The following is a 56,869-nucleotide window of genomic DNA, read 5'->3' on the forward strand; positions in this document are numbered from 1 at the left end:
CCAACGCGCTGAAAAGCCATTGCGATAGCGGCCCGGCTTCCAGTCCGATCCGCCTGAAGCGGTAGATGGGGTTCCGCAGAACCTGCAGCAGAGCTTCAGGCTCGCTCGCCACCTTCACTTCCCGCACGATCCTGCCCGTGTCATCCACAATGCAGACGCTGGTCTGCTTGACCGATACGTCTAATCCAGCAAAATGGTCCATGCTGCGCTTCTCCTTCTGATGCTTGAGGCCGTAACCACGGACCTCGTTTCACCATCAGCCTGAAGCGCAGCACCCAAAATCTTCAGCTATCCACAAGCTGGGCCGGCCGATTACCCCATCTTTGGTGGGGGTAAACCGGACAAATAATAAGCGACGGCCGACGTCGCCCTTTGACCCGAAGCAGACTCGCGGCGAAGAAATCGTACTAACGCATGCGGCGTCGGACCGATCGCTTTGACCCCGAAGCGGTCGTAAATTCCGTGGGACGCGTGACCGGGAAGATTTCGCGCACATATGTGGGGGCTGCTCGACCGCCTTGTGGCGACCGGATGCCCGCCGATCCACACCTACTCCTTTGACTTTGGCCCCTTCACGATTGCCGGCGCCCCGGGCACTGACAAGAGCCCTTTCGCCTGCTGCCCGCGGCGAACCATCCTCGACAAGCTGCTCGTCGACGCCGCGGCCGAATCCGGTGCGGAGATCCGTCAGGGCTTCGTGGTCGAGGAGATTCTTTTCGAAGACGACCGTGCGGTCGGCATCAAGGGTCGATCAAGGCACGGCGGTTCGGTCACGGAGCATGCCGACGTGATCGCCGGGGCCGACGGCCGGCACTCGATGGTGAGTGAAGCGGTTTGTCCTGAGCAGTACCGCGAGAAGGCGCCGCTGCTGGCGGGTTACTACAGCTATTGGAGCGGTCTGCCCATGAATGGCCGGTTTGAAAGCTATATCCGCGACAAGCGCGGATTTGCGGCGGTCCCGACCCACGACGGTCTGACGCTTGTGATCGCCGGGTGGCCTTACGCGGAGTTTGAGAAGAACAAGCAGGACATCGAGGGCAGCTATCTGAAGACCATCGAACTGGCGCCGGCCTTTGCCGATCGCCTGCGCAGCGCGACGCGCCAAGCGCCGTTTGCGGGTACGGCGGTGCCGAACTATTTTCGCAAGCCCTACGGCCCCGGCTGGGCTCTCGTGGAGGACGCCGGCTACAATAAGGACTTCATTACCGCGCAGGGAATTCTCGATGCCTTCCGCGATGCCGAACTCTGCGCGACGGCACTCGACGAGTCTTTCTCAGGCGCGCGGCCATTCGATGATGCCATGGGTGAATATCAGCACACCCGCGACGCGCAGGTTGGGGCGATGTACGATTTCACTTGCGAGCTCGCAACGCTGGAGCCCCCGCCGCCCGAGCTGCAGCAGCTCCTTCAGGCGGCTCACGGCAACCAGGCGGCCATGGACGGATTTGTGCGTCTGAACGCCGGCACGATATCGCCGACGGAATTCTTTGCGCCACAGAACATCGAAGCGATCTTTGCCGCTGCAGCCTCAAGAGCTCACAGCGTGGGTGCTATTGGTGAGAGAGCCCCTTGATCCGATCGGTGAGCATAGTTGAGACATTGCGGCTTAGTCCGCTCTGGGTCGATTTTGGCCGCGGCATATCCGGTTAGGGGTTAATCCCGGAAATGCCGGTTCGCTGTTGAGGGCGGTGCCGCAAAGCCGCTACTTGGTCTTCCCGTCCTTGTCGTATTGCGCAAGAAACGCCCAGAGATCGTTGACCTCTTTCTCGTTCTTGACGCCGGCGAATGCCATCTTGGTGCCGGGAATCTTTGCCTTCGGGTCCTTGATGTATTCCTTGAATTCGGCCTCGTTCCAGGTGATGCCGGAATTCTTGTTGGCTTCCGAGTAGGAATAGCCTTCCACCGTGCCGGCCTTGCGGCCGTCTAACCCGTTGAGCACCGGGCCGATCTTGTTCTTGGCGCCTTCCCCGACTGCGTGGCAGGCTAGGCATTTGTTGAACGATGTCTTGCCGGCCGCGACGTCCTGGGCCAGTGCCACGGATGCGGTTGCCGACGATGCGATGACGACCAGCGCGCTCAGGGTCAGGTTTCTCATTGGATGCTCTTCGTGGGTTTGGGGCGACGATCCAGCCGCCCGTTGTTGCACGGGGCGCTCGCGGTGGACAAGCCGTGAAACGCGTCCGGGTTTCATCTATCTTACTTACGCCTTTCTGATGGCTGGCATTCGGGCAGCGCGAGCTATTCAAAACGTGCTTGATTTATCATGACAAATCGGCGAGCACGAAAGCGCTCGCAGCCCGGGCGGCTCGGCGGGAGAAGTAGCTATGACCATCATGATGCCCACATCGGATCAGGCGGTTTTGGGCCGCCGCGACGCCATCGTGGCGGCGCTGCGCGCGATCGTGCCGGGCGAGGGCGTGATCGACAGTGCTGCCGAAATGCTGCCCTACGAGTCCGATGGCTTGATGGCCTATCGTCAGCCGCCGATGGTCGTGGTGCTCCCGGACACGTCAGAGCAGGTGTCGCAGGTTCTGAAATATTGCTTCGAGCAGGGCATCAAGGTGGTGCCGCGCGGCGCGGGCACCTCGTTGTCCGGCGGCGCGCTGCCGCTGGCCGATGGCGTGCTGCTTGGGCTTGGCAAATTCAAGCGGATCCGCGAGATCGATTTCGATAACCGTGTCGTGGTGACCGAACCGGGCGTGACGAATCTCGCCATCAGCCAGGCGGTCGCCCACGCCGGATTCTATTATGCGCCCGACCCGTCGTCGCAGATTGCCTGCTCGATCGGCGGCAATGTCGCGGAGAATTCCGGCGGCGTGCATTGCCTGAAATACGGCATGACGACCAACAACGTGTTGGGCTGCGAGATCGTGCTGATGTCGGGCGAAATCATCAAGGTCGGCGGCAAGTCCGCGGAGCATAGCGGCTACGACCTGATGGGAATCATCACGGGATCCGAAGGCCTGCTCGGCGTCATCACCGAGGTCACGGTGCGGATTCTTCAGAAGCCGGAGACCGCCCGCGCTGTGATGGTCGGCTTTGCGCAAGTCGAGGCAGCCGGCGAATGCGTGGCGCGGATTATCGGCGCCGGGATCATCCCGGGCGGCATGGAAATGATGGACAGACCGGCGATCCACGCCGCCGAAGCCTTCGTCCATGCCGGCTATCCGCTCGACGTCGAGGCGCTTTTGATTATCGAACTCGATGGCCCCGGGGTCGAGGTCGACGAACTGATCGAGCGGGTCGAGGCGATCGCGCAAGGCTGCGGCTCGACGACGTGCCAGATTTCCACTTCCGAGACGGAGCGGAATCTGTTCTGGGCCGGCCGCAAGGCGGCATTCCCTGCGGTGGGGCGGATTTCGCCGGACTATCTCTGCATGGATGGCACCATCCCGCGCGGCAAATTGCCGGAGGCCCTGACGCGAATCCGGAACCTGTCGGAAAAATACGATCTCCGCGTCGCCAATGTGTTTCATGCCGGCGACGGCAATCTGCATCCCTTGATTCTGTACGACGCCAACAAGCCCGGCGAGATGGAACGCGCCGAAGCCTTTGGCGCGGATATCTTAAGGGTCTGTGTGGAACTCGGCGGCGTGCTCACCGGCGAACATGGCGTCGGCATCGAGAAGCGCGACCTGATGCCGGAGATGTTCAGCGAGATCGATCTCAATCAGCAGCAACGGCTGAAATGCGCTTTCGACGCGCAGGGGCTGCTCAACCCCGGCAAGGTGTTTCCGACCCTGCACCGCTGCGCCGAACTCGGCCGCATGCATGTCCACGGCGGCAAGCTCGCCTTCCCTGATCTTCCGCGGTTTTGACGATGAGGGCCGTCCATTTTCCGATCGTCACGCCCCGCCACGGGATCTCGCGTTTGGCGTGCCCGATGAGAGGCTCAAGCGGGGAATTCGGAATTCCGCGCCGTCGAGGCCTATCTGCGGCTTCTGCGATGGCTGGATCGTTCGCTGGAGCCTGTCATCGGGCGGCGCATCGCGCCGACCCGGTGGCGGACGATGGCCACAAAGAGCAGATCTAGTCTCGTGGATACCCTGAGAGTACGTGACGCCAAGGACGTCGAGCAGGTAGTGCGCGCGGCGATTGCCAGCGAGCAGCCGCTGGAAATCATCGGCCATGGCAGTAAGCGGCTGATCGGCCAGCCGATGGCGACCAACGCGCTGCTCGACCTTTCGGCGCTCAATGCGGTGACATCATATGAACCAAACGAGTTGATTATCACCGTGCAGGCGGGCGCGCCGCTCGCCGACGTTCTGTCGCTGATCGACAGCAAAAATCAGCAGTTCGCCTTCGAGCCCATCAATACCGCGCGGCTCATGGGGACGCCAAACCTGGGAACCATCGGTGGTATGATCGGTGCCGGGCTGGCAGGTCCCCGCCGCATCAGGGCCGGCGGCGCGCGCGACCATCTGCTGGGCGCACATGCGGTGTCGGGCTTCGGCGACAGTTTCAAGGCCGGCGGCCGGGTGGTGAAGAACGTCACCGGCTACGACCTTTGCAAGCTATTGGCCGGATCCTGGGGCACGCTGGCGGTCATGACGGAAGTGACGTTGAAGGTGATGCCGCGTCCGGAAAGCGAGCGCACGCTGGTGCTGCGCGGGCTGGACGATGTCGCCGCAAACCGGGCGATGACCGCGGCGCTGGGCTCACCTTTCGATGTGTCCGGCGCGGCGCATGTGCCGAAATCTGCCTTCCAAGCGGCGGTGAACGGGCTCGGCGATCACGGATCGCCGCGAGAGGCAGTTACCCTGCTGCGGCTGGAGGGCATCACGGCGTCGGCTACCCATCGCGCCGCAGCACTCGCCAGGCTGCTTGCGCCGTTTGGAACGGCGGAAATTGTAGAAGATGCGGCCTCTGCGGTGATCTGGAGTTCGGTTCGCGACGTTCAAGCATTTGCCGCCGAGGGCGCGCTCGGCGCGTGGCCGGTATGGCGGATCGTTTGCCCGCCAGCCTCCGGCGGCGCGCTCGGTGAGCGGCTGGCACGAGACACCGGCGGTGACGTGACCTATGATTGGGGCGGCGGCCTCGTCTGGGCGGCCCTGCCGCCCAAGCCCGACGCCCAGGCCGCGCTGGTGCGCCAGCGAGTCAATGCCGTTGGCGGCCATGCCATGCTGGTACGCGCGCCTGAAGAGGTTCGCCGCAGCGTCGACGTGTTTCATCCGCAGCCAAGCGGCCTTGCCGCGCTGGGCGAACGCGTCCGCCACGGCTTCGATCCGAAAAATATCCTCAATCGCGGCCGGATGACGCGAGAAACTCCGCTATGAAAACCGAATTCAGCCTTGTCCAACTCGCAAATCCCGATATCGCGGAAGCCGACAAGATCTTGCGCGCCTGCGTGCATTGCGGGTTCTGCACCGCGACCTGTCCGACCTACGTGCTGCTCGGCGATGAACTCGATAGCCCCCGCGGCCGGATCTATCTCATCAAGGAGATGCTGGAAAAGGACCGGCCACCGACGCAAGAGGTGGTCAAGCACATCGACCGCTGCCTCTCCTGCCTCGCCTGCATGACCACCTGTCCGTCAGGTGTGAACTACATGCATCTGGTCGATCAGGCGCGGGTCAGGATCGAAAGAGATTATACCCGGCCGCTGGCCGAGCGGTTGCTGCGCGCCGTGCTTGCCTGGGTGCTGCCGCGGCCCGACCTGTTTCGCTTAAGCATGATCCTGGCGCGGTTCAGCCGGCCGCTGGCCGCCTTGCTGCCGACACCGAAGGCGACGTCGCCGTCGCCGACTTTGTTGCGCCGAATCAAGGCGATGCTGGCACTCGCGCCGAGTCATCTGCCGGCACCGGGACCGGCTGGCGGAAGCGTTTTTCCGGCCCTCGGCACGCGGCGCGGACGGGTGGCTTTGCTGCAGGGCTGTGCCCAGCAGGTTCTGGCACCGCGCATCAATCAGGCGGCCATCAATCTCCTGACGCGTCATGGCATCGAGGTGGTGCTGGTCAAGGACGAGCAATGTTGCGGCGCGCTGACCCATCATCTCGGCCGCGACGACGACGCATTGGCGCTGGCGCGCGCCAACATCGCACTCTGGACCGCGGAGGCTGAGCAAAATGGCCTCGACGCCATCCTGGTGACGACATCCGGTTGCGGCACGGTGATCAAGGACTATGGCTTCATGCTGCGCGAGGACCGCGACTTCGCGGCTGCTGCCGCGAAGATCTCGGCGCTGGCCAAGGACATCACGGAGTATGTCGGCAGCATCGATCTGCAGCCAGCGCAGCAACACAGCGACATCGTCATCGCCTATCACTCAGCTTGTTCGCTGCAGCACGGCCAGAAAATCACCCAGCTTCCGAAAGAATTGCTTTCCAAGAACGGATTCGTGGTGAAAGATGTACCCGAGAGCCATTTGTGCTGCGGTTCGGCGGGGACGTACAACATTCTCCAGCCTGACATTGCGAACCGATTGCGTGATCGAAAGGTCGCCAATATTGCGATGATCAAGCCGGACATGATTGCTGCGGGCAATATTGGGTGCATGGTGCAGATTGCCGGTGGTACGTCAGTTCCTGTGGTGCACACCATTGAGCTTCTCGATTGGGCGACAGGCGGTCCTCGGCCAGGATTGACCTGATCGATTGGCCCCGAGTGGAAACGGACGACTTGAAACGCTCGATAGACATTGATCGGCGGCAACAGGAGGGATCACGATGGCTAAAGGCAAGAAGAGCAAAAAGAGCAAGAAGGCCAAAAAGGCCAAAAGAAGTCTTGTGACGGCGAAGAAGAAATCCGCGAAGAAATCTTCGAAGAAGTCGGCGAAGAAGTCGGCAAAGAAATCGGCAAAGAAGTCGGCGAAAACAGCCAAGAAGTCAGCGAAGAAATCTGCGAAGAAATCCGCCAAAAAGGCAAAGGCGGCAGCGCCGAAGAAATCCGCCAAGAAGGCCAGCGCCAAAAAGAGCGCGGCAAAAAGGAAGCCTGCTGCGCCTAAACCGGCGGCCCCGGAGGCCGCGCCGACCCCGGCTCCCGCGCCGGCATCTACGGGCCCGAGCTGGGCCTCTCCCGCTCCGGCCGAACCGTCATGGAGTTCTGGCGGTTCGTCCTCGAGCAGCGACGGCGATCACTAGTTTAGCCAAACACGCTCGATCGCATCGGGTGACGTTTTAAGGCCGCAGCTCTGCTTGCTGCGGCCTTTTCGCGTGAGGGGACTTCCTTGTGCGAGGGAGACGCAGAGCTGACTTCCGTACTGTTCGAACTCAGTCCCGGAAGGCGACTGATTCGTCCGTCCGGCGACCGGCCGCGTAGTCCGGTCCCTCCAGAAGCCGCTGACCGCTAAGCTAAATTGACCTACAGAGACCATTCAAAGTTGTTGTCGGAATGCAACACCCGACGACAACATCTTGCGGAAGGGCCATAATGCCCAAAAAACGCCTAATAAGTCAGCAGGTGCCCGTCTTTTTTGCTTCCCGACTTGGGTGGCGCGTTCCAGATTACCGTCAGTGAAGAATTTCGCTGCAGTCGGTTATCGCTTGTCCGTTGGGGGCGCCGGAATCAGACTGATGTTTGAAATGTGATGGGGATCGTCATGAAGAAAATGGTCTTGCTGGCAACCGCGCTGGCAATAGGTTCAGGTTCCGCTCTTGCGGCGGATTTGCGCGTGAAGGCCGTCAAGGCGCCGCCGCCGCCAGCGTTCGAGCCTTGGGATTTCGCCTTCGGCAGCGCGATCATGAGCGACTACATCTTCCGCGGCATCACCCAGTCCAACCACAAGCCCTCCGTCGCGGCCTATTTCGAGCCGCGCTACAACATCAACAAGGATGTGCAGCTGTATCTCGGCGTCGCGGCCGAGAGCATCTCTTTCCCCAACCGCGCCGCCGCTGAGATCGACATCTACGGTGGTATCCGCCCGACGTTCGGCATGTTCGCCTTCGACTTCGGTGTCTGGGGCTATCTGTATCCAGGTGGCTCCTGCTTCAACTCCGCCGCCATCCCTGGTTCCGGCATTCCCGGCTCAGATGCCAGCTGCGCTGCCAGCCCGTTCGGCAATTCCGATCCGATCACCGGTGGACTTCCGATCAACGGCAACTTCGCCAAGAAGGATGCCAGCTTTTTCGAAGGTTATGCCAAGGTCAACGTGACCCTCAATGACCAGTTCCAGATCGGCGCGACCGAATACTACTCGCCGAACTTCCTGAACCTCGGCGCCTGGGGCAATTATGCGTCGATCACCGGCAAGTGGACTGCACCGAGCGCGACGTTCGGCGCCAGCGGCGTCGGGATGTATGTCTCCGGCGAGTTCGGTCGGCAGTGGCTGGGAACCTCCGACGCCTTCTACGGCACGACCATTGCCAGCCCGCTTGGTGGCGGACCGTTCCCGAACGGCATTCCTGAGCCGAGCTACAACACCTGGAATATCGGCGTTGGCTTCACCTACAAGGTGTTCACGCTGGACCTGCGTTACTCCGACACCAACCTGTCGAAGGGCGATTGCAATGCGTTCACCAGCGACTTTACCGCTAAATTTGGCAACAACTTCACCCCGATCAATCCGGGTGGCTTCGGCTCCAACTGGTGCGGCGCGGCCGGCATTGCCAAGCTCTCGGCTGACCTGACCGCGATGACCAGCCTGAAGTAAGTTTCTCTCTCGAGACCAACGGGGGCGGCAGAGCAATCTGCCGCCCCTTTTGTTTTGCGGTGGTTCTGAATGAGACCGGATTGCCTGCAGCGGGCGAGCGATGCGATCCGCCGTAACTTGCGGGCGCCGTGCTCCTGACGGAGTTTGCCTAGAGCCTTTTCGTTTCGATGGAATCGAAACGGGGCTCTAGATTCCTGATTTGACGCGTTTTCTTGACGCGAACCGGGCCCCACTTCGCTTGAAAACGCTCTAGTCTATGTCTGACACCGATGGGCCCGTCGCCGGCCTTGGCCGCAGCGCTGGTGGTAGTGCGCGCCGCGTGCAAAGCCAGCGCCGTCATGACAGCTTGCCGTTATGACAGCTTGGCGTCCTCGCTCCGGTTCTGCAGGAGAAATTGATCGCCGTCGCGGGTCAGCACGACATTACGCTGGTGGAAGGCTTCAAGCGTAGAGCGATGACCGATCGAGACGATGGTGGTTGCCGGCAATTTCTGTTCGAGGAGACGATACAGCGCCGCTTCCGAGCCTTCATCGAGGGAAGCGGTCGCTTCGTCGAGAAACAGATATTGCGGCGCGTGCAACAGCGCGCGTGCAAGCCCAAGGCGCTGTTGCTCACCCAGCGAGAGTATCCGATTCCAGTGCGCCTCCTCCTCTAGTTGCGGCGCGAGCTGAGGCAGACCCACCGAGATCAGAACATCGCTGACCCGATCCGAACTGAATGTGCTCACCTCGGCGGGGTAGACGATCGCGGCCTTTAACGAGCCGACTGGAAAATACGGCCGCTGTGGCAGCGTCATCAGCTTGGCTTTCGCGGGGATGGCAATGCTGCCGCTGCCGAAGGGCCAGACACCAGCGATGGCGCGGAACAAAGTCGACTTGCCGGCGCCGGATGGGCCGGTGATCAGGGTGCGCTCATTGCTGCGAATGCTGAAGCCATCAGCCGAGATGAGCGGCCTTCCGTTGGGCAACCGGACGAGAAGCTGCTTCAAATCGATTTTGTCGCCGTCGGTTGAAGACACGACATCGATCGAGCCTTCCCTGGTCGCCAGGTTCGCGGCGCTGGCAATCGCCATCTCAAAACCATCGAGGCGGGCGACCACGGCTCGCCATTCCGCCAGCGACCGATAAATCGTAACAAAAAACGACAGCGCCCTCTGCACGCTGGAAAAGGCGGATGCGGTCTGCATCATGCCACCGAGCTGGATCTTGTTCGCAAAAAAGGCCGGCGCCACCAGGATGTAGGGGAAGATCACGGCGGCTTGCGAGTAGCTCGCGGTAAACGCCGTCAGCCGCTTGGTCCGCGACATGATGCCGTACCAATTGTCCACCACGCGGCCGAAGCGCTCGGAAAGCCGCTGCCGTTCGGCGCTCTCGCCCTGCAATAGCGCGATCTGTTCGGAGTTTTCGCGCACCCGAACCAGGTTGAAGCGGAAGTCGGCCTCGAAACGCTGCTGTCGATAATCAAGATTGACCAGCGGGGAGCCGATCCACTGCGTCAGCGCCGTTCCGAAGATCGCATAGATCAGCGCGCCCCACACGAGATAACCGGGGATCTCGAATTCGGCGCCGAAAACATGGAGCGGAGCCGCCGCAGATAGGCCCCACAGAATGACGACAAAAGACCCCAGCGTCACCACCGAACTCAAAAGGCCGATGCCGATGTCCAGCGTTCGCTCGACGAACAGTTTGACGTCGTCGGTGATGCGCTGGTCCGGATTGTCGGCGGCGTCGCCCTGCAACTGCATGCGATAGTGATTGGCGTCGTGAAGCCACTCGCCGAGATAGCGGCTGGTCAACCAGCGCCGCCAGCGGATCTGAAGCCATTGATTGAGATAAAGCTGATAGACCGCAAGCCCGATATAGCACGCGGCCAGAATCGAGAAGATGCCGATTTCCCGGACGAAGCCGTCCCAATTCTTCTCCTGAAGGGCATTGTAAAACCGGTTATTCCACTGGTTCAGCAGAACGTCGATTGCGACCAGCGACAATTCGATCGAAATCACTGCCGCAAGCAGCAGGCGGCCCGCCACCTTGTCCTCGGAACGGAAATAGGGAGCAGCGATCCGCCATACGATCGCGAGCGTCGAGCGGATGTTGTTCACAGATGGTCATCTCCGGGAAAGGGCTTCAAGCCCCTGAAATGATGGACGAATTGAAGATATAAGACTAAAGTTGTAGATGCTCCGGCCTGCGGCGGCTTGTCGCGGCCTCCAAGTCGACCCTAGCATGGGTGTAACGGCGAGGGGGCGCGGACCTTCACACTTCGCGAGGTTGTGAGCGGATTTGGTGTGGCCATGTTCGCCCCGACCCGCATTGCAAGGATGCTCCGCGACCACGCCAGGCACGGCTGACCGCCCCCGGTGGCCGGCGCGCGGCATAGTGGCTTGGGAGAATCGCGATGTGGAATCAAATCTATAATCCGCTGGGCAATGTGGCGCTGTCGACGGGGGCCGCCGCCATTCCGGTGGTCACGCTGCTGGTGCTGATCGCCAGCGGAAAAGTGAAGGCGCACATCGCGGCCATCACCGCCCTGATCGTCGCCAACATCATCACGATTGCCGTGTACCACATGCCTGTCAGCATGTCGGTCCGGGCATCGCTGCTCGGCGTGGTGGTCGGCTTCTTCCCGATCGGCTGGATCGTGCTGAACGTCATTTTCCTTTATCGCATCACGGTCGAGACCGGGAAGTTCGAGCTGTTGAAGCGCGCCATCGGCGGCGTCACCACCGACCGCCGGCTGCAGCTCTTGCTGATCGCATTCTCCTTCGGCGCCTTTTTCGAAGGGGCATCCGGCTTCGGCACGCCGGTCGCGATCACCGGCGCGGTCCTGATCGGGCTTGGTTTCTCACCGCTCGCCGCATCCGGCCTGTCCCTGATCGCCAATACCGCCCCGGTCGCCTACGGCGCGCTCGGTACGCCGATCCAGGGCCTCGCGTCCGTCACGGGCCTCGATCCCTATATCCTCGGTGCGATGGTCGGACGGCAACTGCCGTTCTTCTCGCTGATCGTGCCGTTCTGGGTGGTGTGGGCGTTCGCCGGCTGGAAGGGCATGAAAGACGTTTGGCCGGCCATCCTGGTCACCGGCGTGTCGTTCGCGATTCCGCAGTTCGTGATCTCGAACTTCATCAACCCCTGGATCGTCGATATCGGCGCGTCGCTTATCTCGATGGGCTGTCTCATCCTGTTTCTCAAGGTCTGGCAGCCCAGGGAACTCTGGCTGTCGCCGGTGTTGCGCGGTAGGGATGAGTCGGCGGCGACGATGAAGGCCGTCACGCCGATGGACAAGACGCCGCTGACCCAGGCGGAGCTCTGGGGCGCGCTGCTGCCGTGGATCATCGTCTGCATCGTGATGCTGATCTGGGGCAACGGGGCGTTCAAGAACTGGGCGAACTCGATCTTCACCTGGAATTATCCCGTTCCCGAACTGCACAATATGATCAACAAGGTGCCGCCGGTGGCGGCGAAGCCGACTCCGGAAGCAGCCGTCTTCGGATTCACCTATCTGTCCTTCACCGGTTCGGGCATGCTGATCGCGGCGATCATTTCCGGCTTCCTGATGGGCTTCTCGCCCGCCAAAATGATCGCGGAATACGGCCGCACCATCAAGCTGTGCGCGATCTCGCTGATCACGATCTCGGCGATGCTGGCGATCGGGACACTGACCCGCCTGTCCGGCGTCGACGCGACGCTCGGTCTGGCGTTTGCCGCTACCGGCGTGCTGTATCCCTTCTTCGGCACGCTGCTCGGCTGGCTCGGCGTGGCGCTGACGGGTTCGGATACCGCCTCCAACGTGCTGTTCGGCAATCTGCAGAAGATCACCTCGGAGCAACTCGGCCTGTCGCCGATCCTGATGGCCGCCGCCAACTCCTCCGGCGGCGTGATGGGCAAGATGATCGACGCGCAGTCGATCGTCGTCGCCTCCACCGCGACCAACTGGTACGGTCACGAGGGCACCATCCTTCGTTACGTGTTTGTGCATTCCATCGTGCTGGCCTGTCTTGTCGGCTTCCTCGTGATGCTGCAAGCCTATGTCTATCCGTTCACGGCGATGGTCTTGAAGTAGGCCCCGCCCGGTCTGACGACACGGACAAGATCCCCGCGGCCCGATAGCCCGCGGGGATCATTCGTGCAGCAAAAATTTTTGTGGCTGCCAATCTAGTCAACGTCACGCTTGCCCATTAGAACAACGCGCGGCTGTGAGTGCCGGGATATTTCGAGAGGGTGCATGTTGTCAGCGATAAATTTTGTGAGGCAGGCTGCAGTGGCGCTGATCCTGACCTCGGCCGCTTTCAACGCCGCCCCGGCTCACGCCGATGACGCGTTTCCGTTTGGACTTGAGATGACATTGGACGTGGCGCGTCAGCCCGGATCGAAGCGGCTGCCGAACCTGGAGATCAGCGACCGCGGCGAGGTCATCCTCGAGCTGTGGTGTAAGGGCGGCAAGGGGCAGTTTTCGGTGGCAGGCAATACCGTGATCTTTGTTGCAGGACCGCTGGAGGATCGCGCCTGTCCGCCGGCGAGGGCGCAGGCTGACGATGAGCTGGTGGCGGCTCTGAGCGAGGCGGCGACCTGGAAGCGGCAGGGCGATTTCGTTTCGTTCATCGGGGCGAAGCCGCTGCGATTCCGCCTCAATACCAACTGAGATCTTCAGACTCTAAGGTTATCGGTTTGTTCGAGCATGATCTCCGCGCAAACGCCTAGCGTTTGTCGCGAGAGAGAACCGGTTTCCACTTTTCCGGATCATGCTCTAGTTCTCGCGCAAGATCATATCGGCACACGCTCCGGCGGATTGCACCACGCCGGTGTAGCCGCCGAAGCCGGCATAGGCTGACGCCAGATATACGCCCGGTAGCGCCGTGCGCGGCGAACGCCGAGGGAAGCGCCACAGCGAGCGTGGCGGCGACGGCGCGAATCCATAAACTGCACCATCGGGCGCATTGAGATACTGCCGGACCGACAGCGCGGTATTGAATGACGACGCCACCACGCCGCCGGCGAGGCCCGGATAGGAAGCGTCGAGATAGCGGACGATCGCCTCCTGCCATCGCCCGCGCTTCTCGCGGTAGGCGTCCATGTCCGAATTGTCCCAATTCGACAGCCTATCGGGTCCGAGGATCGAAAGCACATAGGGCGGGGCGGGAACGCCGGAATCGATCGCGGCGTAATCGACAATCGACATCGGTGGCATTCGCTCGCCCGGTTCATCGGCCATCAGCGCTGCGCCTTTGGCATAGTCGGACAGCCGTTGCATGTCGGGCGGCAGCAACTGCGTGGAATAGGCTGACAGCCCAAATTCGCGCGGCGGCCTCGACAAGCCGAGCGTGAGCGCGAACAGCGAGATCGAGGGCGCCTGTGACGCGTAGTTTTCCGTCAACTTTTTCGCAAGCCGCGGAGGCATCAACGATGCGAGCGCCGCCGGCGCCGCATTGCTGATGATCCGCACGCCTTCCACGACTTGCGGATCGCTGCCGTCGCGCGCGGTGTGGGTGACGACGTTGGCGCGGCCCCGCGCGTCCAATGCAATGCCGCTGACGACACGGCGCAGCACGACCTCGCCGCCGGCGACCTTGATGGCGCGGGCGAGCGCGCTTGAGAGCCGCTGCGAGCCGCCCTGCACGAACCGCCCGCCGCTCAGGAGATAGCTTCCCTGCGCCATCGCAAAGTAGATCCACCACAGCGTCGCGGGGTCGTCGTGATAGTAAGAGAGATTGGCCGCCAGCGCGCATTTGACGGCTTCGTTGTCGCCGAAGAGACGATCGAACTTTTGCGACAGCGACAGGCGCCAGTCGCGGACCGCGGGGAGCAGTTTCAACAGCGCGCCCAGACTTTCGCGCGGATTCCTGAGAAGGTCGCCGCCTTGCGAGAGCGTGCCCATGGCCGATGCAACGCGCTCCATTTCTCCCAGCAGTTGATCGATGCCGGCGCGGGCTTCAGGGAAACGCTCGATGAGCGCAAGCCGCGCCGCATCGAAATTATCCGGCATTGTAAACGGCCGATCGAGCGGACCGCCGCGCGCCTGGTAAAATTCTCCGGATGGAATCCATTTTACGGCGTCGATCACGCCCGCGCGTGTCAGCACGCCGTGTTTCGGATCGCGCGGATCATGCGGATCGCTGGTCTCATGCAGCGAGCCTTCGACGAACAGATCGCCGGATTTGTAGCTCGATGCCGCGCCGCCGACCGAGTTGCTGCGCTCGATGACAAGGACCTTGCGTCCCGCGCGCGCGAGGATCGCGCCGGCCGTCAAGCCTCCAAGGCCGGCGCCGATCACCACAACGTCATAGCGCGCCATTCAACCTGAAACCCTGAAAGAAAGCCTGGTGCAGATATGGCCTGTTCATTGCCGCTATGGCGCGGCATGTCAAATGCGGGGCTGGATGGAGCGGGCGCGTTGCGACTTGCCCGCGATCGATCGGAGGAAAGAGCCGGCTATTTCCAGGCCGATTTATCGACATCCCAGCGTTGGCCCTTGAACTCCTTCGCCAGCGCTTCGACCGAGCCGTTATCGTCGGTTTGTTCGCCTTCCTCGTCGCCGCTGAAGTCTTCGGTCAGGTTGAGTTTTGGCCCCGCGGTTTCGTCCGCCGTCGAAATAACGGGGCTGCTGATCCACAGCATCAGCCGGTCGGATGTACCGGGCCTGTCCGGTGACACCAGCGCGGCGACCTCAATCGTCTCGGTGAGGCCGAGCGGCGGAAACAGCTGGCTCGGCCGCTTGAGGGTCATTTTCAGCTTCCCGGTGTTGGCGTCCCAGGTCGAGGACGCTGAGTTCGCCGAAAACGTTTTGGTAAGGACGCCGCTGATCGCCGCCGTGAGCTTGTCCTTGTTGAGTTTGTCGCCCTCGCGCCAGTCGGCGGCCGCGAAACGGATCGTGCGCTCCATCTCCACGACGCCGCTGGTCCAGCCGGCTGCGACCACGCCGGGTGACGATTTGGATTTCGCAATCAGCGCAGCGGCGCGATCCGGATCGACGCTGATGTTGATCGTCTGCTCGCCGGCGCGCAGCGCGTCGCACGACACAGTGAGGCTATTTAGGGATACCTCGAGGTCCTGCCCTTTCAGCCCTTTGAGGAAATCCAGCGCCGCATCCAGCTTGATCCTCACGCCAACCGATTCCGGCGAGACCTCGGTGAAATCTTTTGGCGCGGCCGTGATCCCATCATCGGTGGTTTGGTTGTCCTGGAATTCCTTTTCACTGAGATCGGAATTGTCGGTCGAGGTCACCTCTGTGACGGTCTGGCCGACGCTGATCTGGCCCTTGAATTCGAAAGTATCGCCGGTCGGCTTGCGCAGAAGTCTCACCGTCACGGGCAATTTGTCGCCGAGGCTCTGCGTGGTGCCGGTCATGGTCTGGCCATTGACCGCGAGATTGGCGACGAAGCGGTCCTTGCGATCGGATCCTTTCTCGGCCGGGTAACAAACGTCGAGCACCGCCGAAGTAACGGTCTTGCCCTGGCGGGTTTCCTTGAGGACGACATCGGCATTGCCGTCCATCAGCCCGTCGATCGACGTAAAATATCGGGTTTCGTTGGCCCCTGGTGCGGCTTTCGGCGAGAGTTTCATTTGGGCGAAGGCGAGATCCGGCGCAGCGGTCATTAGACCGATCAGACAAAACAGAAGCGCGCGCATATGAAGCTCCTCGGAAGATGGAAGCAGGTACCACCGCAGGACACGCTCGATTCGCCTCACGAATCGCAGCCAAGCCTTTAGCAAACCCCCGCATCCTTCGCCAAAAAAGAAGGCCGCCCGGAGGCGGCCTTCGCGATCGAATGGCATTAGCAGGCCGGTTTTTAGAAGCCCATGCCGCCCATTCCACCCATGCCGCCACCGCCGCCGGGCATCGCCGGCGCCGGCTCCTTCGGCAATTCGGCGACCATGGCTTCGGTGGTCACCAAAAGGCCGGCAACGGAGGCAGCGTCCTGCAGCGCGGCGCGCACCACCTTGGCGGGATCGATGATGCCGTTTGCGACCATGTCGACATACTCCTCGGTCTGCGCATCGAAGCCGAAAGTCTCCGACTTGTTCTCAAGGATTTTGCCGACGACGATCGAGCCTTCGACACCGGCATTCTCGGAGATCTGGCGCACCGGCGCCTCCAGCGCTTTCAGCACGATATTGATGCCGGCCTGCACATCGGCGTTATCGTTGGAGATACGGCCAACGGCCCGCTTGGCGCGCAGCAGCGCTACGCCGCCGCCCGGCACGATGCCTTCCTGCACGGCCGCACGGGTTGCGTTGAGCGCGTCCTCGACGCGATCCTTTTTCTCCTTCACCTCGACCTCGGTCGCGCCGCCGACGCGAATGACCGCGACGCCGCCGGCAAGCTTGGCAAGACGCTCCTGCAGCTTCTCGCGGTCGTAGTCGGACGTGGTCTCCTCGATCTGCGCCTTGATCTGGGCGACACGGGCTTCGATGTCCTTCTTCTTGCCGGAGCCGTTGACGATCGTGGTGTTTTCCTTGTCGATCACGACCTTGCGGGCGCGGCCGAGCATGTTGGTCGTCACGCTTTCGAGTTTCATGCCGAGTTCATCGGAGATCACCTGGCCGCCGGTCAGGACCGCGATGTCTTCCAGCATCGCCTTGCGCCGATCGCCGAAGCCGGGCGCCTTGACGGCGGCGACTTTCAGGCCGCCGCGCAGACGGTTGACCACGAGCGTTGCGAGCGCCTCGCCTTCGACGTCTTCCGCGATGATCAGAAGCGGGCGGCCCGACTGCACCACGGCCTCGAGCATCGGCAGCATCGACTGCAGGCCGGACAGCTTTTTCTCGTGCAAGAGCACATAGACGTCCTCGAGCTCGGCGGTCATCTTCTCGGCATTGGTGATGAAATAGGGCGACAGGTAGCCGCGGTCGAATTTCATGCCTTCGACGATGTCGACCTCGGTTTCGAGCGACTTGTTCTCCTCGACGGTGATGACACCTTCGTTGCCGACCTTCTGCATCGCCTGCGCGATCATCTTGCCGATTGCCGCGTCGCCGTTAGCCGAAATGGTGCCGACCTGCGCAATTTCCGATGACGAGGCGACCGGCTTGGCGCGCTTCTCGAGGTCCTTGATCACCGCTTGCACCGCAATATCGATGCCGCGCTTCAGATCCATCGGGTTCATGCCGGCGGCAACCGATTTGGCGCCTTCCCGCACGATCGCCTGGGCGAGCACGGTAGCGGTGGTGGTGCCGTCGCCGGCGGTATCGTTGGTCTTGGAGGCGACTTCGCGCAGCATCTGCGCGCCCATATTCTCGAACTTGTCGTCAAGCTCGATTTCCTTGGCGACGGTCACGCCGTCCTTGGTGATACGGGGTGCGCCGAAGCTCTTTTCGATGACGACATTGCGACCCTTGGGGCCCAGCGTCACCTTCACCGCATTGGCGAGAATATCGACGCCGCGCAGCATGCGATCGCGCGCGTCTCCGGAAAATTTAACGTCCTTGGCTGCCATTGTTTTGACCTCTGATTGATTGAGTACGATTGCACGCTGCGCTCTCCCCCGTCATTGCCGGGCCTGACCCGGCAATCCATCCTCTTCGCAGATTGATGGATGCCCGGATCAAGTCCGGGCATGACGAGTAGTGTGCAGCGGCTCTATTGGTTCGTCAGGCCAGCACGCCCATGATGTCGGATTCCTTCATGATCAGGAGTTCCTCACCATCGAGCTTGACCTCGGTGCCCGACCATTTGCCGAACAGCACGCGGTCACCGACCTTGAGGTCGATCGGGATCAGCTTGCCGGATTCGTCGCGGCCGCCCGGACCTACCGCGGTGATTTCGCCCTGCGAGGGCTTTTCCTTGGCGGAATCCGGAATAATGATGCCGCCCTTGGTCTTTTCTTCGGCATCGATGCGTTTGACCACGACACGGTCATGCAGCGGACGAAATTTGGTTTTAGCCATGCAGTTTCCTTTGAAGGCTCGGTTTCCAGGTCAGGTTTTGCCATCGAAAAGTGGGTGAGAATACGGACGTATTCAACGCCGCCAAGGGCCGAACAGTTCGCATTCCTGGCAATCGCGCTCTCGGAGTGCCAATTGCGCGCCCGGGAATATGGCTTGATGCCGATCCTGTCAAGCAAAGGGGCTTAAGCCCTTGGTGAGGCCGGTATAGGATGCTTGGGGAAGAAACCACCGGAGCGCCAGCGTAATTTGCTGGACGTCATTGCTCCGACAGCAGTTTTACGCTTGGCTGCGGGGACGGGTGCGGCCACTAATTTTGCCGGGGGAATGCCATGGTCTGGTCACGTAACGCGCGCGCGGTTGGCAATCTCGGGATCGCCTCGGCGCTGACGATATTCCTCGGGGCATGCGGGAGCATGAGCCTCCCGTCATTCTCCTCAGCTCCTCCAGCGGCCCCGGAGCCCGGCGTGGCGCCGGAAATGCCGGCGACCATCCGTTCGGACGAGATTGTCGGCCGTTGGGGCCTCGCATCGTTCCAGAGTCCCAATGACCGCGCGCGCACCGAAGCCGCGGCGCGGTCGCAGTGCAAACAGCCTTACGTGATCGGAGCCGGTTCTTCGGGCGGCGTGATCATGCATCTTGCCGACCAGGCGACGCCGCAGGAACTGCGCCTTAAGGGCAGCCCGAGCGGCAAGAACTATATCGGTCCGGCCGGACCGGCCGGTGGCGAACAGGATCGCGAGATCGTCTCGTTCGACGGCCGCGTGCTGATTACCCGTTTCATCGACAAGGATGCTGCGGTCCGTTACGGCAATATGGTCTACGTCCGCTGCGCGTCCCGCGCCTGATCGGCCGCTGTTCCTGCATTCCGTCGAAATCTTTGCCGCCGGGTGCTGCTACCCGACGTTGAGGCTAGTTCATTTTCAGTCAAACAGCGCGTCGATGTCGTTCTGCGAGACGTGACCGACAGCACCGTCCAACTTCGGACCGTTCAGCAGCCGGGCGTCGCCTTCGCGTGCGTCAAGGATGGCAGGCGCGTGCGCGCGAATGGCGTCGACACCGCCCCAGATATCCATCATGACGATGATGTGGCTTTCGATGAATTTCATCGTGGACATCACCTTGCTGATGCGCTGGCCGGTCAGATCCTGGAAGTTGCAGGCCTCGAAAATCGAGACGACACGTTCCTGGATTTCTTCGCTGAGAATCTTTTGCTGATCCGCAGAAGTCACCTTGCCTAGCGCGCTGGCCGCCTGATCGATGGCTTCGACAGCCTCCAGTATCTGTTGCGTGGCTTGTTCAGTGCCGCCGACCACGGCGCCAAGCTCGCCGGTCACTTTGGCCATTTCATTGCCGTCGAAACTGTTGCCGTGCAGAACCGCGATTTCCCGCTTGGTGCGGTTGATGGCGTCGTGAATGAGATCGATCTCGACCTTGAGCTTCTCGCATTGCTCGATCTGGGCGCGATAGGTTTCCAGCAACGCTTGTGCATCGGCGATATCGTGCGACACCGCCGCGCCATTGGTCGGCGTGGAGGCGACGTGAGCAGGGCTCGCCATCTGGGCGCGGATGGCGCGCAGTTCGGCCATGATCTCGCGATGCATGGGGCCGATATCGCCGTCAGCCGCTGCGGATATCGGCATGTCGTCGCCGAATGCTTGTTCAATACGAAAACGCTTGCGAATAGGCATGAGACTTTCCCTGACCTTCACTCGTCAGGTTTTAGCCGGGTGCGATTTAACATCGGGTTCACGCCGGGAACTGCTGCGAAGTCAGCGAACACCAACGATTAACCATGGCGAGCACCGTTCACCGAAAATAAACGCTACCGGTCAAATCCGCTCGGATTTGACGACGTGGTGAATCGAAGGCCACTTCCGTTTACCAAACCGATGCGGTTTTGATTTTAATTGATGGCGTGCAGGGGCGCTTGAATCGGGCGCTCCCGCGACCAAACAGTGACGAAACAGTACAGAGTACGTCGATGTTCCAAAGAATGTCTGTTGCGCTCCTCACCGGCGCATCTTGTCTCGCGATCGGACTTCATCAAGCCGCGGCGATCGAGGCCACATCGTTTGCGGAGCCCAGCGTGATTTACGCCGATCAACCCGTGCAACGGTTTGCCGTGCCGGCGCGAACGGCCTATGCCGAGCGCTCCAACATGGGCGGCGGTTTCATCGAATTCCTGTTCGGTGATGGACAGAATCAAGGCGGGCGCTACCAGCAACCTGCTTATCAGCAGCAGCCGTCATATGAACCGCGGCGTCAGCTGCTGCCGCCGATGGACCCCCAGCAAGTCATGCGCCAGCAGGAAGACGTCGGCGAATTCGCACGTCCGGCGTTCGATCCGAAATATGAGAAACAGCTGGTTGACTATCGCGGCAAGGAAGACCCCGGCACCATTGTCGTGGATACGCCCAACAAGTTTCTGTACCTGGTTCAGGGCGACGGCAAGGCGCTGCGCTACGGCATCGGCGTCGGCCGCCCCGGATTCACCTGGTCGGGCGTCAAGCAGATTTCCGCGAAGAAGGAATGGCCGGCGTGGACGCCGCCACCGGAAATGCTGGCGCGGCGCCCCGATCTGCCGCGGCACATGGAAGGCGGCCCGCAGAACCCACTCGGCGCCCGCGCGATGTATCTGGGATCGTCGCTCTATCGCATCCACGGCTCCAATGAGCCCTGGACCATCGGCACCAACGTCTCCTCCGGCTGCATCCGGATGCGCAATGAGGACGTGATCGATCTCTACGGCCGCGTCAATGTCGGCGCACGGGTCATCGTCATCTGATGGCCATGCGGTTTGAAACTAAAACGGCCGCCCAATCCGGGCGGCCGTTTTGTTTTCGTCTCGGAGAAACCGTCAGGCGTAGTCACTGTCTCCGCCGCCGTCGTCTCCGTCGCCGTCGTCAAAGTCGTCCGAATCGAGATCCATGTCGTCGTGATCGCTGTCGTTCGATGCGGAATCAAAAGATCCTGCGCGCGAATTGTCATCGTTCGACGGCTGGTCGAATAATCCCGCGCGCGAACTATCGTCGGCGCGCTGCCCGGATGAACCGACGTCGTTGATCCCGGCGTCGCGCGCCAGATCGCTGCCGGATTGATCGCTCCCCGGCCTGCGGTCCTCAACTCCGCCGCCAAGGCCGGCGGCATCACCGAAGCCGTGCTGAGTGCCGCCCATCATCGAGCGGATGCTGCCGAGCAGCAGCGAGCCGCCGACCATACCGGCTGCGGCTGCTGCCGCGGTTCCGAGAAATGAGCCGCCACCTCCGCCCATAGGAGCCTGCCCACCATAAGGCTGGGGAGCCTGCGGCTGGCCGTAAGGTCCCTGATTATATGGTCCCGGCGACTGCGGCTGCTGCATCACCTGGCCGCTGTTCCATACCGGGCGGCCGCCGGTCTCGGGCGGCCGAACGTTCGGCACCGAGCCACGCGACTGGTTTTGTCCGAGTACCGCGTCGCGCATCGAATCCAGGAACCCGCCGGATTGTCGTTGTTCGCCCGCGCCTTCGGATTCCAATTCCTGGATGCGGTTGTGGGCACGCCTTAGCGCTTCATCCTGAAGCAATACCGTCTGCACCAATGCGTAAACGGCACTGGGCGCCTTCCGCAATCCTTCCGCGATTGCTGCGACCGCGTCCGGATCGCGCGGCGCGCTCTCCAGCTTTGAGAGCCGGTCGAAAAGCTCGTCAATCAGTTGGCGTTCTTGCGGTGTCATGGATTCTCTCCCTCGCTTCGAAGCGCGAGCGGAATGTAGGGGTGCTTTGTGTCGCAGGTAGTGCCGTCAGGGATTAAATTTCGGTGTGCGACAAGACGCCCTAGCGGGTTTGCGCGATTTCAGCCCAACGTAACTTTGTTCGCCGCCAACAACCGCGGAAACTGCTCGCCGCCGAGAAAAGCATGTTCGTGTTCGCGCTGGGCTGTCAGCGGATCAAGGCTGACAAGGATTTCGTCGACGAACCCGGGATGACACATGATGAGGCCATCCTCCGGCAGCCCGTCGAGAAATTGTCGCATCAGCGTGCCGAAGTCGGATTGTCGAGAAAAGTCATAAGCGCCGGCGAATCCCGGATTGAACGCGATACCGGCGCGCCCGGCGCGGCGGCGAAATTGCGCGCTTAGAATGTCGAGAAACAACGCCTTCGGCGCGCCGAGCCGCCGGCCCAGCGGCTGATTGCGTCCGCCCTGGCGTACCCAGGCGGTGGGCGCAGCTTCTTTCACCGCCGCCAGAAACGCGTCTCGCACCTGCGGAAATAGCTGCGCATGCTGATGACCGTCGACAAAATCCGGCGGACGGCCAAACGCTTCGTTGAAAGCCGCGAGCTGCACCATCAATTCCGCGCGGATGATTTCAGGATCGAGCCGCCAGAGCAGTCCCGCGCGCAGCAGTTTCGGAAAAGCCAGGAACATGCCGCCTTCGAGCGGTTGAAAATGCATCGTCAACGGACGAAACGGGGCCGTTAGAGTGACGTGCAGGCCGATGGCGCAACGAGGACTGTTCGCGGCGGCGGTGCGAAGCGCGCCGACTTCGTCGCGGCCGATCGAAGGTCCAACCACCATCACCGATGTGGCATTGAGACGGCCGCGCTCGATCAGGTCGCGAATAGCGCGGTTAACGCCGGGGCTGAGACCATAATCGTCGGCGCACAGCCAGATCCGGCGCGGCGGCGCGGCGTCGCTCATTCGGCGGCGGTCCGTCCGCCGGCGCTTGTTTCCGTCGCGGCGCGCTTCTCGCTGTGTTCAGCCACGAAGTAGATCGGGCGCGCTTTCAATTCCGAAAGAATCTTCCCGATATATTCCCCGACAATGCCGATCATGATGAGCTGCACGCCGCCGATCGTCATCAGGCCGATCATCAGCGAGGGATAGCCGGGAACAGATTTCCCGGTCGTCCAGGTCTCCCACAGTATCGAAAGTCCGAACAGAAAAGCCGCTGTGGCGAGCAACACGCCGAGCAAGCTCGCAAAACGCAGCGGCGCCACCGAAAACGACGTAAGGCCTTCGATCGAAAGCCCGACCAGCCGGCCGGGGCTGAACGTCGTGACGCCGTGCGCGCGGGCTGCGGGCTCGTAGTCGACACGGATCTGGCGGAAACCGATCCAGCTCGCGAGCCCCTTGAAGAAGCGATTGCGTTCCGGAAGCTGCCGCAGCGCCGCCGCGGCGCGCGGCGACAGCAGACGGAAGTCGCCGGCATCTTCGGGGATTTTCTGCCGCGCACCCCAGTTGATCAGGGCGTAGAAGCCATGCACGGCAAACCGCCGCAGAAACGGTTCGTTGTCGCGGTGAGCCTTGGCGGTATAGACGACGTCATGACCGCCATCGATCCAATGGCCGACAAGCTTCTCGACCAGATCCGGCGGATGCTGGCCGTCGCCATCCATGAACAGGATGGCGCCGCGCCGGGCATGGTCCAATCCCGCCATCAGCGCGGCTTCCTTGCCGAAATTGCGGGACAGCGACACCACCTGAACATCGAGGGTGTCGGCCGCAAGCCCGCGCGCGATCGAGAGCGTTGCGTCGGCGCTGCCGTCGTCGACATAGACCACCTCGCAAGCGAGGCGGTAGCGTTGCCTGAGCTGTTTGGCCAGCCCGCCTAGCCGCTCGTGCAGCAATTCCAGCCCGGCGGCCTCGTTATACAAGGGCACGATGATCGATAGCCCCTGCGCCGCAGCATTGGCCGCAGTGGTTGACAGGCTAGAAACGTCGGTACCCAGCATCATCGATCAGGTTCCAAACCACCCATATGACAGCATATGTTACTCGTTGCTTGCTGTCGCAACGATGAACAATACCTTCCGCGTTACTGCCGCAGGAATGCCTCAAGCTTGGCGAACAGCGGGTTGTCGCGGTCGAGCACATAATCGAGCGACGCCACCGATACCGTATCGGCGCCGTGGGCACGGAGAAAGCTGCCAAGCGCGTAAAGCTGCGCCGGTGGGCAGTGCAGCGTAACCATTCCCGAGGATGTCGGGCCGCCGAACGGCGACACCACGCCGAAGCGATTGTGGGCTTCCGCCAGCAGCGCAGCATCGCATCCGGCAAAGCGGGTGCGGACTTCCCGGTATTTGCTGGCGCGCGCGCGGGCCGCAATGTGATCGAGGATGACGCGCGCCGTCTCGCGGGCATCGCTTGACCAGTCGGCATCCTTCGATGCGACGAGGTTGGCGTGGCTGCGCAGGATCACGCCGTCGTCGAGCACCTTGAGACCGTTGGCGGCAAGGGTCGCGCCGGTCGTCGTGATGTCGACGATCATCTCGGCCGTTCCCACCGCCGGCGCGCCTTCCGTTGCGCCTGCGCTCTCGACGATGCGGTAGTCGACGACGCCATGGGAGGCGAAGAATGTCCGGGTGAGATTGATGTATTTGGTCGCGACCCGCATTCGCCGGTTGTGCTGCGCCCGGAAGCCGGTGGTGACATCGTCGAGGTCGGCCATGGTGCGGACGTCGATCCAGGCCTGCGGCACCGCCACCACGACGTTGGCGCCGCCGAAGCCGAGATCGTCGATCAAGAGAACGCGCTTGTCGGCATCGACGATGCTTTCGCGCACCAGGTCTTCGCCGGTGACGCCGAGATGCACCGCGCCGCGCGCCAGCTGCGAGGCGATCTCGCTTGCCGAGAGGTAGGCGATTTCGACATTGTCCAAGCCAGTGATGGTGCCGCGATAGTCGCGGGCGCCGCGCGGCTTGGCCAGCGCCAGTCCGGCGCGGGTGAAGAAGGCTTCGGCGTTTTCCTGCAGGCGGCCTTTCGACGGTACCGCGAGAACGAATGGCGTCGTCATGACGCGCTCCCGTTCAAGACAGCTGGACCAAGCTTGCGGCCCGTCTGCGTCAAGGCTTCGACCCAGACAGAGAATCCGACCGCGGGGATAGGGGCGGGGGCGCCAAGCTGGGTCATCAGTCCGTCGTAGCGCCCGCCCGCCACCAGCGGCTCGACGTCATTGCCCCTGCCGTGCAGTTCGAATTCGAAGCCGGTGTAATAGTCGAGGCCGCGGCCGAATGAGGTGGAAAAGCGTGTCTTGCTTGTGTCGATGCCGCGCGCGGCCATGAAGCCGACGCGGCTTTCCAACTGGTCGATCGCCGCCGAAATGTCGAGTTTTGCGTCACCGGCCAGCGCGCGCAATTGCGCGATTCCCTCATCCGGGTCGCCCGCGATCGCGAGGAATCGCTTGATCAGCGCGAGCGCGTCACGCGGCAGCGCGCCGCCCTTCAATGTCGACTGTTCGAGGAAGCGGTCGGCGATTTCCGAGACGGTGCGACCGCCGACATTGGTGGTGCCGGCAATCGACATCAGATCGGTCACCAGCGCCAGCGCCGCCTTGCGGTCGGAGCCCGCGAGCGCCGCGAGCACGCCTTCATATTCGTTGCGGCCCGATCCGGTTGCGAGCGTGAGCCGCTCGAGATCCTGCTCCAGGCTGGTCTTGCGATTGAAATCCTTGATCAGCCGCCGCCGCCAAACCGGAAACAGATCGAGCGCATCGATCAGCGCATTGAACAGCGCCACGTCGCCGGTGCGAATTTCGACCTCGGTCAAGCCGACCGCGCTGGTCGCCTCCAGCGCCAGCGCCAGCATTTCCGCGTCCGCCGCGGCGCGATCCTGCCGACCGAAGGATTCGATGCCGGCCTGCAGGAATTCGCTCGGCCGGCCGCCGCGATAGCGAAACACCGCCCCGAGATAGCTGAACCCCGCCGGCTGGCCGGCACGGCTGGAGGCGAGATAGTCCCGCGCTACCGGAATGGTGAGATCGGGGCGCAGGCACAATTCCTCGCCGCCGGCGTCGGTGGTCAGATAAAGGCTCTTCCGGATGTCCTCGCCTGACAGATCGAGAAAGGCCTCGGCAGGCTGCAGGATCGCCGGCTCGGATCTGAGATAGCCGGCCTGTGCGAACGACAATAGCAGCGCGTCCGCCCACGCGGCGGATCCGGTCGCACCAGAGGCGGCGGTCAGGGTCATCTCGAGGTCCAAATATGGCCGGAACCGGGGGTCCGGAGGTCAGGCGCGCCAGCCATTAGCATGGCCCGGGCGGGGTTTCGACAGGGATCGGCCAAGTGGCTTAATGACCGGCGAAAATCGGCCAGGCGGCAACCTAGCCACCCGGGGCGGCTCCGGTCCAGTCGCCGAGCGCGGCCTGCACCAGCGCCAGCGCGGCCACCGCCGCGGTGTCGGCGCGAAGCACCCGGGCGCCCAGAGAAAGCCTCACGGTACGCGGCTGCCGCATCAGAATAGCACGCTCTTCCTCGGCAAAACCACCTTCGGGGCCGATCAGGATGTCAATTCCGCCTGAAGGCGATCGGCCGCTCTGCAGGGCTTGTAACGGGTTTGCGGTCTCGGCCGCTTCGTCGCAGAACACAAGCAGACGCTGCGCGTCGCGCTGGCTCAGATAGCGATCAAGCGTCACCGGCTCGGTGACCGTCGCCAGGCTCAGGATGCCGCACTGCTCGGCGGCCTCGATAACGTTGGCGCGCATCCGCTCGCCGTTAACCCGGGCGACCTGGGTGAAGCGGGTCAAAACCGGCTGCAGGGATGAGGCCCCCATCTCGACCGCTTTCTGCACCATGTAGTCGAGCCGGGCATGTTTCAGCGGCGAAAAGACGTAAGCGAGGTCGGGCAGGCGATCCTGCGGCCGGGTCTGGGCAACAACACTCAGGCTGTCGGGCCGTTTGCGCCCAGCGATCGCAGCCCGCCATTCGCCATCGCGTCCATTGAACACCAAAATGGTATCGCCCGCGGAAAGCCGAAGCACATTGCCGAGATAATTGCTCTGGCTGCGCTCAAGGGTGACCGTTTCGCCCACGGCCAAGGCGGCATCGACGAACAGGCGGGGACTGCGAAAATCGAGTTGAGGCATGGTCAAACGTTCCAATCCGCAGCTTTTTGGCCGCGCATGATCCGCCAAAGTGTAAGCGGTTTGGCGATAAGATCGTGCGCCCATTTGATAATTTAGAGCGCGATCGGACGCAAAACCGGACTTGTTCTTGCTGATCGTGCTGTGAGGGCTCGAATTAACCGAATTATTGCCGTTCGGCGCGGCTCTACGCCGCGCTGTTGCCAAATTCCACGGCTTGTTAAGCGCCGGCAAGGATCGTAAAAAGCCCTACCGGAATCGCTCTCCTGTCGCGAAAACTTTTGGGAGACCACTGGACCTTGCCGGAGCAACAGCCTTGATCATCCACCGCTTGATTGTGTCCGTGACCGCAGCCGTCCTTGCTGTCCACGCTGGTCAGGCTTTTGCGCAAGGGGCGTTTCCGGCGCCGCTGCCCGGTCAAGCCGCTCCGAGCAACGCTTCGCCATTTCCGCCGGTGAATGGCACAGCTCCGACCGCTTCCGTGGGCGTCGCTCCGAGTTCGTTTCCAGTTCATGGTGCGGCGCCGATCACGGGTTCTGGGTTCGAGCGCAGCCCGGCTCCGCCCCCGCAGGCGGGCGCCGCGGACGACTGCATGAAGGGTTTCATTCCCTTGCGCGAAGAGGCCGAGAAGCGCGGCAAGCTGATCAAGGCGGCCGGCGATCGGCACGCGTCTCCCGATGAGGCCTGCAAGCTGATCGGGAATTTCAGCCAGGCCGAGACCAAGATGATCAAATATGTCGAAACCCACGCAGCGAAGTGCGGGATTCCCGGGCAGGTAACCGATCAGCTGAAGAACGGCCACAAGAACACCGAGGCCATGCAGAAGAAGGTCTGCGCCGTAGCGCAGCAACAGCAGCAGAGGGGACCGGCCGGTCCGAGTCTTAGCGAAGTGCTGGGCTCTTCGGCAGCGCTCCCCGAGGCCACGCCCACAAAAAAGGGCGGCAGCACATTCGATACCTTGAACGGCAACGTCCTCACGCGATGATGCGGACGGCATGAACGGCGCGCCGACCCGCGTTGCCGACGCGACCGGCAACTGGGTCGATACCCGCGCGCCGCAGTGGTCGCGGCCCTATCTGCGGCTCTCCCGTCTCGACCGGCCGATCGGATCCTGGCTATTGCTGATGCCTTGCTGGTGGTCGGCGGCGCTGGCTGCCGGCGTTGCCGGCAGCATCGGCCAATTGCCCCTCGCTATTGCGCTGTTCTTCATTGGCGCATTCGTCATGCGCGGCGCCGGCTGCACCTGGAACGACATTACCGATCGCGACCTCGACGCCTTGGTGGAACGGACGCGGTCCCGTCCGATACCGGCGGGTCAGGTGAGCGTGCCGCAGGCGATGGCCTTCCTCGTCGTTCAGGCGCTGATTGGTCTTGCGGTGCTTGTGCAATTCAACCGTTTCGCAGTCGCAACCGGCATCGCTTCGCTGGCGATCGTCGCGGTCTATCCGTTCATGAAGCGGATCACCTGGTGGCCGCAGATCGTGCTCGGGCTGGCGTTCTCCTGGGGCGCGCTGATGGGGTTTGCGGTGATGCAGGGGCGGATCGATGCGACGGCGCTGGCGCTCTACGCCGGCTCGATCGCCTGGGTGATCGGCTACGACACCATCTATGCCCATCAGGACGCCGAGGACGACGCGCTGATCGGAATCAAATCGACCGCGCGGCTGTTCGGCGAACGCACGCATCAGGCGCTGATGGTGTTTTACGCCCTGGCGGTGGTTTTGATCGGCGTGGCATTGGTGCTGGCCGGTGCGCGCTGGCCGGCGTGGACCGGGCTTGCCGCATTCGCTCTGCATCTCGCCTGGCAAATCAGGCGACTGGAGATCAGCGACCCGGCATTGTGCCTGCGGATTTTCAAATCCAACCGCGAAGCCGGGCTGCTGCTGTTTGCGGGATTGCTCGCGGATGCGGTGATCCGAGTAGTCTGATTTACCGTTCTCCGCGCATCTTGTCGCACGTGGTGTGGCTCCAGATGCTATAGCGTCTGCCGACGAGTTGGCCGAATGAAGCGACGCGAATTCGACTCCACACGGAGCGCGCGCACGGCCAATCTTTCAAGAAACGTTTGAACAAATTTGCGCCGCGACCTCCAAGTGCGGTTTCGCGTGCGTCCGCCGATAACAAATCGCGGCTGGCTCCGACCGGCTGTGCCTTCGGCGACACACCGTTCCCTTTTCTTGTGATGTCAACCGGACGGTTGACGCGGCGCGGCCGGGGACCCGGCTCATGTTGCACGACGATATCTTCAGCGACATGGGCCTGGGTTTTGATGGCGCGGCACAACGCTTACGCGCGCACGGAAGTTTCTTGATTTTTAGGGCAGCAAGATGAGCATTCGAACACCCGGCCTTTGGCTGACCCTCGCGGCGCTTGGCGCCGTTCCGAGTGGTGCGGTTTTCGCCGCCGACATGCCGCTGAAAGCGGCGCCGATTGCGCCGGTCTTTTACGACTGGAGCGGCGTCTATATCGGTTTGCATGCCGGCTACGGTGGCGCCATGAAGGACTGGACCGCCGACACGATAGGTGCCGATTTTACGGCGAAAGGTTTCCTCGGCGGCGGGCAGATCGGAATCAACAAGCAGATCGGCAGCCTGGTGTTCGGCCTCGAACTTGATGGATCGTGGGCGAACATCAGCGGTTCTCAGTTGCTTTCCTTGGGCGGGCCGCTCGTTGGAGGGCAGACGGACGACAACGCGAGATCGAAAATCGATGGCCTGGTGACGTTCACGGGGCGCGCCGGGTTGGCCGCCGACCGCTGGTTCGTCTATGCCAAGGGCGGCCTTGCCGTCGCGCATGAAGCGCATTCTTTCAGCAACAATAATTTCAACTTTCCGCCCGGACCTTTTCCAAGAGTTATCTCCCTTAGCGGCAGTGAGTATCGATGGGCTCCGACGGTCGGCTTCGGAACGGAGCATGCGTTAGGGAATAATTGGTCGGTCAAGGCCGAGTACAATTACATCCATCTGGGAACCAGGGCGATCGGAGTTAATGGCACCAGAACCGCTGCCGGCGTTGTGACTCCCGTTGCGCAGGACGTGCAGATCGAGCAGGCACTCCATGTCGCCACGGTCGGCGTGAACTATCGTTTTGGTGGAATCCAGACGGATCCGACTCTGGCGCCGGCGCGGGCTGCGCCGGGCTACAACTGGTCGGGCGCCTATGTCGGCGTGCAGGGTGGATACGGCTCCGGCCACCACGAGTGGCCCGATTTCCTCGTTCCGGCGCGCCCTGAAATCGTAAAGTATGGCGCCAACGGATGGCTTGCCGGCGGCACCGTCGGGGTCAACGCGCAGACAGGCGTCTTCGTCTTCGGCGTCGAAGGCGAATGGATGTGGACCGGCATCAAAGGCAGTCAGACAACCATCTTTGCCGGGGCACAAACCACGACGCTAGGCCTGGAGAGTAAAGTCAATTGGCTGGCGATCGCGGCGGCGCGTGCCGGTTTCGTGGTTGGCGACCGGCTGCTGGTCTACGGCAAGGCGGGCGTCGCGCTGGCGGACGAGAGGCATACGATTAATGCAAGCAGTTCCAGCTCCGCCTTGGACCTGAGCGCAAAAGCCTTGCATACCGGCGTGGTGGCGGGCGCCGGCGCCGAATACGCGCTTGGCGGCAACTGGTCGGCCAAACTCGAGTACGATTATATCAAGATGCTGGCGCAGAACTTCACCGCGACTGGCACCGAGAGCTTTAACGTTCCGCCCCTCGTAGGACCGATCGCTAATTTCCGTCAGTTCGAAAAAATGCCGCAGGACCTGCATCTGATCAAGTTCGGCATCAACTATCACTTCAATCAGACGCCGGTCGTGGTGAGCGCACGCTACTGAACTGAGGTGCGTTGAGCTTCGGTGCTCGCCCGCGCGCGCATCATTCGCACGACGAGATCTGAGCGCGCGGCCTTACAGCAACAAGGCGATCAATCCGGCGCGATGATCTCGCGCTCGCCATGATGAATGTTGGCGGGGCTCAGCAAATCGCCGCCGCGCCGCCGCACCAGGAATTTCAACCGCCGCGCCCGTATCGAGTTGTGACGCCGGCGCCGCGGCGCGGGCTCAATTTCCCCGAGTGTTGCCATGCAGGTACATCCCTTGCTCGTGAAGTTGCTAAGGTAAGGGGGTATGGATTTCTTTTTTTAGGGCAGCAAGGCAGCAAGATGAGCATCCGAACACCCGGCCTCTGGCTGACCCTTGCGGCGCTTGGCGCCGTTCCAAGTGGCGCAGTTTTCGCCGCCGACCTGCCGCTGAAGGCGGCGCCGATTGCGCCCGTCTTTTACGACTGGAGCGGCGTCTATATCGGTTTGCATGCCGGCTACGGTGGCGCCATGAACGACTGGACCGCCGACGCGCTAGGTGCCGATTTTACGGCGAAAGGTTTCCTCGGCGGCGGGCAGATCGGAATCAACAAGCAGATCGGCAGCCTGGTGTTCGGCCTCGAACTTGATGGATCGTGGGCGAACATCGGTGGTTCTCAGTCGTTTTCCCTCAACGGGCCGCTCTTTGGAGTGCAGACGGACTACAACACGAGATCGAAAATCGATGGCCTGGTGACGTTCACGGGGCGCGCCGGGTTGGCCGCCGACCGCTGGTTCGTCTATGCCAAGGGCGGCCTCGCCGTCGCCCATGAAACGCATTCTTTGAACTCCAATGAATTCAACTTTCCGCCCCAGCCTGCTTCTTCAGTAGTCATCTCTATCAGCGGCAGTGAATATCGATGGGCTCCGACGGTCGGCTTCGGAACCGAGTATGCGTTAGGGAATAATTGGTCGGTCAAGGCCGAGTACGACTACATCCATCTCGGGACCAGAGCGATAGGAGTTAATGGCAGCGAGACCTTTGCTGGCGTTGTGACTCCCGTTGCGGACCAGCTGCAGATCGAGCAGGCGTTCCATGTCGCCAAGGTCGGCGTGAACTATCGCCTTGGGGGAATCCAGACGGCTCTGGCGCCGGCGCGGGCTGCACCGGGCTACAACTGGTCGGGCGCCTATGTCGGCGTGCAGGGTGGATACGGCTTCGGCCACCACGAGTGGCCCGATGCGTTCGTTCCGACGAACCCCGAAATCGGAAAGTATGACGCGAACGGATGGCTTGCCGGCGGCACCGTCGGGGTCAACGCGCAGGCCGGCGCATTCGTCTTCGGCGTCGAAGGCGAATGGATGTGGACCGGCATCAAAGGCAGTCAGACAAGCTTCACTGATTTAGGCGCGGGACGAACCAGGACGCTGGGCCTGGAGAGTAACGTCAATTGGCTTGCGATCGCGGCGGCGCGTGCCGGTTTCGTGGTTGGCGACCGGCTGCTGGTCTACGGCAAGGCGGGCGCCGCGCTGGCGGACGAGAGGCACACGTTTACTCGAAACACATCCGGCCCAGGTGGCAGCTTTGTCTTCGACCTGAGTGCAAAAGCCTTGCATACCGGCGTGGTGGCGGGCGCCGGCGCCGAATACGCCCTTGGCGGCAACTGGTCGGCCAAACTCGAGTACGATTATATCAAGACGCTGGCGCAGAATTTCACGGCGACGGGCACCCAGAACATCAACACTCCGCTCAACGCAGGATCGATCGCTGATTTCGGTCAGTTCGGAATGCCGCAGCACCTGCACCTGATCAAGTTCGGCGTCAACTATCACTTCAATCCGGCGTCCGTGGTGGTGAGCGCACGCTATTGAGTTGCGTTGCGCGGCGTGGCTCGCCCACGCGCGCATCACGGAGCAACGGCGAAATGGATTTTGGGCCTGTCGCCTCAGGTCGGCAATTGCCGACCGAAGGCGCATCCCGAAATGACGGGTCGAAACAAAACCCAATGCGCCGAAACTGCCCGACGGGCAAATCACCCCAATTTCCTGTCCATCCCCTTTCGCAAAAATTTTTCGCTTAACCCGTCGGGCAAATCACCGCTAAGACTCGCGACATCCTGTCCCGCCAGAGGGGCGTTGGCCATCGTCACAAACGTTGGGGCAGGTTGCGGTGGCCGCGGCAGCACGTCAGACGAACGTGCGTGCAGCGGACGGTGAAGTCGTGTGGTCCTGACGCCCCGACGCTGGCGTCAAGTTGGCGGAAGTATCCGCCGGCGACGGTGGCAAGAAAGCCCGGTCACCGGGGAGAGCACGAAGTAAGCTGTAACACCACTGCGCAGGGAAGGCCGGATTGCTTCCGCTGAACCTGTATGCTCGTGTGCGTTTTGTTATGTGCATTTGCACGCGAGACCGCGGGTGCAGCGCGCACCCGGTTTTCCCTGCGCCCTCTGTTTCAGGGGGCAAGGTCAAAAGCAAACCTCGGGCGAACCACGCCGCGAGATCGCGAAGTCATATTCAGTCGTCATCACCCGCGCAGGCGGGTGATCCAGTATCCCAGAGGCAGCAGTGATAGAACCGATAGGTCGCAGCGTACTGGATACCCCGCCTTCGCGGGGCATGACGGCTTCATTCTCCGCCGTCATTGCGAGGAGCGAAGCGACGAAGCAATCCATTCCCTCTGCTGTGGCAGCGATCGCTGCAGTGACAGACGGGCTAACGGCTGCATTGCGTACGAAGCGCCTTGCAGGTCGCCATTCTTCTTTTGCAATTCACAGAAGCGCAGAGCGAGACCAGGCGCCCGCGGCAGGGCCTGCCATCTGAGAAGAAGAACAAGTGCGATGAGGGCGAGAAGCGTGACGAGGATGGGATGAAAGACGATCAGCCACACATAGGGCGGCATGGCGGCCTGCGACCTTGAAGAACTTCGGCTAATCCGGCGCGATGATCTCGCGTTCGCCTTGATGAATATTGGCGGGGTTGAGCAGATCGCCGCCGCGCCGCCGCACCAGGAATTTCGGCCGCCGCACCCGGATCGCGTTGTGACGCCGGCGCCGCGGCGCGGGCTCGCGCGCTTTGTCTTCCGGCAATTGCGGAAGCCCTAAAATGTCACTCCACATCGGCCACGCGGCTGCGATCTCGTCGCGGTCGGAGCTGACGCACAGCGGAATCGTCAAGGACGGATCGCGGTGAACCAGCACAAGCATCTGGGCATCGTCGATGCCGCGCAGCGCCACGCCGAGAAAATCGCGCACGCGAACGTTGACTGCCATCCGCATGCCCTGGATGGCACGGCGCAGGACCACGCGTTCGCGGTGAAGTTCGATTTGCCGCACGCCGCCGTCTGCACGTGTGTCGTGGGCATCGAAGCTGACGGGTAAAGAAAGAGGGTCGAGCCGCAATGCGCGGCTCGACCCGGCGGGATTGATCCCGCTTATTGCTGTTTGACGCCTCACGGCCTTGTCTCCCCGCCGAGATTATGTTCCCCGGTCGATGCGCAAGACCTTGCCAGAACCGCGTCCGTAATCGCTTAAAAAGGCTGGTTAACCTGACGTCACTAGCCCGGCATTCGCCCGCATGATTGACAAGACCTTGGCTCACATGATTGACGAGAGCTTGCGGTGTCATCGAAATTCTTTCGTTTTGGGCGGCTGATAATGCTTGAAGTACGCGTGAATTGGGCACATCTCAGGGGTTCGTCGGTCTGCCTTCAGGCCCGTTTCGATTTGCCTTAATCCTCGGGATTTTATTCGTGATCTCTTCACCATCAGCCGCTTCGCCGGCTTCATCCGACGCCGCGACCTCCGGCCTGTTCGATCAGTCCGCCCTGAGCACGCTGGCACAGCGCCTCGTCGAGGCGGCGAGGCGCGCCGGCGCGGATGCCGCCGACGCGGTCGCGGTGCGCGGCATTTCGCAGGGCGTCGAGGTGCGCGACGGACGTGTCGAGGAATCCGAGCGCTCGGAAGGCGATGATGTCGGTTTGCGCGTGTTGGTCGGGCAGCGCCAGGCGGTGGTCTCAACCAACGACGTCAGCGGCGATGGCGTCGCCAAGCTCGCGGAACGCGCGGTCGCCATGGCGCGCGTCGCGCCCGACGACAAATATGTCGGGCTCGCCGATCCGTCGCTGCTGGCGCGCGATTTCCCCGACCTCGATCTGCTCGACCCCAACATCCCCTCGACATCAGAGCTTGAACGCCGCGCCTGCGAAGCGGAGGCGGCCGCGCTCGCCGTCAAGGGCGTGAGCAAATCGGGCGGCGCGTCGGCGTCGGCGGGAATTGGCGGCATGGTGCTGGTGACCTCTACCGGCTTCCAGGGCTCCTACTTGCGTTCGAGCCAGGGCATCTCGATGACCGCCATCGTCGGTGACGGCACCGCCATGGAGCGCGACTACGACTACACGTCAGCGCCGCACGCTTCCGACCTCAGATCGCCCGCGAGCGTCGGCCGCACCGCCGGCGAGCGGACCGTCGCCCGCGCCAATCCGCGCAAGGTCGAGACCTGCAAGGTGCCTGTGGTGTTCGACCCCCGGGTTTCCGGCTCGCTGGTCGGCCATCTGGTGGGCGCGGTGAACGGCGCCTCGATCGCGCGCAAGACCAGTTTCCTGAAAGACCGCCTTGGCCAGCAGCTGTTCGCGAAGAGCATCCGCATCATCGACGATCCCTTGCGCCCGCGCGGCTTGCGCTCGCAATCGTTCGATGCCGAAGGCGTCAAGGTCAAAAAGCTCGCCATCATCGATGACGGCGTGCTGACGACGTGGCTTTTGGATTGCGCGACCGCGCGGGAACTCGGACTGGTCACGACCGGCCACGCCCACCGCGGCGTATCGTCGTCACCGTCGCCGGGGCCGTATAATCTGCATCTCGAAGCGGGTGAGCCCACGCCGGCTGAATTGATGTCCGATATCAAGCAGGGATTTTACGTCACCGACCTGATCGGCTCCGGCGTCAACAGCGTGACCGGCGATTACAGTCGCGGCGCATCCGGCTTCTGGATCGAAAACGGCAAAATCACCTATGCGGTAAGCGAGGTGACGATCGCCGGTCATCTGCTCGAGATATTCAAATCGATGGTGCCCGCCAACGACCTGGAATTCCGCTATGGCGTGAATGCTCCGACGGTGCGCATCGAAGGATTGACGCTTGGCGGACGTTAGCGCCGGCAGCGTGCACAACAAGGTTTTGGCGCGTGACGCCGCGTTGCTGAAGGATACGGTGCGGGAGGCGGGCGCGCTGGCGTTATCGCTGTTCGGTACCGAACTGAAAAACTGGACCAAGGGTGCATCCTCGCCGGTGTCCGAAGCCGATATCGCCGTCAACGACCTCCTCGAGAGCCGGCTGCGGTCAGCCACGCCGGATTATGGCTGGCTATCGGAAGAAAGCGTCGACGACGAAGCGCGTCTCGGCAAACACCTGGTCTGGATCGTCGATCCGATCGACGGCACCCGCGGTTATCTCGCCGGCCGCGAAGACTGGTGCGTGAGCGTGGCGCTGGTCGAGGGCGCTTCACCCGTGCTGGCGGCGGTGTTCGCGCCGGCCAGCGATGAGTTTTTCTTTGCCGTGCGCGGGCAGGGTGCCGCGCGCAATGACGTGCCGGTTTACGCGACGCCCGGCACTGAGCTGGATTTTTCCCGTATGGCCGGTCCAAAGCCCCTTGTCGAACGGCTCGGAAAGCCATCCGAAGAGGTTGTCCTGCACCCCCGAATCGGATCGCTGGCGCTCCGGCTGTGCCGGGTGGCGCAGGGAAGCCTCGATGCGGCTTTTGCAGGCGGCCAGAGCCGCGACTGGGACCTTGCCGCGGCCAATTTGATCGTGCAGGAAGCGAATGGTACTATGACTACGCTTTCGGGGGATGCGATATCATATAATCGCCGGGAGGTTGCGCACGGGGCGCTAGTGGCAGCGGGGCGCGACCGTCATGCACGGATTGTCGAGCATTTTCGGAATCGTCCGTTGTCTTGAGCGGCCTCAATGCGGGTCGGGAATTTTGCTTGCCGGGCATCGCGTCAGGAAAAGGAATCATGTCAGATAATGCCCAGCAATTGCTCCATCTCGTCATTGGGGGCGAGCTGACCGACCTGGAGCACACGACGTTCAAGGACCTCGATCAGGTGGAGATCGTGGGCGTATTCCCTAACTACGCGACCGCCTACGCGGCCTGGAAAGCGAAGGCGCAGCAAACCGTGGACAACGCCCACATGCGCTATTTCGTCGTCCATCTCCACCGGCTGCTCGATCCGGGTCAAGACACGAAGCCCGCCAGTTGAAAAGACTCATTCGCAATGTGCTGCGCAGCAGCTGGCTTCAGCGCGCGCTGGGTTTTCTCGCGGCCGAGTTTCTGCGGCTGGTCTGGCTGACCAACAGATTCAGTTTCGATCCTCCGGACGTCTATGCACTCGCCGAGCCACAGCAACCGGCGATCTTCGCGTTCTGGCACGGCCAGCATTTCTTGACGCCCTTCATCAAGACAAAGGACAGCCATCGCGGCAAGGTGCTGATCTCGATGCACCGCGACGGCGAATTTAACGCCATCGCCGCCGAACGGCTTGGTATCGGCACCATCCGCGGCTCCGGCGATCACGGATCGGCGTTTCACCGCAAAGGCGGCGTCGGTGCGTTCAAGGAGATGGTGCGCGCGCTTGCAGAAAGTTATAACGTCGCGCTAACCGCCGACGTGCCGAAGCGCTCGCGGGTCGCGGGCCTTGGCATCATCATGCTGGCGCGGGAATCTGGACGGCCGATCATGCCATTTGCGATGGCGACCAGCCGTTTCGTCCGCCTGAACAACTGGGACCACACCACCATCAATTTGCCATTCGGGCGAGGCGCATTGGTGGGAGGCGACATAATCGTGGTTCCGCCCGACGCGGATGCCGAGATGATGGAAACGCTGCGCGCGCAGCTGGAGGCGACCCTGAACGACGCGACCCGTCGCGCCTATGCGCAGGTCGGCCGTCCGGAAGAGGCGGGTCATGGCTAACTCCCTGCCGATGACGCTGCGCCTCTACCAGACGCTGTCGGTCGCGATGGTGCCGCTGGCGCCGGCGCTGATCAAGCGGCGGTTGAAGCAGGGCAAGGAAGACCCCGCGCGGATCGGCGAGCGGCGCGGCGTGAGCCGGGACGACCGGCCGCTCGGACCGCTAATCTGGATTCACGGCGCCAGCGTCGGTGAGGTGCTGGCCGCGGCCGCCTTGATCGAGAAGTTGCGCGCGCTGAATATCGGCATCCTGCTGACGTCGGGGACGGTGACCTCGGCGGCCATCGTCGCCAAGCGGTTTCCCGCCGACATCATCCATCAATATGTGCCGTACGATTCGCCGCGCTATGTCGCACGCTTTCTCGATCACTGGCGGCCGAGTCTCGCGCTGTTTATCGAATCCGATTTGTGGCCGAATCTCATCCTGTCGAGCGCGGCGCGGCGTCTGCCTATGGTCCTGATCAATGGCCGGATGTCACATCGCTCGTTTCCGCGCTGGCGGAGGGTTGCCGGCACAATCTCGGCGCTGCTTGGCCGGTTCGACGTTTGCCTCGCCCAATCGTATGCCGATGCGGAGCGCTTTGCCGCGCTCGGCAGCCGCAACGTCATCATCACGGGCAATTTGAAACTGGACGTTCCGGCGCCGCCCGCCGACTCCGCCAAGCTGGAGCGGTTGATGGCGGTGACGCGCGGCCGCCCGATCATCGTGGCGGCGTCGACCCATCCGGGCGAGGAGGACATTCTGGTTGAAGCGCACCGGTCGCTGGCAAGATACTTTCCATCGCTCTTGACCGTGATCGTGCCGCGGCACCCCGCGCGCGGCGAAGCGATCGCCCGCGCGATCGCGGATTCCGGCCTGCATGTGGCTTTACGTTCGCGCGAGGAATTGCCGATAGCGACCACCGACATCTACGTCGCGGACACCATGGGCGAACTGGGATTGTTCTACCGGCTGGCGCCGATCGTGTTCATGGGTGGCTCACTGGTCGAACATGGTGGGCAGAATCCGATCGAAGCGGTCAAGCTCGGCGCGTCGATTGTCCATGGCCCTCACGTCTTCAATTTCACCGATATTTACGAGGCGCTCGACAGCGCGGGCGGCGCCAGGCGGGCTGACACGCAGCAGGCGCTGGTGAAGCAACTCGGCCGGTTGCTGGCCGATCCGGTAGCGCGCGAGTCGACGGTTGCGGCCTCCGAGCGCGTGGTGGAACAGCTTGGCGGAGCGCTCGACCGCACACTCGCAGCGCGCGAGCCATATTTGTTTCAGTTGCGGCTCGAAATGGGAGCGGCGGATGCGTGAGCCGGCTTTCTGGAACCGGCCGTCGTCATTGTTGTCGTTGTTACTGACGCCGCTCGGCGCACTGTATGGAGTGATCACGGCGCAGCGATTGGCGCGCAAGGGTCTTGACACCGGCATCCCCGTGCTTTGCGTCGGCAACTATCATGTCGGCGGCGCCGGCAAGACGCCTGCGGTGCTGGCGCTAACGAAGCTGCTGCGCCATCTCGGCGAGACGCCCGTCGTGCTCAGTCGCGGCTATGGCGGGCAATTGCGCGGCCCGATCAAGGTCGATCCCGAACGGCACACGGCAGCGGATGTCGGCGACGAGCCGCTGATGCTGGCGCGAACCGTCACGGTGGTCGTCGCGCGCGATCGGATCGCCGGTGCCGCGTTGGCAAAATCACAAGGCGCCAGCGTGATCTTGATGGACGACGGCTTTCAGAACCCGGCGATTGCCAAGGATGCCGCGCTGATCGTGATCGACGGCGATCGTGGCCTTGGCAACGGCCGAGTGTTTCCGGCGGGTCCCTTGCGCGCGCCGCTGCCGCCGCAACTCGCCCGCACCGCCGCGTTGATCGTCGTCGGCGATGGAGCCGCGGCTGAGCCGGTTGCTGCCGCGATCGCCGCGCAGGGCAAGCCGGTGTTTTCGGCACATCTTAAAGCGAGCGATGCATCAGTGGCGTCGCTGCGCGGCAAGCGCGTGCTGGCCTTCGCCGGGATCGGCGATCCCTGCCGATTCTTCAGGACGCTGCGCGCCTGCGCAATCGAAGTCGTCCGGGAGCGCGCCTTCGCCGATCATCATCCGTTTTCGAAGGGCGAGATCGAAACGTTGATCGCTGAAGCGAAACGCGATGCGCTGACGCTGGTAACAACGGAAAAGGATTTGGCGCGGCTGCAGACGGCCGAGGGTCCTCCGGCCTGGGCAAAAGAGATTGTGCCATTCGCGGTAACGCTTGAGTTCGGTGGCGCCGGACAACTGCGGAAATTTGTGTCAGAGCGCTTGTTTCAAGCGCGTCAGAAAAAATTCAGAAACGATGCGTAGCGTGGCAAAGCGCAAAATTACTGGTCATGCGCTTCGCCGTTCGCCGGGGCGACGAAAACGATGATCGCTACGGTTTTTCAGCCTGCGTCTTCAGCGCGCCGGGAAAATGCCGCTGCAGCACCGCACTGGGAATGGCATAGGCCTCCTGCAGATCGACGCTCCAGTACTTCAGCTCGTCGAGGGGTATTCGCGCATCGGTCACCGCGCAACGCACATAGGTTCCCGGCGAGATCACGCGGAAATCGCCATCCAGATATTGCACTTGCGCTTCGCCGTGACCCGAGGGCCCGAACTTATTCAGCAAAGTTGAACTCTCCGACCAACCCCCGGCTACTCTTACCGGACTTTAATACTTTAATAGCGCGATCTATCATAAATAGGGCGTGGTGTCCGCCCGAAGCCCACCGATTTGTGATGAATTACAGCCTTCGGCACATGTTACCGTCAGCCCAGATGGAACGCTGCCTCTACATGGAATGCTGTTTCAAAAGCGCCATAGCGACCCGGCAAATTCGATGCGCTTTCTGTCAGCAATCGTATTCCTGACGCAATTTGCCGTGGCTTTTGCCGCGGACGCCGCGCCGTTGTCTGCTCCGCGCCAGGTCGACATTTCCTCACGCAGCGGCACATTGTACGCGCAGCTTTACAAGCCCGACGGCGACGGCCCGTTTCCCGTGGTAATCGCCCTGCACGGGTGTGACGGATTGGCCGGCGATTCCGAGGCGATCCAGCAACGCTATAGCGATTGGGCCGAGCAATTGCTGAAAGGCGGCAACGCGGTTTTGCTGCCGGACAGCTATGGTTCGCGCGGATTAGGCCCACAATGCCGCGTCAATGTCAGGGAGCGTAACGTACTCGCCCGTCGCGAACGGGTCGCGGACATCATGGCAGCGAGACAATGGCTGGTGCAGCAGGCTTGGACCGCCCGGAACCGCATCAGCCTGTTGGGATGGGCGAACGGCGCGAGCGCTTTGCTGTGGGCGGTGCGCCCGCAATTGCCGTCGCGGAATCTCGAGCCGGACTTCCGCTCTGCCGTGGCATTTTATCCGGACTGCCGCATCTCGTCGGGTCTGGGATGGAGCGCCCGCATCCCGACGCTGGTCTTGATCGGCGCCAATGACGACGTCAGTTCGCCGCCCGCCTGCCGTCAGATGGTCGACGGAGCGCGTGGGCGCAGCGCGCTGGCGCGGATCGTGATATATCCCGGTGCCTATCACGATTTCGACCGCGCGAATTTTCCGCCTCACGCGATTGCCGGGACATCGGATGCCACGTTGCCGGAACGCGGCCATCTCGGCACCGATCCCCAGGCGCGCGCCGATTCGCAAAAGCGCGTCGCGGAATGGCTGGCGCGGTAATGATTTCCTACCCACCCCTGCAGGCACGGTAGGGAAAGCGCATCCTCTAAAACAAGCTTCCCTGACCGGCCGGTTTGACGCGCTTCGGCGGGGCGGCTTTCGGCTCGCTGGCAACCGGCTTCGCCGGGCGCGCCACCGCCGGCCGATCCGCGTCCGCCGTGGCCGCGACGCGTCCATCGGCAAATTCCAGATCGAGCCGCGCACCTGGTCCGACGCCGGCTGCGGCGTGCACGGCGTGGCCTTGCTCGTCACGCACCAGCGCGAAGCCCCGCGTCAGCACGCTGCGATACGACAGCGCTCCCAGCAACTGGCCGCTATGTGTGACACGCGCCTGAAGCCGCTGCATCGCCATGTCGAGCGCGCGCCGGGCGCGTTCGGCCAGGCGCAGCGCGCGCTCGCGGTCGCGCGCGATGGCCTGGCGCTGCGCCTTCGCGTTGGAGAGTTTTGAAGCCTTCAGCCTGATCTCAAGCCCGGCATAGCGATCCCGGCGGTTTCGCAGCAGCGACCGGGCCGAATGCGTCATGCGTTCGCCGCACACGGTCAGCCGGTGGTTGGCCTGCGCGACCTGGCCCCGCAGCACCCGCACGGTCAGCCGTGCGCTGGTCGCAGCGAAGCGGCGGAAATGGAGATGGGTATTGGCTTTCAATGCGCGGGGTAGCGAAGCGGCAGCGCCATCCAGCCGCTGCCGCGGGATCGCGAGCAGTTCGGTCGCCCCAGGCAGCGCCCGCACGGCGGCGCGCAATTCGTTGCGGCGGCCTTCCTGTCCGCGCTGCCAGCAGAGCATCGTCCGCCGCCCCAACGTTGCGACCTCGACGAACAGCTCGCTACGCACCGGGACTGCCATTTCCGCCGCCGCCGTTGGCGTCGGCGCGCGTTTGTCGGCGGCAAAATCAATCAGCGTGATGTCGGTCTCGTGGCCCACGGCCGAGATCAGCGGAATCATGCTATCTGCGGCGGCGCGGACCACGATCTCCTCGTTGAACGACCAGAGATCTTCCAGCGAGCCGCCGCCGCGCGCGACGATCAGGAGATCCGGCCGCGGTATCCTGCCGCCCTCTGGCAACGCATTGAAGCCGCGGATCGCAGCTGCGATCTGTTCGGCTGAGCCCTCGCCCTGCACCCGCACCGGCCACACCAGCACACGGCGCGGAAAGCGGTCCTGCAGTCGGTGCAGGATGTCGCGGATCACCGCACCGGTCGGCGAGGTGACGACGCCGATCACTTCCGGCAGCCATGGCAAGAGTTGCTTGCGCGCCTCGTCGAACAGTCCTTCGGCGGAAAGCTTGCGTTTGCGCTCTTCCATCAGGGCCATCAGCGCGCCGATGCCTGCGGGCTCGATCGCCTCGATCACAATCTGATATTTCGAGGAGCCGGGATAGGTCGTGAGCCGGCCGGTGGCGATGACCTCCAGGCCCTCCTGCGGTTTGAACCGCATCCGGGCATGGGCGGTCTTCCAGATTACCGCCTCGATCTTGGCGCTGTCGTCCTTCAGCGCAAAATAGCAGTGCCCGGAGGAGTGTGGCCCGCGGAAGCCGGAAATTTCGCCGCGCACCCGGACATGCCCATAGGCGTCCTCTACCGTCCGCTTGAGGGCGGAGGACAGCTCGGACACCGTGAATTCCGGCGCGTTGATCAAGGCTTCAGCTAGGGTCATCTGGTGATCGATTCGGGCTTTTTGGAATGGCGGGCAAGGCGCCTCGCGCGGCACCCACGGCTGGCAGGCACATATCCACACCTGATCGGGGGCGATTCTTGCAGCGCGCCAGCGCCATGCTAAACCCGGCGCATCATCGCGGCAACACCCTGATCCGGCTGCATTCATGAACATCCTCTTGCTCGGTTCCGGCGGTCGCGAACATGCCCTGGCATGGAAAATCGCCGCCTCGCCACTAGTGACGAAGCTATGGTGCGCGCCGGGCAATGCCGGCATCGCGCGGGAGGCCGAATGCGTGCCGCTCGATATCGCCAACCACGCCGCGGTGATCGATTTCTGCCGGACCAACGCCGTTGACTTCGTCGTGGTCGGCCCGGAAACGCCGCTCGCGGCCGGGATCGTCGACGACCTCGCCAGCGCCGGCATAAGGGCGTTCGGGCCGAGCAAGCAAGCTTCGCGGCTTGAGGGCTCCAAGGGATTTACCAAAGCACTCTGCACTGAATTCGGCATTCCGACCGGCGCCTATGGCCGCTTTACCAATGCGGCCGACGCGCTGGCCTATGTCCGCGCCCAGGGCGCGCCGATCGTGGTCAAGGCCGACGGGCTTGCGGCAGGCAAGGGGGTCGTCGTCGCCCAGACCTTGCGTGAGGCCGAAGACGCCATCGCCATGATGTTCGATGGCGCGTTCGGCGCGGCCGGCGCGGAAGTGGTGATCGAAGAATTTCTGTCCGGCCGCGAGATCAGCTTTTTTGCGCTCTCCGACGGCGACACCGCGATTGCGCTCGCCTCGGCGCAGGACCACAAGCGGGTGTTCGACCACGACCAGGGGCCGAACACCGGCGGCATGGGGGCCTATTCGCCGACGCCTTTCGTGACGCCGGAAATCCATGCCGAGATCATGGCCAAGATCATTCTTCCGACGGTCGCCGGGATGAAGGCGCGCGGCACGCCGTTTCGCGGCGTGCTCTATGCCGGCGTGATGCTGACGCCGGCCGGCCCGAAACTGTTCGAATACAACGTCCGCTTCGGCGATCCGGAATGCCAGGTGCTGATGCTCCGGATGATGTCGGATATCGTGCCGGCGATGCTGGCCTCCTGCGACGGGCAGCTGAAGAATTTCGACCTGCGCTGGTTTCCCGACGCCGCGCTAACGGTGGTGATGGCGGCGAGCGGCTATCCCGGCGAATACGCCAAGGGTACCCGCATCGAGGGACTGGAAGACGCGGCCAGTGTCGAGGGCGTGGAAATCTTCCACGCCGGGACGGTATCGAAGGACGGACATATTTTGGCCAATGGCGGCCGCGTGCTGAACGTCTGCGCGTCCGGCAATTCAGTCAGCGAGGCGCAGCGGCGTGCCTATGAGGCCGTCGATCGCATCCGGTGGCCGGAAGGTTTTTGCCGCCGCGACATCGGCTGGCAGGCGGTGGATTGGGAGCGCAAAGGAAGCTAGCAGCGCTACATTCCGCACTTATGCCGAAGAGTATCGCCACCGGGTCGCGCGAATGCGCGCCCGATGACAGGCTCCGCGATGCGTCCGACATCGGAGGTTTGCCTGGTTCTGGCTTGTTGTTGAAGTTGGTGGCAAGGTTCCTAGCCCGGATTGGCCGCGTCCATATCGACGGAAACCCGGGACGCGGAATTGGCGCAACCGTGATGCGACGATGAAGGAAATGCACCGTGCCCGATCTCGCCGACCTGTTTCCCGGCTACGCTTCCGAGTGGATCAATACCAAATCCGGACGCATCTTTGCCCGTGTCGGCGGCAAGGGGCCGCCGCTGTTGCTGCTGCACGGATTTTCCGAGACGCATATGATGTGGCACCGCGTGGCGCCGCAGCTTGCCGACCGCTTCACGCTGATCATCGCGGATCTGCCGGGCTATGGTTGGTCGGATATGCCGGAGAGCGACAGGGATCACACGCCCTATACCAAGCGCGCGATGGCGCAGACGATGATCGAGGCGATGGAACAACTCGGCCATGTGCATTTCGCACTCGCTGGGCATGATCGCGGCGGCCGCGTCGCCTATCGCCTCGCGCTCGATCATCCCGGCCGGCTGTCGCGGCTCGCGGTGCTGGATATTCTGCCGACCTATGATTACTGGGCGCGGATGGATCGGCTCTACGCGCTGAAAATCTATCACTGGACCTTTCTGGCGCAGCCTTTTCCGCTCCCGGAAATGCTGATTGGCGGCAACCCCGATTTTTTCCTCAAGCAGAAGATGGCAAGCCAGACCAAATCCAAAACGCTCGAGGCGATCGATTTCCACGCGCTGGAGCATTACCTCGCCGCGTTCCGCGATCCCTCACGGGTGCACGCGATGTGCGAGGATTACCGCGCGGGCGCCTACGCTGACTTCGAAATCGACAAGGCGGATCGCGATGCGGGGAAGCAGATCACGATCCCCACGCTGGTGCTGTGGGGCGACGTCGGCGTTGCCAGTGCCGCGGCAACGCCGCTCGACACCTGGAAGCTATGGGCGACCAACGTCTCGGGCGCGCCGGTTGATTCCGGTCATTTCCTGACCGAGGAAAATCCGGACGCAACGGCGAGGGCGTTGAAGGAATTTTTTGCGGGTTCGTAACCGGAAAGCAGACTACAAATCACCCGCGTCATACCCGCGAAAGCGGGTATCCAGTACGCTGCGGCCTCTCGATCAATCACCAGCGCTCTGGAATACTGGATCATCCGCTTTCGCGGATGATGACAGCAGAGCCTGAGTCGCGCATTGCGTTTAGCTCACCGTCTCGCCTTGAAAAATTCCCGCAACAGCGTGGCCGACTCGCTCTCTCCGACCGCGGAATAGACCTCGGGGACGTGATGACAGGTCGGCGACGCGAAGAACCGCACGCCGGACTCCACCGCGCCGCCCTTGGGATCGGCCGCGCCGTAGTACAGCCGCCTTACCCTCGCAAACGAGATCGCGGCTGCGCACATCGTGCACGGCTCCAGGGTGACGTAGAGGTCGCAATCGACCAGCCGCTCGCCGCCGACGACCCCGGTGGCCTGCCGGATCGCGAGGATTTCGGCATGCGCGGTCGGATCGCGGTCGGTCAATGTGCGGTTTCCGGCCGCGGCGATGACCTCGTTGTTAAGCACGATCACGCATCCGATCGGCACTTCGCCCGATTTTCCGGCGTTTTCGGCGGCTTTCAGTGCCAAATCCATGAAAGATGGTGCGGTCATGCCTCGTAACGCTCGTCAAACCCTGCTATTAGAATCCCATTCAGCAAAAGTGGATACCGGTTTTGCGTGAGACTGCGCCTCGAGCAAAGAGCGCGCGCGTTATCGTCATGCCAGCCTGTCCGCATCAGCCTGATTGCCATTTCATCTGTACTCGAAACGAGACCATTCATGCCCCGCGATAACGATAAAAACAACGATTCCCGCGGCCGGCGTGACCGGCCTTCGGGCGGTAAGGGCCGCTCCGGCGCGGCCCGGGGACCCGACAAGAAATTCGCCAAGCGCGGCTTCGCCGGGAAAAGCGATGGCGGCAAGCGCCCCTATGCCGGTAAGCCCGATGGCGCCAAATCCTATGGCAAGAAGCCCTATGCAGGCTCGGGTAAACCGTACGCCGGCAAACGCGAAGGCGCTCCGCCGCGCCGTGACTATGATGACGCGCCGCGTTCTCGCGACGATCGGCCTTTTGCCGACCGTCCGCCGCGCTCCAACAGGGATGACCGTCCCCGCGGCGATCGAGCTTTTGCCGATCGTCCGTCGCGCAGCAGTGGCGAAAAGCGCGCTTTTACGCCGCGCGACGATCGCGGCGGCGAAAAGCGGCCGTATTCTCCGCGCGGCGATCGCCCGAATTACAATCGCGACGACCGCGCACCCCGCTCTGATCGCAGCGATGCCAGGCCCGCCGCCCGGTTCTCCGACAAGAAGTTTGGCGACAAGCGGCCCTATACGCCGCGTGATGGTGGCGGTGAAAAGCGACCCTATACGCCACGCGGCGAAGGCTCTGGCAGAAAATTTGGCGGCGAGAAGAAATTTTCCCGCGGTGCGCCTGACCGTGGCCCTCGGAAGGATTTTGGCAACCGTTCCGAGCGCGGTCCTGATCGTGGCGAGTCCAAGCCGTGGCAGAAGCGCGACGCCAGTTCGCCCGACCACGCGGGCCGCAATTCGAGACCAAAACGTGAAGGCGAGCGGAATTTCGACAAGCCGCGCTTTGACAAGCCCCGTTATGACAGGCCGCGCGAGGATCGCCCCTCGGGCGACCGCCCGTTCCGCGAGCGGCCGAAGTTCGATCGTCCCCGGGAAGGTCGCGATGACCGTCCGCGGGTCGACAGGCCGCAAGGCGATAGGGCCCGTTTCGATCGTCCTCATGAGGACCGTCCGAAATTCGATCGTCCGCGCGAAGCGCGCGGCTGGCAGGAGCACCCGCGCAGCGAAGCGCGATCGTTCGACCGCAATGCCGATCGGCCGCGCCGCGACAACGAGGACGACAGCAAGATCTTTACCAAGCGCCCCGCGTTCGGCGGCCGCGGCGCCTATCGCGAGCGCATGCCTGACGAGCGGCGACCGCCGCGTCCGCCACGCGAAAAGAAATCCGGCGAGCGCATCGCCAAGGTGGTGTCGCGGGCAGGGCTGGCTTCGCGCCGCGATGCCGAGGAATGGATCGTGCAGGGCCGCGTCACCGTCAACGGCCGCGTCATCAATTCGCCGGCGCTCGACGTCACCGCCAACGACGTCGTCACCGTCGACGGCAAGCCATTGCCGCCGCGCGAGCGCACGCGGCTGTTCATGTATCACAAGCCGCGCGGGCTGATGACCACCCATGCCGATCCGGAAGGCAGGCCGACGGTGTTCGACAATCTGCCGGAAGGCCTGCCGCGGCTGATCAGCATCGGCCGGCTCGATTTCAACACCGAAGGCCTGTTGCTGCTGACCAATGATGGCGGCCTGGCGCGTGCGCTCGAACTGCCCGATACCGGCTGGCTGCGGCGCTATCGCGTCCGCGCTCATGGCGAAGTGACGCAGGCGCAGCTCGACGAATTGAAAAAGGGCATTGAGGTCGACGGCGTCAAATACGGTCCGATCGATGCGACGCTGGAACGCGATCAGGGCGCCAATGTCTGGCTGGTGTTCGCGATCCGCGAGGGCAAGAACCGCGAAGTCCGCAACGTGCTGGCGCATCTCGGCCTCGAGGTGAACCGGCTGATCCGGGTGTCCTATGGACCGTTTCAACTAGGTGAACTCGCCGAAAGCCAGGTCGAGGAGGTCAAGACCCGCGTGCTGCGCGAGCAGCTCGGCGAAAAAATCGCTGCGCTGGCGGGTGCTGATTTCAACCGGCCGATGCCGGGGGAAGCGAGTGACAATTCGGTCGACGATCCTGCCCCGCGTGGCAAGAAGCCGTTCAAGCCGGCCGGCAAGAGCGGCCTGATCGCTGACCGCAAGGGCCGCCGCGTGCTGGTGCAGCGCACCGGCAGCGATGAAGCCCGCGCCCGCAACGAGGCCGAAGCCAACGGCTACGGGCCGCCGCGCCGTCCGCAGCGCGGCTATCACGGCAAGCGCGATCTGAAGCCGCGGGATGAGTGACGTTCGATGGTTGGAATGATACCGCCAACTCGGAAAAAGGCGTCATGGCCGGGCACAGCCGTCCGAAGGACGGCGTCGCTTCCGCTCGCCGATGCCCGGCCATCCACATCTTGTTCGCAGCGACCGTTTAATGACGTGGAAGCCCGGCACAAGGCCGGGCATGACGAGACCTTCTAGTGCGCGTCGTCGGCGGGCGATTGAAGGGCCGCAACCTCGCGTCGCCGTCGTCGCGCGACATCCGCCCGACCGCGGACCGGTTGCGCGAGTCGGTGTTCAATATCCTGATCCACGCTTACGATGATCCGATTCAAGACGCGCGGGTGCTCGATTTGTTTGCCGGCACTGGCGCGCTTGGCATCGAAGCCGTCTCGCGCGGAGCGAAGTTTACGCTGTTCGTCGATAACGGCGCCGAAGCCCGCGCGCTGTTGCGCAGCAATGTCGAGTCGCTGGGCTTGGGCGGCGTGACAAAGGTCTACCGCCGCGACGCCACCGATCTCGGCCCCGCGCATCCCGTCGAGCCGTTCTCGCTGGTGTTCCTCGATCCGCCCTACGCAAAACAGCTCGCCGAGAAGGCGCTGGCCTCGCTGCGCGATGGCGGCTGGCTGACGCCGGGCGCGCTCCTGGTGGTGGAGGAAGCAAAGGCGGCGGAGTTTGCCGCGCCGGACGGTTTCGAGGAACTGGAACGACGTGCGTATGACGATACGGAGTTTGTGTTTTTGCGCGCGCGGTGACGCGGCAACTACCTCCCGTCATGCCCGCGAAGGCGGGCATCCAGTACGCCGAGACTTCTCGATTCAATCACTGACGGTGGTGGAATACTGGGTCGCCCGGTCAAGCCGGGCGATAACCATTGAGTGTGCGGAAGCGCTTTGCCTCAACGCCGCCCGAACAGCTTCTCGATATCTGAAAGCTTCAATTCCACGTAAGTCGGCCGGCCGTGGTTGCACTGTCCGGAATTCGGCGTGTCTTCCATCTCGCGCAGCAGTGCGTTCATCTCTTCCGGCTTGAGCCGGCGGCCGGCGCGCACCGAGCCGTGGCAGGCCATCGTGGCCGCGACGTGCATCAGCCGGCGTTCCAGCGGCAGCGCCTCATCCCATTCCGCCATGTGCTCGGCGAGATCGCGCAGCAGCGAGCCGGCATTGGTCTTGCCGAGCAGCGACGGCGTTTCGCGCACCGCGACCGCGCCGGGGCCGAAGGATTCGATCGCCAGCCCGAACGACGCCAGCTCTTCGGCGCGCGCGATCAGTTTTTCCACCGTCGCCTCATCCAGTTCGACGATCTCCGGAATCAGAAGAATCTGCCGCTGCACGCCGTTGCGGGCCAATGAGGCTTTGAGCTTTTCATAGACGATGCGCTCATGCGCGGCGTGCTGGTCCACCACAACAAGGCCGTCGCGGGTTTGCGACACGATATAGGTCTCGTGGATTTGCGTTCGCGCTGCGCCCAGCGGGCGGTCGAGCAGATCGGCTGGCGCTGTTTCCTGAAAACGCACGTCGGCGGTGGGTGTGCCGACGTCGAATGCGGCCTGTCCGGGTTCGGCAAAGGCCGGCGCCGCAGAGCCCTCGAAGGCCGGCATCGGGCCGGTCGGATAGGCCGGCGAGCGCCGCCAGTCCCAGTTGCCGGGGCGCGGCGCGAATGACGGACGGAACGAGGCGAGCGCAGCACCATCGCTGTTGGCGGCGGTGCGCTTGCCTTCGCGGGCGAGGCCGTCTTTCAGCGCGTGCACGATCAGCGCGCGCACCAGGCCGGCATTGCGAAACCGGACCTCGGTCTTGGCCGGATGTACATTGGCATCGACCTCCTGTGGATCGGTTGTCACGAACAGCGCCACCACGGGATGGCGGTCGCGCGGCAGATAGTCGGAATAGGCCGCGCGCACAGCACCAAGGATGAGTTTGTCGCGCACCGGCCGGTCGTTGACGAACAGATATTGCCCGAGCGCGTTCGCCCGCGTCAGCGGCGGCGCGGCGGCAAAGCCTTCGATCACCACGCCTTCGCGCTCGCTGCGCACTTCGATGGCGCTGCCGCGAAAATCCGCGCCCAGAATATCGCCAAGCCGCGTCAGCCTTCCGGCGGCGCCGGGCAGGGCGGCGGCCCATGTCATTGGCGCGCGCTCCTCGCCGGCCAGCGTGAAGGCGATGTCGGGCCGCGCCATCGCGAGGCGGCGCACCACTTCGCGGATCGCTTCGGCCTCGGTGCGGTCGGTCTTGAGAAATTTCAACCGCGCCGGCGTTGCGTAAAAGAGATCACTGACCTCGACGCGGGTGCCTTGAGACAGCGCCGCCGGCATGATGCCGGATTTCTCGCCGGCTTCAACCGCCAGGGACCAGGCATGCGGCTCGCTGAGGTGGCGCGTGGTGATGCCGAGCTTCGCGACCGCGCCGATCGATGGCAGCGCCTCGCCGCGAAACCCCAGCGTGCGAATGCGCAAGAGATCCTCGTCGTCGAGCTTGGAGGTGGCATGGCGATCTACCGCCAGCGCGAGATCGCCGTAAGTCATGCCGCTGCCATCGTCGGTGATGCCGATCCGCCGCCGCCCGCCGCCATCGGTGAAAATGTCAATCCGGCTGGCGCCGGCATCGATGGCGTTCTCCACCAGTTCCTTGACCACGCTCGCGGGGCGCTCGACCACTTCGCCGGCGGCGATGCGGTTGACGATGGTCTCTGGCAGCTGGCGGACGGGCATAAATGCTCAGGTCGATTCGTGGCCGATCGCCAATTTTAAGCGGCGGCCGAACCAAATGCATGCACCAAAAGGTGTTTTCGCGGAATTTTCGTGAATTGGCGTCGAGCTGCCGCATGTGAGGTCGGTCCGTGGCCAAGGTTTCGTGAAATTACCCTGAAATCCCTGCACGATGACCACACGACGCAGCTTGCATGGTGAGTGCGCCGTTCGTGACACCTCAGTGCGATGAGCAGGTCCGGTTCAGGCGGATGGCGCATGGAAGTCACCGAACCGCTTATCGCCGATCACATTTGGGAGAAGTTGATGAAGCTAGTGAAAACCTCAGCGATCACGCTTGCTATTTCGGCGATGCTTGCCGGCCCCGTGTTGGCGCAAGGCGCGTCACCCGACACCCAGACCCGCGGCGGCGTGCAGGGCAAAAGCAATATGCGCGGCGGGATGTCGGGCAGCGGCGACGAGGAACTTGGTGCGCAAACTGGCGCGGCCGGAGAAAAGGCCGGCGTCAACGCAAAGACTGGCGCGAAGGGCACCGTGGGGGCCGGTAGTGGAGCGCATAAGGGGACCGGCAGTGCGGTTGGCGATCCCGCGGCCGGGGGCAAACGCTACTAGGACACCGATCCTTCGACTGGTTCTTTTTTCAACAACTCCGGTCTTTCAAAACCAACAACTCCGGTCGCGCCGCGGCCGGAGTTTTTAGTTCTCCAGGGATACAACGGATCCTATCCGTTCGCCGCAGCTTTCGTAGCCTGCTCAGCGTCCGCCCAAACCGCGCTTTGCCTTCGTCGGGGCGTTCACCGGAGCCTGGCGCAGTTACGCAAGCGGCGGCCGATAGCTCAGTACGGAGCCCTGAGTGACCACCGCCAGGTGAGAAGCCCGACGGCCGTTCTCGCCGTGCAGGTGAAATAGTCGCCTCAAGAAAGCTTGCCCGAGCAAAGGGATGGGGCCGGCTCGTTGTCCCGGTTCGCGTCGTGTGCGGGTCCACGACGGGAATATTGTGACCGGCCCCGACCGGGTATATCGTTTAGAAAAGCTATAAAAAGATCGGGAGGATACCTTATGTGCCAGCTGTTCGCACACCAGCCTCAACGGGATTATGAATCACAGACCAGATCGCTTCGCATCGATGGCCATTGTACGTCCATCCGGCTGGAGCTGGCATTCTGGGATACGCTTGAAGAAATCGCGAGCAAGCAAGATATGAGCCTCGCTAAATTCCTTACACGTCTTCACAGCGAGGTTCTCGATCATTGCGGCGACGTGCATAATTTTGCCTCGCTGCTGCGCTGCTCGTGCCTGATCTATCGATCGAAAGCCGTAGCGGTCGTGCCCGATTGTCTTGAGGACGCCGCACCGAGGCTCGTCGCAGCCGAATAGTCGTCCAACTAGAACCAAGTTAGCATCGGTAGATTCAACCGTTGTCGTCCCGGTTGCGCCAAGTGGCGCATCCCGGTTGCGCCAAGTGGCGCATCCTGGATTGAGCACCGCAACGTTCGGAAGTGCCAGATTAGATTTCCTTTCGCTGCATGGCGCCGGCGATATGATCCGCCTGTCTGACTGCAAGCGCCACGATCGTGAGCGTCGGATTACAGGCCGCGCCGGTGGTGAACTGGCTGCCATCCGAAACGAACAAGTTTTTGATGTCGTGGGTCTGGCCGAATTTGTTCACGACACCGTCCTTTGCTTTCGCGCTCATCCGGTTGGTGCCCATGTTATGGGTGCTGGGATAAGGCGTGGTCGGATAGGTCACCGTGGCGCCGACTGCCTCGTAAACCGCGGAGCCCTGTTTATAGGCGTGATTGCGCATCGCGATGTCGTTGGGATGATCGTCGTAATGGACGCTGGCAACCGGCATGCCAAATTTATCCTTTGCTTTCGGGTCGAGCGTCACGCGGTTGGTTTCTTGCGGCATATCCTCGCCGACCAACCACATCCCTGCCATGCGCGGATATCCTTCCATCGCGGCGGTGAACGAGCGTCCCCATGCGCCTGGATTGAGGAACGCTGCCATGAAGGGCAAACCAAGCGACAGCGTTTCCATTTCGTAGCCGCCCATGAATCCACGGGACGGATCATGCCGTGCCTCGTCGTGGATGATGCCGGCCATGGTCGTGCCGCGATACATGTGAACCGACTTGTCGAAAACGGCATAGACGCTGCCAGTCATGTGACGCATGTAGTTGCGGCCGACCTGGCCGGAGCTATTGGCAAGGCCGTCGGGGAACATGTTGGACGCGCTATTGAGCAAAAGCCGGGGGCTCTCAATCGAGTTACCGGCGACTGCAACAATGCGCGCCTTCTGGCGCTGCGTCTTTCCGGCTTCGTCGGCATAGACGACGCCTGTGATCTTGCCCAATGCATCGTGCTCGATCTTGAGCGCCATGCTGCCGGGACGAACTTCAAGGTTGCCGGTTGCTTCGCCCTGCGGGATTTCCGCATAAAGCGTCGACCACTTCGCGCCGGTTTTGCAGCCCTGGAAACAAAACCCGATTTGCTGGCATGACGCGCGGCCGTCGCGTGGTTCGCTGTTGATCGCCATCCGCCCGGTGTGGACTTCCTTGTAACCTAGCTTCCTCGCTCCGGCTTCCATCACCTTGAAGTTGTTGTTGCCCGGCAATCCCGCAATGTTGTTGGTACGGGTCACACCCATTTTGTTTTCGGCCTTGGCGTACCACGGCTCCATTTCGGCAAGCGTGATCGGCCAGTCGAGCAGATTTGCGCCGGGCACGCTGCCATAAACGCTTCGGATCTTGAATTCATGTTCGTCGAACCGCAATGACGCGCCCGCCCAATGGACGGTGGATCCGCCGACCGATTTGACGATCCAGGCCGGCAGGTTGGCGAAATCTTTGCCAACGCGCCAGTTGCCGGATGTGGTTCGCATATCCGTCCACGCAAGCTGCGTGAAACTTTCCCATTCGTTGTTGATGAAATCCTGTATCTCGATGCGCGGCCCAGCCTCGAGGATCACCACTTTGACGCCCTTCTGAGCCAGTTCGTTACCCAGCGTGCCGCCGCCGGCGCCGGAACCGATAACTACGACCACGCCATCATCGTTCAGATCAAACTTCGCCATGATGTCCTCCCAACCGATTTTTGTTCGAAGCGTTCAGGCTTTCGGCAGCCAATCGATGTCGTTGAAGCCGCGGTTGATGTAACCGCCGTGCTCGGCGGATGAGCCCTCGTAGCCAAATTTTGGCCACAGCTCTTCCTGGTTGTAGAGAGAGACAACGAGATCGGAGCGAACCTTTTTGAAGAAATCGGTCTGCTCGATTCCCTGCAGCAGGACGATCCGGTCGGCTTCCCAAGGGACCTGAACGTAAGCGACCTTGTGCCTATCTTGGGCGTCTTGATCGAGACGTCGAACGCCATCTTCAAGGAGCGCTTTGATGGCTGGGTCCTTCGCCGCCTTTCCGTCCCACGGCTTGATCGCTGTGATGTAATAGCTGTCGACCAGAAAGTCGTGCGGATAGATATCGCGCGCAACTTTCACGAGGGTCTTCAATGTCGGCGGCGCCAGGGTGGTCGCCTCAGTGGCCCACGCATCCTCGATGCCGATCCCCGTGCTTGACGCAACGGCGACGACCGGAATCGCGGTCGCGGCGCCCTGCAGAAAGATTCGGCGGCTGTATTTGCCTCGACGATCAACTTCTCTCATGGGTTGTCCTCCATTAAATATCGTTGTCGATTGCACTAACCGAAGCGGCCACCTTTCTGGATCACCTCGATCTTGTAGCCGTCGGGATCGGAGACGAAGAAAAAGCGCGCGAGCGTCGCGCCGTCATGCTTGAAATCGCGCAGCGGCCCGGGCGACAATCTCTCGCGCTCGAATCGGGCGTGCTCGGCATCGAGGTCGTCGACGACGACGGCGAGATGGCCATATCCGTCGCCCGGAATGTAAGGCTCCTTTCGCCCGAAATTCACAGTCAGTTCGAGCTCGAACGGCGACGATACGTGGTGCAGATAAACCAGCGCGAAGTCTGGAAACACCAGGCGATCGGCAATCTGCAGGTCAAACGCACGGGCGTAGAAATCGAGTGACCTGGCTTCATCGAGAACGCGGATCATCGAGTGAACCGGCTTTGCCATTCAGTTCATTCCCTTGAGATATGCGATGATGGCGGCGGGCGTTTCAGCCTTTGCCTGGATATTACCGGTGGCGCGAGCTGAGTTTAGTTCGTCGCGAACAAGCGATGGTAGTAGCGGGCTGTTTTATGGCGAGACAAAAGGCGGTAGACGGCAGGGTTGCGAAGGTTGCCGGCCGCAGAATAGGCCTCAATCGTCGAACCCGCCGGAGCCGCGTTTTGCCTTGATGTCGCTGCGGCGTTTCTTGCCTTCCAGCCGGCGCTGCTTCGATCCCAAGGTCGGCTTGGTCGGCCGCCGCGGGGTCGGCCGCACCAGAGCTTCGCGCAGCAATCCAAGCAGGCGGTCGATCGCATCGGCGCGGTTGCGCTCCTGGGTACGGAAACGCTGCGCATGAATCACGATCACGCCGTCCTTGGTCATGCGCTGGCCGGCGAGCCGGTAGAGCCGCGCGTCGGCATCAGCCGGCAAGGTGAGCCGACGGGTATCGAAACGCAATTGCGCGGCGGTCGCGAGCTTGTTGACGTTCTGCCCGCCCGGGCCGGAGGCGCGGACGAAGCCGATCTCGATGTCGTTCTCGTCAATTGTGAGGTCGCGGGAAATCCGCAGCATGGCGTCACCGGAAGGCCCGACATTCCCGATGGAATCAGGCTCGCGGAGGATAGCGGTTTTGTTTGTGGCGTGAAGGACGAGGGACGCGTTCCCAGGATGCTGCGCAACGCGCCGCTCGGGCGCGCTGCAGATCGAACCGGGGTCATCGCCCCGCAAAATGGGGGTCCCGGGCTCTGCGGCGCAGCGCCAAAGAGGCGCTCCCTCGCGTCCGGGACACGAAAATAAGCGGAAGTGCGGCTCTAGTTCGCCGCGGCCGGGACCGCCACAGGTTGCCCGGCGGCTTGCGGGGCGCGGCCGACGATCACGGTGAGCAGGCCTTGCCCCCAGAGCCGCTGCGCGGCCTTTTTGGCGTCGTCCAACGTCACGGCATCCACGATGGCGTTGCGCTTTTCGATGTAGTCGATCGGAAGCTTATCGAGCTGGTATTGCAGCAGTGCGGACGCCAGCTTCGACGAGGTGTCGAGCGCCAGCATTTGCGAGCCCTTGAGATACGATTTGGCCTCGTCCAGCTCCTGCTGGGTCGGGCCGTCCTCGGCCATGCGACTGACTTCCCTGGTG

Annotated in this window: 52 protein-coding genes and 1 pseudogene (1 of these 53 cut by a window edge); 26 read left to right on the forward strand and 27 right to left on the reverse strand. The window is 62.7% G+C overall.

The window, feature by feature from the left end:
- Window positions 1–202 (reverse strand): annotated as a pseudogene (locus tag N554_RS0109600) (IS110 family transposase); the annotation flags it as partial.
- Window positions 203–496: 294 nt separating this feature from the next.
- On the opposite strand from N554_RS0109600, the gene N554_RS35630 reads away from it, so the two are divergent.
- Window positions 497–1,573, forward strand: a complete 1,077-nt coding sequence (locus tag N554_RS35630; protein WP_051677427.1) for an NAD(P)/FAD-dependent oxidoreductase — start codon at window positions 497–499, stop codon at window positions 1,571–1,573.
- Window positions 1,574–1,702: 129 nt separating this feature from the next.
- Here N554_RS35630 and cycA read toward each other — a convergent pair whose 3' ends face one another.
- Window positions 1,703–2,095 carry a cytochrome c-550 CycA gene (gene cycA, locus N554_RS0109610; RefSeq protein WP_029583271.1) on the reverse strand — a complete coding sequence of 131 codons (393 nt, stop codon included), beginning with the start codon at window positions 2,093–2,095 and terminating at the stop codon, window positions 1,703–1,705.
- 229 nt (window positions 2,096–2,324) lie between these two features.
- Between cycA and N554_RS0109615 the strand changes: the two genes are divergently transcribed.
- The 3 genes from N554_RS0109615 (at window position 2,325) to glcF (ending at window position 6,589) form a co-directional block, all read left to right on the forward strand.
- A complete protein-coding gene (locus N554_RS0109615) occupies window positions 2,325–3,818 on the forward strand; it encodes an FAD-linked oxidase C-terminal domain-containing protein (RefSeq protein ID WP_029583272.1) in 1,494 nt (497 codons plus the stop codon).
- 219 nt (window positions 3,819–4,037) lie between these two features.
- Window positions 4,038–5,276 carry an FAD-binding protein gene (locus N554_RS0109625; RefSeq protein ID WP_029583273.1) on the forward strand — a complete coding sequence of 413 codons (1,239 nt, stop codon included), beginning with the start codon at window positions 4,038–4,040 and terminating at the stop codon, window positions 5,274–5,276.
- Window positions 5,273–6,589: a glycolate oxidase subunit GlcF gene (gene glcF / locus N554_RS0109630; protein WP_029583274.1), complete on the forward strand. Its 1,317-nt coding sequence runs from the start codon at window positions 5,273–5,275 to the stop codon at window positions 6,587–6,589. Before N554_RS0109625 ends, glcF begins: the two co-directional genes overlap by 4 nt.
- Here glcF and N554_RS39765 read toward each other — a convergent pair.
- Entirely contained in the window at window positions 6,518–6,907 is a 390-nt protein-coding gene (locus tag N554_RS39765; RefSeq protein WP_156041865.1) for a hypothetical protein, read from the reverse strand. The two genes, glcF and N554_RS39765, sit on opposite strands and share 72 nt — an antisense overlap.
- Window positions 6,908–7,537: 630 nt before the next feature.
- Between N554_RS39765 and N554_RS0109640 the strand changes: the two genes are divergently transcribed.
- Window positions 7,538–8,587 carry a TorF family putative porin gene (locus tag N554_RS0109640; RefSeq protein WP_029583276.1) on the forward strand — a complete coding sequence of 350 codons (1,050 nt, stop codon included), beginning with the start codon at window positions 7,538–7,540 and terminating at the stop codon, window positions 8,585–8,587.
- A gap of 352 nt (window positions 8,588–8,939) precedes the next feature.
- On the opposite strand, the gene N554_RS0109645 is transcribed toward N554_RS0109640, so the two are convergent.
- The gene (locus N554_RS0109645; RefSeq protein WP_029583277.1) at window positions 8,940–10,688 is read right to left on the reverse strand and encodes an ABC transporter ATP-binding protein/permease; all 1,749 of its coding nucleotides are present in this window, start codon (window positions 10,686–10,688) and stop codon (window positions 8,940–8,942) included.
- A gap of 296 nt (window positions 10,689–10,984) precedes the next feature.
- Here N554_RS0109645 and N554_RS0109650 point away from each other — a divergent pair, with 296 nt between their 5' ends.
- Together N554_RS0109650 and N554_RS0109655 are read left to right on the forward strand one after the other, a co-directional pair.
- Window positions 10,985–12,649 (forward strand): L-lactate permease, encoded by a 1,665-nt coding sequence (locus tag N554_RS0109650; protein WP_029583278.1) that lies wholly within the window; start codon window positions 10,985–10,987, stop codon window positions 12,647–12,649.
- Window positions 12,650–12,811: 162 nt separating this feature from the next.
- Entirely contained in the window at window positions 12,812–13,228 is a 417-nt protein-coding gene (locus N554_RS0109655; RefSeq protein WP_029583279.1) for an META domain-containing protein, read from the forward strand.
- A gap of 105 nt (window positions 13,229–13,333) precedes the next feature.
- Here the strand turns inward: N554_RS0109655 and N554_RS0109660 are convergent, their stop codons facing one another.
- From N554_RS0109660 to groES, 4 genes are all read right to left on the reverse strand, one after another.
- On the reverse strand, window positions 13,334–14,878 hold the full coding sequence (locus tag N554_RS0109660; protein ID WP_029583280.1) for a phytoene desaturase family protein: 1,545 nt from the start codon (window positions 14,876–14,878) through the stop codon (window positions 13,334–13,336).
- 137 nt (window positions 14,879–15,015) lie between these two features.
- Window positions 15,016–16,212: a hypothetical protein gene (locus N554_RS0109665; protein WP_029583281.1), complete on the reverse strand. Its 1,197-nt coding sequence runs from the start codon at window positions 16,210–16,212 to the stop codon at window positions 15,016–15,018.
- A 161-nt stretch (window positions 16,213–16,373) separates the two neighbouring features.
- Window positions 16,374–18,020 (reverse strand): chaperonin GroEL, encoded by a 1,647-nt coding sequence (gene groL, locus N554_RS0109670; protein ID WP_029583282.1) that lies wholly within the window; start codon window positions 18,018–18,020, stop codon window positions 16,374–16,376.
- Between the two features lie 154 nt (window positions 18,021–18,174).
- Window positions 18,175–18,471, reverse strand: coding sequence for a co-chaperone GroES (groES, locus tag N554_RS0109675; protein ID WP_029583283.1), 297 nt, complete (start codon window positions 18,469–18,471; stop codon window positions 18,175–18,177).
- 329 nt (window positions 18,472–18,800) lie between these two features.
- Between groES and N554_RS0109680 the strand changes: the two genes are divergently transcribed.
- Entirely contained in the window at window positions 18,801–19,316 is a 516-nt protein-coding gene (locus N554_RS0109680; protein ID WP_029583284.1) for a hypothetical protein, read from the forward strand.
- Between the two features lie 75 nt (window positions 19,317–19,391).
- On the opposite strand, the gene N554_RS0109685 is transcribed toward N554_RS0109680, so the two are convergent.
- Complete coding sequence (locus tag N554_RS0109685; RefSeq protein ID WP_029583285.1) at window positions 19,392–20,159, reverse strand: protein phosphatase CheZ; 768 nt, start codon at window positions 20,157–20,159, stop codon at window positions 19,392–19,394.
- A gap of 293 nt (window positions 20,160–20,452) precedes the next feature.
- Between N554_RS0109685 and N554_RS0109690 the strand changes: the two genes are divergently transcribed.
- Window positions 20,453–21,256: a L,D-transpeptidase gene (locus N554_RS0109690; RefSeq protein WP_029583286.1), complete on the forward strand. Its 804-nt coding sequence runs from the start codon at window positions 20,453–20,455 to the stop codon at window positions 21,254–21,256.
- A gap of 72 nt (window positions 21,257–21,328) precedes the next feature.
- Here N554_RS0109690 and N554_RS0109695 read toward each other — a convergent pair whose 3' ends face one another.
- From N554_RS0109695 to N554_RS0109720, 6 genes are all read right to left on the reverse strand, one after another.
- Window positions 21,329–22,183, reverse strand: a complete 855-nt coding sequence (locus N554_RS0109695) for a DUF2076 domain-containing protein (protein ID WP_029583287.1) — start codon at window positions 22,181–22,183, stop codon at window positions 21,329–21,331.
- A 119-nt stretch (window positions 22,184–22,302) separates the two neighbouring features.
- Window positions 22,303–23,148 carry a ChbG/HpnK family deacetylase gene (locus tag N554_RS0109700; protein ID WP_029583288.1) on the reverse strand — a complete coding sequence of 282 codons (846 nt, stop codon included), beginning with the start codon at window positions 23,146–23,148 and terminating at the stop codon, window positions 22,303–22,305.
- The gene (locus N554_RS0109705; RefSeq protein ID WP_029583289.1) at window positions 23,145–24,185 is read right to left on the reverse strand and encodes a glycosyltransferase family 2 protein; all 1,041 of its coding nucleotides are present in this window, start codon (window positions 24,183–24,185) and stop codon (window positions 23,145–23,147) included. Before N554_RS0109705 ends, N554_RS0109700 begins: the two co-directional genes overlap by 4 nt.
- Window positions 24,186–24,265: 80 nt before the next feature.
- Complete coding sequence (gene hisG, locus N554_RS0109710) at window positions 24,266–25,243, reverse strand: ATP phosphoribosyltransferase (RefSeq protein ID WP_029583290.1); 978 nt, start codon at window positions 25,241–25,243, stop codon at window positions 24,266–24,268.
- On the reverse strand, window positions 25,240–26,415 hold the full coding sequence (locus N554_RS0109715) for an ATP phosphoribosyltransferase regulatory subunit (protein ID WP_029583291.1): 1,176 nt from the start codon (window positions 26,413–26,415) through the stop codon (window positions 25,240–25,242). The genes hisG and N554_RS0109715 overlap by 4 nt, the downstream gene beginning before the upstream one ends.
- A gap of 133 nt (window positions 26,416–26,548) precedes the next feature.
- Window positions 26,549–27,310 (reverse strand): 16S rRNA (uracil(1498)-N(3))-methyltransferase, encoded by a 762-nt coding sequence (locus N554_RS0109720; RefSeq protein ID WP_029583292.1) that lies wholly within the window; start codon window positions 27,308–27,310, stop codon window positions 26,549–26,551.
- 316 nt (window positions 27,311–27,626) lie between these two features.
- On the opposite strand from N554_RS0109720, the gene N554_RS0109725 reads away from it, so the two are divergent.
- The 3 genes from N554_RS0109725 (at window position 27,627) to N554_RS0109740 (ending at window position 31,131) form a co-directional block, all read left to right on the forward strand.
- A complete protein-coding gene (locus tag N554_RS0109725) occupies window positions 27,627–28,292 on the forward strand; it encodes a hypothetical protein (protein ID WP_029583293.1) in 666 nt (221 codons plus the stop codon).
- Window positions 28,293–28,302: 10 nt separating this feature from the next.
- The gene (gene ubiA, locus N554_RS0109730; protein ID WP_029583294.1) at window positions 28,303–29,235 is read left to right on the forward strand and encodes a 4-hydroxybenzoate octaprenyltransferase; all 933 of its coding nucleotides are present in this window, start codon (window positions 28,303–28,305) and stop codon (window positions 29,233–29,235) included.
- A 399-nt stretch (window positions 29,236–29,634) separates the two neighbouring features.
- The gene (locus N554_RS0109740; protein ID WP_029583296.1) at window positions 29,635–31,131 is read left to right on the forward strand and encodes an outer membrane protein; all 1,497 of its coding nucleotides are present in this window, start codon (window positions 29,635–29,637) and stop codon (window positions 31,129–31,131) included.
- An 89-nt stretch (window positions 31,132–31,220) separates the two neighbouring features.
- On the opposite strand, the gene N554_RS40915 is transcribed toward N554_RS0109740, so the two are convergent.
- Complete coding sequence (locus N554_RS40915) at window positions 31,221–31,379, reverse strand: hypothetical protein (protein ID WP_197033527.1); 159 nt, start codon at window positions 31,377–31,379, stop codon at window positions 31,221–31,223.
- Between the two features lie 78 nt (window positions 31,380–31,457).
- Here N554_RS40915 and N554_RS0109750 point away from each other — a divergent pair, with 78 nt between their 5' ends.
- Window positions 31,458–32,966: an outer membrane protein gene (locus N554_RS0109750; protein ID WP_029583297.1), complete on the forward strand. Its 1,509-nt coding sequence runs from the start codon at window positions 31,458–31,460 to the stop codon at window positions 32,964–32,966.
- A gap of 766 nt (window positions 32,967–33,732) precedes the next feature.
- Here N554_RS0109750 and N554_RS0109755 read toward each other — a convergent pair.
- Window positions 33,733–33,993 carry a hypothetical protein gene (locus N554_RS0109755; RefSeq protein WP_029583298.1) on the reverse strand — a complete coding sequence of 87 codons (261 nt, stop codon included), beginning with the start codon at window positions 33,991–33,993 and terminating at the stop codon, window positions 33,733–33,735.
- A gap of 28 nt (window positions 33,994–34,021) precedes the next feature.
- Entirely contained in the window at window positions 34,022–34,546 is a 525-nt protein-coding gene (locus N554_RS0109760) for a DUF6101 family protein (protein WP_029583299.1), read from the reverse strand.
- A 296-nt stretch (window positions 34,547–34,842) separates the two neighbouring features.
- Between N554_RS0109760 and N554_RS0109765 the strand changes: the two genes are divergently transcribed.
- Genes N554_RS0109765 through lpxK form a run of 6 tightly spaced genes read left to right on the forward strand, consistent with a single transcriptional unit; the run spans window position 34,843 to window position 40,384 of the window.
- A complete protein-coding gene (locus N554_RS0109765) occupies window positions 34,843–36,243 on the forward strand; it encodes a TldD/PmbA family protein (protein WP_029583300.1) in 1,401 nt (466 codons plus the stop codon).
- The gene (locus N554_RS0109770) at window positions 36,230–37,048 is read left to right on the forward strand and encodes a 3'(2'),5'-bisphosphate nucleotidase CysQ (RefSeq protein WP_029583301.1); all 819 of its coding nucleotides are present in this window, start codon (window positions 36,230–36,232) and stop codon (window positions 37,046–37,048) included. Before N554_RS0109765 ends, N554_RS0109770 begins: the two co-directional genes overlap by 14 nt.
- A 59-nt stretch (window positions 37,049–37,107) precedes the next feature.
- Window positions 37,108–37,353, forward strand: a complete 246-nt coding sequence (locus N554_RS0109775) for a DUF4170 domain-containing protein (protein ID WP_029583302.1) — start codon at window positions 37,108–37,110, stop codon at window positions 37,351–37,353.
- Entirely contained in the window at window positions 37,350–38,066 is a 717-nt protein-coding gene (locus N554_RS0109780) for a lysophospholipid acyltransferase family protein (protein ID WP_029583303.1), read from the forward strand. Before N554_RS0109775 ends, N554_RS0109780 begins: the two co-directional genes overlap by 4 nt.
- On the forward strand, window positions 38,026–39,363 hold the full coding sequence (locus N554_RS0109785; RefSeq protein ID WP_029583304.1) for a 3-deoxy-D-manno-octulosonic acid transferase: 1,338 nt from the start codon (window positions 38,026–38,028) through the stop codon (window positions 39,361–39,363). The genes N554_RS0109780 and N554_RS0109785 overlap by 41 nt, the downstream gene beginning before the upstream one ends.
- Complete coding sequence (gene lpxK, locus N554_RS0109790) at window positions 39,356–40,384, forward strand: tetraacyldisaccharide 4'-kinase (protein WP_029583305.1); 1,029 nt, start codon at window positions 39,356–39,358, stop codon at window positions 40,382–40,384. Before N554_RS0109785 ends, lpxK begins: the two co-directional genes overlap by 8 nt.
- Window positions 40,385–40,451: 67 nt before the next feature.
- Here lpxK and N554_RS0109795 read toward each other — a convergent pair whose 3' ends face one another.
- On the reverse strand, window positions 40,452–40,688 hold the full coding sequence (locus N554_RS0109795; protein WP_029583306.1) for a DUF2093 domain-containing protein: 237 nt from the start codon (window positions 40,686–40,688) through the stop codon (window positions 40,452–40,454).
- Between the two features lie 211 nt (window positions 40,689–40,899).
- Here N554_RS0109795 and N554_RS0109800 point away from each other — a divergent pair, with 211 nt between their 5' ends.
- Window positions 40,900–41,742, forward strand: coding sequence for a dienelactone hydrolase family protein (locus N554_RS0109800; RefSeq protein ID WP_029583307.1), 843 nt, complete (start codon window positions 40,900–40,902; stop codon window positions 41,740–41,742).
- A 46-nt stretch (window positions 41,743–41,788) separates the two neighbouring features.
- Here N554_RS0109800 and xseA read toward each other — a convergent pair whose 3' ends face one another.
- A complete protein-coding gene (gene xseA / locus N554_RS0109805; RefSeq protein WP_029583308.1) occupies window positions 41,789–43,396 on the reverse strand; it encodes an exodeoxyribonuclease VII large subunit in 1,608 nt (535 codons plus the stop codon).
- 166 nt (window positions 43,397–43,562) lie between these two features.
- Here xseA and purD point away from each other — a divergent pair, with 166 nt between their 5' ends.
- Window positions 43,563–44,846: a phosphoribosylamine--glycine ligase gene (gene purD, locus N554_RS0109810; RefSeq protein WP_029583309.1), complete on the forward strand. Its 1,284-nt coding sequence runs from the start codon at window positions 43,563–43,565 to the stop codon at window positions 44,844–44,846.
- A gap of 227 nt (window positions 44,847–45,073) precedes the next feature.
- Complete coding sequence (locus tag N554_RS0109815; RefSeq protein ID WP_029583310.1) at window positions 45,074–45,979, forward strand: alpha/beta fold hydrolase; 906 nt, start codon at window positions 45,074–45,076, stop codon at window positions 45,977–45,979.
- Between the two features lie 155 nt (window positions 45,980–46,134).
- Here N554_RS0109815 and N554_RS0109820 read toward each other — a convergent pair whose 3' ends face one another.
- On the reverse strand, window positions 46,135–46,581 hold the full coding sequence (locus tag N554_RS0109820) for a nucleoside deaminase (RefSeq protein WP_029583311.1): 447 nt from the start codon (window positions 46,579–46,581) through the stop codon (window positions 46,135–46,137).
- 168 nt (window positions 46,582–46,749) lie between these two features.
- Between N554_RS0109820 and N554_RS0109825 the strand changes: the two genes are divergently transcribed.
- A complete protein-coding gene (locus N554_RS0109825; protein WP_029583312.1) occupies window positions 46,750–48,933 on the forward strand; it encodes a pseudouridine synthase in 2,184 nt (727 codons plus the stop codon).
- Between the two features lie 176 nt (window positions 48,934–49,109).
- Window positions 49,110–49,664, forward strand: coding sequence for a 16S rRNA (guanine(966)-N(2))-methyltransferase RsmD (gene rsmD, locus N554_RS0109835; protein ID WP_029583313.1), 555 nt, complete (start codon window positions 49,110–49,112; stop codon window positions 49,662–49,664).
- Between the two features lie 143 nt (window positions 49,665–49,807).
- On the opposite strand, the gene mutL is transcribed toward rsmD, so the two are convergent.
- Complete coding sequence (gene mutL, locus N554_RS0109840) at window positions 49,808–51,619, reverse strand: DNA mismatch repair endonuclease MutL (protein ID WP_029583314.1); 1,812 nt, start codon at window positions 51,617–51,619, stop codon at window positions 49,808–49,810.
- A gap of 303 nt (window positions 51,620–51,922) precedes the next feature.
- Between mutL and N554_RS0109845 the strand changes: the two genes are divergently transcribed.
- Together N554_RS0109845 and N554_RS0109850 are read left to right on the forward strand one after the other, a co-directional pair.
- A complete protein-coding gene (locus N554_RS0109845; protein ID WP_029583315.1) occupies window positions 51,923–52,228 on the forward strand; it encodes a hypothetical protein in 306 nt (101 codons plus the stop codon).
- 447 nt (window positions 52,229–52,675) lie between these two features.
- The gene (locus tag N554_RS0109850) at window positions 52,676–52,993 is read left to right on the forward strand and encodes a ribbon-helix-helix domain-containing protein (protein WP_029583316.1); all 318 of its coding nucleotides are present in this window, start codon (window positions 52,676–52,678) and stop codon (window positions 52,991–52,993) included.
- Window positions 52,994–53,123: 130 nt separating this feature from the next.
- On the opposite strand, the gene N554_RS0109855 is transcribed toward N554_RS0109850, so the two are convergent.
- The 5 genes from N554_RS0109855 to N554_RS0109875 form a co-directional block, all read right to left on the reverse strand.
- Window positions 53,124–54,692, reverse strand: a complete 1,569-nt coding sequence (locus tag N554_RS0109855; protein WP_029583317.1) for a GMC family oxidoreductase — start codon at window positions 54,690–54,692, stop codon at window positions 53,124–53,126.
- A 33-nt stretch (window positions 54,693–54,725) separates the two neighbouring features.
- On the reverse strand, window positions 54,726–55,274 hold the full coding sequence (locus tag N554_RS0109860; protein WP_029583318.1) for a hypothetical protein: 549 nt from the start codon (window positions 55,272–55,274) through the stop codon (window positions 54,726–54,728).
- Between the two features lie 35 nt (window positions 55,275–55,309).
- Window positions 55,310–55,705, reverse strand: a complete 396-nt coding sequence (locus N554_RS0109865; RefSeq protein ID WP_029583319.1) for a VOC family protein — start codon at window positions 55,703–55,705, stop codon at window positions 55,310–55,312.
- Between the two features lie 186 nt (window positions 55,706–55,891).
- Complete coding sequence (arfB, locus tag N554_RS0109870) at window positions 55,892–56,311, reverse strand: alternative ribosome rescue aminoacyl-tRNA hydrolase ArfB (RefSeq protein ID WP_029583320.1); 420 nt, start codon at window positions 56,309–56,311, stop codon at window positions 55,892–55,894.
- A 239-nt stretch (window positions 56,312–56,550) separates the two neighbouring features.
- Window positions 56,551–56,869 carry the final stretch of a M16 family metallopeptidase gene (locus N554_RS0109875; RefSeq protein WP_029583321.1) on the reverse strand. Its footprint extends 1,052 nt past the window's final position, so the window shows 319 of its 1,371 coding nt (coding positions 1,053–1,371); its start codon lies beyond the right edge, outside the window; the stop codon is at window positions 56,551–56,553.

It is taken from the genome of Bradyrhizobium sp. URHD0069, from assembly GCF_000701345.1.
GTDB lineage: Bacteria > Pseudomonadota > Alphaproteobacteria > Rhizobiales > Xanthobacteraceae > Bradyrhizobium.

What these genes read in the sequence shown, in the direction of transcription:
- N554_RS0109655 (WP_029583279.1), top strand. Translation starts at nt 12,812, where the DNA reads ATGTTGTCAGCGATAAATTTTGTGAGGCAGGCTGCAGTGGCGCTGATC.
- arfB (WP_029583320.1), bottom strand. Translation starts at nt 56,311, where the DNA reads ATGCTGCGGATTTCCCGCGACCTCACAATTGACGAGAACGACATCGAG.
- N554_RS0109700 (WP_029583288.1), bottom strand. Translation starts at nt 23,148, where the DNA reads ATGAGCGACGCCGCGCCGCCGCGCCGGATCTGGCTGTGCGCCGACGAT.
- N554_RS0109855 (WP_029583317.1), bottom strand. Translation starts at nt 54,692, where the DNA reads ATGGCGAAGTTTGATCTGAACGATGATGGCGTGGTCGTAGTTATCGGT.
- N554_RS0109660 (WP_029583280.1), bottom strand. Translation starts at nt 14,878, where the DNA reads ATGGCGCGCTATGACGTTGTGGTGATCGGCGCCGGCCTTGGAGGCTTG.
- glcF (WP_029583274.1), top strand. Translation starts at nt 5,273, where the DNA reads ATGAAAACCGAATTCAGCCTTGTCCAACTCGCAAATCCCGATATCGCG.
- groES (WP_029583283.1), bottom strand. Translation starts at nt 18,471, where the DNA reads ATGGCTAAAACCAAATTTCGTCCGCTGCATGACCGTGTCGTGGTCAAA.
- N554_RS0109695 (WP_029583287.1), bottom strand. Translation starts at nt 22,183, where the DNA reads ATGACACCGCAAGAACGCCAACTGATTGACGAGCTTTTCGACCGGCTC.
- N554_RS40915 (WP_197033527.1), bottom strand. Translation starts at nt 31,379, where the DNA reads ATGGCAACACTCGGGGAAATTGAGCCCGCGCCGCGGCGCCGGCGTCAC.
- N554_RS0109850 (WP_029583316.1), top strand. Translation starts at nt 52,676, where the DNA reads ATGTGCCAGCTGTTCGCACACCAGCCTCAACGGGATTATGAATCACAG.
- N554_RS0109740 (WP_029583296.1), top strand. Translation starts at nt 29,635, where the DNA reads ATGAGCATTCGAACACCCGGCCTTTGGCTGACCCTCGCGGCGCTTGGC.
- N554_RS0109785 (WP_029583304.1), top strand. Translation starts at nt 38,026, where the DNA reads ATGCGCAGGTCGGCCGTCCGGAAGAGGCGGGTCATGGCTAACTCCCTG.
- xseA (WP_029583308.1), bottom strand. Translation starts at nt 43,396, where the DNA reads ATGACCCTAGCTGAAGCCTTGATCAACGCGCCGGAATTCACGGTGTCC.
- N554_RS0109665 (WP_029583281.1), bottom strand. Translation starts at nt 16,212, where the DNA reads ATGCGCGCGCTTCTGTTTTGTCTGATCGGTCTAATGACCGCTGCGCCG.
- N554_RS0109865 (WP_029583319.1), bottom strand. Translation starts at nt 55,705, where the DNA reads ATGGCAAAGCCGGTTCACTCGATGATCCGCGTTCTCGATGAAGCCAGG.
- N554_RS0109615 (WP_029583272.1), top strand. Translation starts at nt 2,325, where the DNA reads ATGACCATCATGATGCCCACATCGGATCAGGCGGTTTTGGGCCGCCGC.
- N554_RS0109860 (WP_029583318.1), bottom strand. Translation starts at nt 55,274, where the DNA reads ATGAGAGAAGTTGATCGTCGAGGCAAATACAGCCGCCGAATCTTTCTG.
- hisG (WP_029583290.1), bottom strand. Translation starts at nt 25,243, where the DNA reads ATGACGACGCCATTCGTTCTCGCGGTACCGTCGAAAGGCCGCCTGCAG.
- cycA (WP_029583271.1), bottom strand. Translation starts at nt 2,095, where the DNA reads ATGAGAAACCTGACCCTGAGCGCGCTGGTCGTCATCGCATCGTCGGCA.
- N554_RS0109750 (WP_029583297.1), top strand. Translation starts at nt 31,458, where the DNA reads ATGAGCATCCGAACACCCGGCCTCTGGCTGACCCTTGCGGCGCTTGGC.
- N554_RS0109705 (WP_029583289.1), bottom strand. Translation starts at nt 24,185, where the DNA reads ATGATGCTGGGTACCGACGTTTCTAGCCTGTCAACCACTGCGGCCAAT.
- N554_RS0109640 (WP_029583276.1), top strand. Translation starts at nt 7,538, where the DNA reads ATGAAGAAAATGGTCTTGCTGGCAACCGCGCTGGCAATAGGTTCAGGT.
- mutL (WP_029583314.1), bottom strand. Translation starts at nt 51,619, where the DNA reads ATGCCCGTCCGCCAGCTGCCAGAGACCATCGTCAACCGCATCGCCGCC.
- N554_RS0109650 (WP_029583278.1), top strand. Translation starts at nt 10,985, where the DNA reads ATGTGGAATCAAATCTATAATCCGCTGGGCAATGTGGCGCTGTCGACG.
- N554_RS0109845 (WP_029583315.1), top strand. Translation starts at nt 51,923, where the DNA reads ATGAAGCTAGTGAAAACCTCAGCGATCACGCTTGCTATTTCGGCGATG.
- purD (WP_029583309.1), top strand. Translation starts at nt 43,563, where the DNA reads ATGAACATCCTCTTGCTCGGTTCCGGCGGTCGCGAACATGCCCTGGCA.
- N554_RS0109715 (WP_029583291.1), bottom strand. Translation starts at nt 26,415, where the DNA reads ATGACCCTGACCGCCGCCTCTGGTGCGACCGGATCCGCCGCGTGGGCG.
- ubiA (WP_029583294.1), top strand. Translation starts at nt 28,303, where the DNA reads ATGAACGGCGCGCCGACCCGCGTTGCCGACGCGACCGGCAACTGGGTC.
- N554_RS0109755 (WP_029583298.1), bottom strand. Translation starts at nt 33,993, where the DNA reads ATGCCGCCCTATGTGTGGCTGATCGTCTTTCATCCCATCCTCGTCACG.
- N554_RS0109775 (WP_029583302.1), top strand. Translation starts at nt 37,108, where the DNA reads ATGTCAGATAATGCCCAGCAATTGCTCCATCTCGTCATTGGGGGCGAG.
- lpxK (WP_029583305.1), top strand. Translation starts at nt 39,356, where the DNA reads ATGCGTGAGCCGGCTTTCTGGAACCGGCCGTCGTCATTGTTGTCGTTG.
- N554_RS35630 (WP_051677427.1), top strand. Translation starts at nt 497, where the DNA reads ATGTGGGGGCTGCTCGACCGCCTTGTGGCGACCGGATGCCCGCCGATC.
- N554_RS0109690 (WP_029583286.1), top strand. Translation starts at nt 20,453, where the DNA reads ATGTTCCAAAGAATGTCTGTTGCGCTCCTCACCGGCGCATCTTGTCTC.
- groL (WP_029583282.1), bottom strand. Translation starts at nt 18,020, where the DNA reads ATGGCAGCCAAGGACGTTAAATTTTCCGGAGACGCGCGCGATCGCATG.
- N554_RS0109685 (WP_029583285.1), bottom strand. Translation starts at nt 20,159, where the DNA reads ATGCCTATTCGCAAGCGTTTTCGTATTGAACAAGCATTCGGCGACGAC.
- N554_RS0109680 (WP_029583284.1), top strand. Translation starts at nt 18,801, where the DNA reads ATGGTCTGGTCACGTAACGCGCGCGCGGTTGGCAATCTCGGGATCGCC.
- N554_RS0109720 (WP_029583292.1), bottom strand. Translation starts at nt 27,310, where the DNA reads ATGCCTCAACTCGATTTTCGCAGTCCCCGCCTGTTCGTCGATGCCGCC.
- N554_RS0109820 (WP_029583311.1), bottom strand. Translation starts at nt 46,581, where the DNA reads ATGACCGCACCATCTTTCATGGATTTGGCACTGAAAGCCGCCGAAAAC.
- N554_RS0109800 (WP_029583307.1), top strand. Translation starts at nt 40,900, where the DNA reads ATGCGCTTTCTGTCAGCAATCGTATTCCTGACGCAATTTGCCGTGGCT.
- N554_RS0109825 (WP_029583312.1), top strand. Translation starts at nt 46,750, where the DNA reads ATGCCCCGCGATAACGATAAAAACAACGATTCCCGCGGCCGGCGTGAC.